Here is a 57,671-nt window from a genome sequence, read left to right as displayed (position 1 = left end):
TTCTCTTTTATCTGATTTAGGTCTTGGTTATAGTGTTGTAGAGAATGTAATAAATATTGCAAATGCTCAAGACTTTATGTCTGCAAGGCCTGCAAAAGCTGTTGAGGAAGTTAAAACGACAGTTGTTGAACAGGTATCTAAAATAAAAGAAGTTGAAGCTCCTATGGTTGAAGAAAAAGTCGAAATGATGATTAATACTCCTGTTGTAGAAATTATGCCAGAAGTAAAACAACCAGTTAAAGCTATTAAATATGAAGCTGTAGAAGTGGAGACTGTTGCGGAAGTTAAGTCAACTCCTGTTGTTAAAGAAATGGTTAAAGTAGAACCTAAATGGGAAGTTAAAAAAGGATATACTCTACAAGAAACAATTAAATCTTGGGGGGATAAAGCTGAATGGAATGTTGTTTGGGAGTCTGATAGAGATTTTAATATCCAATCAGAAATTGTTTTCTCAGGTTCTTTCGTTGATGCTGCTTCAGAGCTAATCACAGCTTTTGAAAAAGCTGATCCTCCTGTAGTGGGAACTTTTTATAAAAACAATACATTAGTAATAGAAACAACTTCAAATGGAGAGGTGAATTAGTATGATTAAGAAAAGTATTATAGCATTAAGTTGCGTTTTATTAGCAACAACAGGGTGCTCAGATTTGCAAAAAAGAGCTAAATCAAGTGTAAGCAGTCAAGATACTGTTGCTGCACAAAGATTAAAAAAATACAGAGATGCTTCAGATGCTTATAAAAATGTAAGCTCTGTAAGACATTCTGATAGAGTATGGTTGGGATCAAGAGGTTACCGTCAGCAAAATGGAGATCCTCTACCTAATAAATATAGTAACATAACTTATATGAGTACAGAAGAACAAACTCTTAATGAGATTGCTTCTGATTTGTCTGGTATGACAGGTATGAGATTTGTTGTAAGAGATGCAGAAAGTACAACATCTTCAAGTGATAGTTCAGATGAGGCTTTAGATTTATCATCTGCAGATAGCTCATCAAAAAGCATGACTATTTCTTATAGTGGTGATTTTGTGGGGCTTTTAAACCAATTATCTACAAAATTTGATGTTTTTTGGGAACACAGAGAAAATGTAATTTACTTATCTAAATATGTAACAAGAACATTAGCTCTATACTCTTTACCTTCAAAAACAGAAGTGAATTCTGAAATTACATCAGAGTCTGATAGTTCAGAAGCATCAACTGGAAAAGGTAGTGGAGGTGAGAGCTCTCAATCAGGAACAGATAACACTGTAGAGGTTACAGCCTCTCTAAGTGTTTGGGAAGAAATTGAAGAAGTGATTAAGTCAATGGTTCCAGAGGGGTCAACTTATGCAATGTCTCCATCAACAGGAACTTTAACTATTACATCTTCTCCTCTAGCAATTAGAAAAGTTGAAAACTTGGTTAAAAAACAAAACGAGATTTTATCAAGACAAGTTGTAATTGATGTAAATGTTATGTCTATAGTTACAAGTGAGCTAGATACTTTCCAAACTGACTTTACAGCTGCTCTTAAGAATGTATCTGATAAGTTTAGCTTTGAATGGTCTGGTCCAAAAGGAAACTTAACAGAAGTAACAGGGTTAAGCTCTATGACATCAAAATTTTCTTCAAACTCAGGAGAAAATACAGCAAATATTATCTTAAAGGCTTTGTCAGAAAAATTTGATAAATCACAAGTAACAAACTCTACAGTTACAACTCTTAATAACCATACTGTTCCTCTACAAATTATTACAAGAGAAGCTTATGTAAGAAAAGTTGAACAATCTGTAGATGATGGTGTTGTTACATCGTCAGCAACGCCAGGAGATATAACAACTGGTTTTGTAATGAATGTTTTGCCAAGAATTTTAGCTAATGGTGAAATCATGATGCAATATTCAATGTCAATTTCTGAGAGATCTGGTTTAAAAGTTGTTGAATTTGGAGATAAAGATTCACCTTCATTTATACAACTTCCTACAGTTGTTTCAAGAGATTTCTTGCAAAATATTAAACTAAAATCAGGAAATACTTTAGTATTAGCTGGTTATGATAAAATTATTAATGCTTCAGAAAGATCAGGTACAGGAAACCCAAATAATTATTTATTCGGTGGTGGAAAATACGGAAACATAGCTAAAGAAGTATTAGTAATTATGATAACTCCAAGAGTTATAGAGTAAGGTTTAAACTAACAAAGATAGGGCGTTTATTATGTTAAACGAAATAGATAGAATAAAAAAATCAGGAGTCACAAAAGTAAATGGCACATTTTTTGCTGTTGGTTTGATGTGGGATCCTGTTGATGACCCTAGTCATGCTATGCAAGAGGCTTGCAATGTAGCTAAAAGCGAAGGGGTTGGTGCTGATTTTTTCTGTATTAGACAAAGTACTCCACCTCAGTATGGTTTAGGCTGGAAATCTGCTGGACATAGAGCTGGTATGAGATCTTTGGCTATCGCTGTTACAGAAAATGTTGGAAGTAACTTTATAGGTGCTTTTAATCTTGGTGACAGATGGTGGTTTGGTATGACTAAAAATGATATGATTATGCCATATGGAGATGCCTTCTATGATACAGAAGAAGAAGCAAAAGAAGTGATGATGAAATTCTCTGCTGATATTAGAGGAGATTTTATCAAATTCGCTCCAGCTTCTTGGAATATAGATAATAGTAAAGAAACTGATTTAGATGTTTTAATAACAAACTTTTCTAAAGTTAAATTGGCTTCAGCTGATTCATTATTAGCTAGATATAAGGATTACTTATTATTAGCAGCAGTTCTAGGAATAGGTGGTTACATGGCTTTTAATCATTTTGATGATAAAAGGCAAAAAGCTGAAAAAATTAGAATTAGTAGAGAACAGCAATTAGAAGCTGCGAAAAAAGAAATTGATCCATGGAAAAAAATGCCAGAGGCTAGTGTTTTCATAGATAACTGTTCAAAAGCAATTACTTCATTGCCTTTCAATATCTTTGGCTGGTCCATAAATAAGGTTGCTTGTGACGGTAAGGTTATTACAGCTTTTGCTGAGAAATCAGGTGGTTATATTTATGATATTGAAGCAAAAGCTAGCCAAGGAGAATTTTCATTAGCACTTAGTGCTACAGGTGAAAATGCTGTTTTGAAAAAAACTCTAGATAAAATGGATAGTAGATTTAAATTTGCTACAGGTGAAGAGTTATTATCTGGATCTAAAATTTCTCAGCAATTCTTAGATTTAAAAACAAAAGTTGGCGTTGATGTTAAACTTTCAGGAGTATCTCTGAAAGAAGCTCAGCCTAGAATTATGAAAGATGGAGATGGTAATACAGTTACTCTTCCACCAATTTATAAACCTGTTAAGTTTTCTTTTAAGACAAAATATCCTATTGAAGCTTGGAAAAAGTACTTAGTATCTTTCCCTGCTTTATCAGTTAACAATGTTACATTGCAAATAGGAAGAACTCTGTCTTGGGAAATTTCAGGAAATGTTTATCAAAAATAGTATAGTAAGGAGAAAAAAATGAAGAAAACTACAACAATATTACTTTTAGGGCTTGCTTTAGTTTCTTTTAAAGCAAATGCTCAAGATGATAGTATGTTCAGCAACTTCGCAAATACAAGCGTTGAACATCCTCTAATGGCAAAAGATGATGGATATTTATCAGATATTGAAGATATGCAAAAAAATATCACAAAAATGCAATTAGAATTAAGAGAGAAAGAACTTGAATATAAAGTTCAAGAACAAAATAAAAAATTAGATTTATTACTAAATCCTCCTGTTGAAGAAAAAGAGGAAGTAGTGGAAAAAAAACAGGAGAAATCTATATTAGATAGATTTATTCCTGTGTCTAATATAGCTCCAGTGGCTCCAGTAGTTGTTGATTCATATGAAGAAGAAGCATCTTTAAATATGCATATTAGCTCAATTAAAGGATTGCAAGGTAATCTAATGGCTACAGTAGTTAACGAAGGTGTTGGTACAGAAATGGTTAGAGAAGGTGATGTTTTAAGTAATGGATTTAAAGTGGTTAAAATATCAAAGAAAACTGTAACTATGGAAAATGCAAAAGGAGATATAGAAACTATAGCTTTATCAGCTAGAAAATAATTGAAAGAGAGTTGTTCAGTGATTTTATCTATTAATAAGAAGAATAAAGAAGAATTAGATAATGAAAAAGTTGATGATGCTGTTGAAACAAACACATCATCAGATGTTGTAGTAGAAGAAGAATTGGAGACTGATGAAAATAAACTGATACAAAATCTTTTTGAAAGTAATCTTAAAATTTTAACTGCTGATGGCGGTTTTTTACATCGTCCTCAAGAACAGCAAGAAATAATGGCTCTGTATGAAAACGGAGTTTTTCTTGTTTCTAAGTCTCATATGTCAGATCCTTACGTTTTAAAATTAGAGACTTATGCTAGACTTAGAGATATAAAAATTATTAGGAAAATACCAGTTTCTTTAGAAACTATTAGAGATGCTTATAAAAGAGCAAGTGTAAAAAACTCTCTTAACAGCTCTGCAAGCTCTAATTTGACACATATGCAGAAAGATATTGTGGATTTAATAAAGATAGCGGTTAAAAATGATGTTTCAGATATTCATATTATTGCTACAGATGTTTCTGCTGTTGTAGAAATGAGAAAAAATGGTGTTCTTACTCAAACTATTGAATGGCAAAGCTCTTATGGTCATGACTTCTGTGCGGCTTGTTTTGCTATGGCTGATGCAAGTGACTCTAACTATAATCCAACAGAATATCAAGCGGCTAGGATTTCTAATGCTACAATTGATTTGCCAATTGAAGTTCAAGCATTAAGATTACAATTTAATCCACTTGCATATGGTGGTAGATATATGATTGCTAGATTGCTTTATAATAGTAAATCGGGTGATATTAAAAAAGGTGTATCTCATTTAGGTTATCATAGCTATCAAACAGAATTATTAGATAAAATGAGTCAAAAGCCAGTTGGTATTTGTGTCATATCTGGTCCTACGGGCTCTGGTAAGTCAACAACATTATATCATGTCTTGACAAAAGTTATGGATGAGTGTCATAACGAAAGAAATGTGATAACTATTGAAGATCCTCCAGAAAGACCTATTGATGGAGCAAAACAAATGCCTGTTATGAATGCTCCTACACCAGAAGAGAGAGATATCAAATTTATACAAGCTATTTCTGCAGCTATGAGATCTGATCCAGATACAATTATGATTGGTGAGGTTAGAGATGCAGCTTCAGCTGGATTGGCTGTTAAAGCGGCAATGACTGGTCACCAAGTTTGGACTACTGTTCATGCTAATGATGCTCTTATGATATTGAATAGATTAAGAGATATTGGTGTTCCAGATTATAATCTTTATACATCAGGATTAATTTTTGGACTAGTTGCTCAAAGGTTAACAAGAACATTATGTGAAAAATGTAGAATCCCTTATGCAGAAGCTCTTCAAAAAGGGCTTGTAGATGAAAAACTGCAAAAAAGGATAGATGCTACTTTAGGAGATAGAGCAAAAGATTTATTCTTCAGTGGAGGAGGGTGCTCATCTTGTGGAGATGGAAAAGGATATACAGGAAGAACTGTGGTCGCAGAGATAATATCTCCAGATGACATGTTTATGGATCTTATGAAGCATGAAAAACTTATTGAAGCAAAAGAATATTGGATAAAAGAACTAAATGGTATGACTATGATGACACATGGTCTTCTAAAGGCTCTTTCGGGGGAAATATCCCCTACAGAAATAGAAAGAGTAGTTGGGGCTATTGAGTTAGATAAAAATGTTAAACTGGAGGAATATAACTTATGCTAATAAATACAGAAGAAGTTAAAAAAACTTTAAGAAAAATAGCTTTTAACTCTAAATTAAGATTAAGAGTTTATCGTAAGATATCTACAATGATTAGATATGGTATTCCTATGCAGAGAGTGCTTGAAATGCTTTATATGCAAGCATCTAATAATGGAAAAAACCCTAAAAATAATATGGCTATAATTATGCAATCTTGGATTAGAGATATTAAAAATGGTCATACTTTGTCTGTGGCAGTATCTTCTTGGGTTCCAGATAATGAAAGAATGATGATAGAGGCTGGTGAAGAAAGTCAATCAATGTCAGATGCTTTAGATGATCTGGTTAAAATTACTCAAGGTATGAGAAATATTAAAAGCACTGTTATGGGAGGTATTATATATCCTATAGTTTTATTAGGATTTATCTGTGGTGTTTTATTCTTGTTTTCTCAAAGAGTATTTCCTGCATTTGATAGTGTTTTCCCAATGGAACAATGGGTGGGTCTTGCATCTTCAATGGCTGGACTAGCTCATTTTGTAGAAAACTATTTATTATTAGTTGTTATAGCAACAGTAGTTTTCTTTGTAATAGTAACTTTATCTTTACCTAAGTGGACTGGCAAATATCGAGTTTATTTTGACAGAATTCCGCCATGGTCTATTTATAGACTTATTTCAGGAGCAGGTTTTTTAATGTCTTTAGGTGCTTTAATTAATTCAGGTGTGCAAACATCTAAGGCTCTTGAAAAAATAAATAGACATGCTAACCCATGGTTAAGAGAAAGAATTTCTGCTACTCTTAAATATGTTTATTCTGGTTTAAATGTTGGTAAGGCTTTAAGAAGAGCTGGTTACGATTATCCAGATAGAGAACTTATTGAAGATTTAGTAGTTTATGCTGATTTACCTTCTTTTTCAGAAATGCTTGACATTTTAGGAAAAGAGTGGTTAACTGACACTACAGATAAGGTAAGTAAACAAACTAAAATACTTAACGGTGTAGCTTTGTTCTGCTTATTTGGTGTTATCGCTTGGTTATTCTCTGGTTTATATGCCATTGTTAACCAAATCACACAGTCAACAGGAGCTAGTGGCTAGAGCTTGTTTCTTGTTAAGAAAAAGGAAGTTTAAGGAAGGAAGACAAACGAAGTTTTTATTAATGACGAAGTGTTGTTAGCGAGGAATTTAGAAAATCTGGTTTGTTTCCCTGGTTCGAGAAGAACTGCTTAAATATGTAAAAAAAATTAAGGAAGGAAGACAAACGAAGTTTTTATTAATGACGAAGCGTTGTTAGCGAGGAATTTAGAAAATCTGGTTTGTTTCCCTGGTTCAATAAGAACCGCTTTAATGTGAAAAAAATTTAAGGAAGGAAAATAAAATGCTTAAATTAGTAAAAAAATCAAATCAAGCTGGTGTTACTCTACTAGAAACTATCTTGGTTTTATCATTGATTGCTATCATCATGGTTGGTGGTCTTAATCTTTATAACAATGCTAACAATGGTGTGAAAGCTAATAGAGCTATTCAACAAGTGTCAGCTTTTTCAACTAATATCAGACAACTATTTACTTCAGCTGCTGACTATAGTGATATAGATGGTAATGCTGGTAATGATGATTTAATTTCAGCTGGTGCTGTGCCTCAAGATATGGTTGCTGGTGCTGCTGCTATTAGAAATGCTTTTGGTGGAATTGTTAATCTAAGTTCAGTTGCTGGTGCTTCTGGGATTGCAAACTCTTCATTTGAAATTGAATTCCAAGGTGTTCCTGAAGAAGTTTGTTACAAAATTGTAACTGCAGAATTAGCTTCAGAATTTGTATCTAATGCTACAGGTTGTACATCTACTACAGCTACATGTTTAGATAAAGGTGCTGATTTAACAGATGCTGCAAATATTTGTGGTAGTTTGAATGCTTCAGAATCATTATTCTTTACATATAACTAAAATTTATTAGTTATAAATACAAAAACAAGCCCCGCTTTCTTTTTAGCGGGGTTTTTTCTTGCAAAAATAAATAATAAGGTTTATTCTGTATTTATAACGATAAGGGGGCTTATAATGAAATGTTTAAAGTATAAAATGCAAAGAGGTGTTACTCTTTTAGAAACTTTATTGGTTTTATCTCTTATAGCTATTATTATGACAAGTAGCTTAAGACTTTATGATAATGCTAATACAATGGTTAAAACTTATGAAGCGAGAAGACAACTTGTAACTTTAGCTTCGAATATTAAATCCTTACATGCAAATAAGGCTGTGTATAAGGATATAGATAAGATTAGTGCAAATAATTTAATAAGAATGGGAGCTGTTCCTGTTGATATGATTAATAAGAATGAAGATGGTATAATAAATTATTTTGCTGGTCAGGTAAATATCATTTCTTCTGATGTTAATACTGCAGAGGATGCAGCTTTTGAAATCTCATATCCTGGAGTGGATAAAGAGGTTTGTTATAGGCTTCTTACATCTTATATAGGTGCTGATTACATAAGTAATGTTAGTGGGTGTGATAAATATACAAAAACTTGTGTTCCAGATATGATAAAAATCTCAAGAGCTAGACCTATGTGTGAGAATTTGAATAATGGAACTATGTATTTTGTATTTAAATGATTTAATTTATTAATCTATATTATAAAAAGTCCTCGTTTTTACGAGGACTTTTTATATATTTAAAATTAATTTATATTTTATTAACTAAGCATTTCTTTACATTTGTTTAAAGCTTTTTCTAATTTATCTATATCAGTTTGATCATTATAAATACCGATAGACACTCTAATCGTCCCTGAGGGTATATTTAAGTGTTCCATTAGAGGCATAGCACAGTGATGTCCTATTCTTACAGCTATATGTTGATGGCTCAAAAGTGTTGCGACATCCTCAGGAGATCCCCAGTCCGTAGTAAAAGATACTATGCCACATTGATTTTCCCCTATTATTTTAACTCCATCAATATTTGTTAATATTTTAATAAGCTTTTCTGTTAATGCTTGCTCTTTATAATTTTGGTTTTCTATTTTATTTAAGAAATCTATAGCTGAGCCAAAACCTATAGCTTCAACGATAGCAGGAGTCCCTGCTTCGAAGCGAGAGGGAGGGGTGTTAAATGTAGTTCCTTTTTCAAAAGAAACTCTTTTTATCATGTCTCCACCTGTTTGATAAGGTGGCATGTTTTCTAATAGGTGATATTTCCCATATAACACTCCTATACCTGTTGGTCCATATAGCTTGTGTGCAGAAAACACCATAAAATCACAATCTAAATCTTGAACATTAAGTTTTTCATGCACTATAAGTTGGCAAGCATCAATTATAGTTGTGATGTTATGCTTTTTAGCTTCATTTATAAACTGCTTAATATCTGTTTTGATGCCTAATACATTAGACATCCCGCTTAAAGATAAAAGCTTAGTTTTAGAGTTTATAAGCTTTTTAAAGTTATTAAAATCAAGCTCTCCTGCATTGTTACAAGTAATAACTTTAATTTTTATACCTATTTCTTTTTCTAAAATCTGCCAAGGAACTATATTTGCATGGTGTTCTAGTATTGATATGATGACCTCATCACCTTGCTTTAAGTTAGCTTTACCCCAAGTCTGAGCTATTAAATTAATACTTTCCGTTGCTCCTTTAGTAAAGATTACTTCGGATATTTCTTTTGCATTAATAAAGTTAGCTACTTTATTTCTAGCTTCTTCGTATTTTTTAGTTGATTTTTGAGATAGAGGATATATGCCTCTATGTATGTTTGCATAATAATTTTCCATTGTTTCTGTCATAGCATCAATTACACACTGTGGCTTTTGAGAGCTAGCAGCAGAATCTAAAAACACTAATTCAGGATTGTTTTTAAATATAGGAAAATTATTTTTCATGATTTATTATACTCTTTCTAAATATTTCTTTGCTTCTTCTAATATTAAACCAAATTTCTCATAAGGAGTTTCATGATTTAAAACTAAAAAATCATTAATATCTATTAAAAACTCTTTAGTTTTAACTGTATTGTCTTCTTTATAAGAACCTAATGCTTTTATAGAGCCTTTTTCTTTTTTAATTATCTCTAGAGTTTCATTAACTGGTAATTCAAAAACTCCTTCTAATTCTTCATCTTGAAAGTTAAATTCATTTAAGTTTCTATCTGTTTCTAGCAGAAATATATGGTAAAGAGCTCTATCATGAAACTCTTTACCATTTTTTGTAATAAAGTCAGCTTTATATTGACCTTTATGTATTAATTCAGCTTTTTCTGTGTTTATATTGGCTCCAAGTTCTTCTTGAACCTCTCTTTTAAGAGCATCTTTTAAAGATTCTCCTGCTGCTACATGTCCACTTGCTGTGGTGTATAGCTTCCCAGGATTATCATTTAAAGTTTTAGCTCTCATTTGAAACATTAAGATGTTAGGCTTTTTTATTAGCCAACAGTGAGTTGTTTTGTGCCAAAGACCTTTTTCATGCACTAAATCTCTAGGTAATGCTTCTAAAAAGTTCTCATTTTCATCATATACATCTAAAAGCTCATTACTCATAATTAACCTACAATTTCTGCTTCTGTGAAAAATATTTTAATTTCATCTTCTGCTTCATCTGTGCTTCCTGATCCGTGAACACAGTTTTTGATTTCAGGAGCTCTACCATCATCAAAATCTTTTTGGTACCCAAAATCTTTTCTTATAGTGCCTTCAGCTGCTTTGTTAGGGTATGTTGAACCTATAACATCTCTATAATTTTTAACAGCATTTTCTCCTTGTAAAACTTGTACTACGATAGGTCCAGATGTCATTAAGTTAACAGTAAAGTCGTAAGCTTCTTGACCATGAGCTTCTGCAACATGTCCATACATTTTTACAGCTTGCTCTTCAGTCATTAGGATTCTTTTTTGAGCAATAATTCTTAGTCCTGCCTCTTCAATTCTACGATTTATTTCTCCTGTTATATTCTGTTCTGTTGCATCTGGTTTGATTATAGAAAAAGTTCTTTCCATTATAATTCCTTTCATTGTTAAAAATAATTAACTTTTTTTTATTAAACTACTTGTTTTATATCGCATTTTAATTTATAGTGCAAGCGGAAAATAATATATAAAAATATAAGGAGAGAAAATATAATGAAAATTGCTTTTTTCAGTTATCATTCATATGATAAAAAGTTTTTTGAACAAGAGAATAGTAAAGAATTTGAATTGCACTTTTATCGCAATCCTCTAGATTTAGATAGTTTGAAGCTAGCAGAGGGCTGTGATGCTGTTTGTGTGTTTGTTAATGATGATGTAAATAAAGAAGTTTTAGATGGTCTTAAAGAAATGGGAGTTAAACATATAGCTCTTAGATGTGCAGGGTTTAATAATGTTGATACAGACTATGCAAAAGAAATCGGTATCAATGTTTGTAGAGTTCCTCAATACTCACCAAATGCTGTAGCAGAGTTTTCTTTAGCTTTAATTATGACTCTTAACAGAAAAACTCATAGATCATATATGAGAATTAGAGAAGATGACTTTAGGTTGTCAGGTTTATTAGGTTTTGACATCTTTGGCTCTACTGTTGGTGTTATCGGAACAGGTGCTATCGGAGCAAAATTCTGTAAAATAATGCTAGGTCTAGGTTGTAAAGTTATGGCATACGATGTTAAAGAAAATGAAGAGTTGCTTGGCTTAGAAAATTTCTCTTATGCTAGTTTAGATGATATTTATGCTCAATCAGATATTATATCTTTACATTGTCCACTGTTCCCATCAACAAAGCATATAATTAATAAAGATTCAATTGCTAAGATGAAAGATGGAGTAATGATTGTTAATACCTCTAGAGGAGCTTTAATCCATACAGGAGATGTAATCGAAGGTCTTAAATCTAAGAAAATAGGGTATCTTGGATTAGATGTTTATGAGTATGAAAAATCTATATTCTTTAAAGATTTATCAGATACAATTATTGAAGATGATGCTTTTGCAAGATTGCAAACATTCTCAAATGTTGTTATTACAGGACATCAAGCTTTCTTTACAGAAACAGCTTTGACAAATATTGCAAAAACTACATATGATAACTTACACAAGCTATCATTAGGTGAAGAGTGCCTAAACTTAGTTTAATAATGTTTTGTATTACAATATTTAAAAAAGCCCTTATTGATAAGGGCTTTTTTTTAGTTGTATTGCATTGCTGGTTTAGCTTTTTTAGCTTTAGATGATATATCTAAAACAATTCTGCCAACAGTTTGTTCTTTATGCTCTACTTTCATCTTGTTAAGAGCTAGTATAGCTTGATTTTTAAAATTATTGTTATGTTCTTTAGATGTTATAATTTTAGAAACAAAAAGAATATCGCTTTCTGAGTGTTCATTAATATTCTTATGTATTATTTTATGCAGTATAGCTCTTTTCTTAACAGATTTATTCGAAGATATTTCTAATAAAGCCATAGATGCTTTAACTATACCTTTATTATCGCATTTAGCTAATTCATTGAAAGCTATATCGCAAAACTCTTCTTGTTCTGCTTCGCTTGTATTTTTATCTATCTCGAATAAAGAATCCATTAATGATAAATTGAGTTTTCTATAATGTTTTTTATCTTTAATATGAGCTGCTTCATTAATTGCTTTTAAAATTGTTTTTAAGTTGTCCGGAGTCTTAGAGTTTGGGATTAAGCTTATAATCTTGTTCGTATTTTTTTGATCTTTTGCTAATTTCTCTAATACATCAGGTATAAAATAACTGAATTCTGGAGTCTTTGCAAAGTTTATTAATGTATCTATTTCTCTTTCTGAATCTTGATTGCAGTTTTTTATAAGGTTCATAATAAATGCTCTTTTTTTACTTGAGCTTATAAGCCCCTGGATGTCTATTATGTTCTCTTTTTTACTAATCGCCTCTCGCATTAAAAGAGCAGGTAGAGATATTATACCTATAGGCTCGCCTTCTTCTTTTAAAGCATCTTGATATATAATATCATTAATTCCAAATGAGGAAACAAAAGTATACCATTTGTTAGGAGTTCTCATTTGGTCACTCATAAAATCCAAACAGGCTCTATGAGAGTTTTTATAACCTAAGTTAAGTTTACATATTATTTTATATTTTTCTTCTATACTTGTCTTTTTAGACTCTAACGATTTTACTAGTCTTTTTTCTTTCCAGTACTTAAGCATTTTGTTTCCTTCTAATTGGTTTTTTTATAAAAATATTACTAATAATATCATAAAACAAACAACATGTCAAAATGTTTTATTTGTTGTTGCAAAAAGCCAAAAATTATGCTAAATGTATGTATATAAAATTTTTTTAAAAGGAAGAGTTATGGCAAAAAAAGAAAATATTTGGAATGATGCAAATGTTGCATTGCTTACAAAGATGTGGGATGAAGGTAAAACAGCTGCTGATATAGCAGAAGCTCTTGGTGGAATAACAAGGAACTCTGTTATTGGTAAAGCTAATAGGCTAGGGCTTGAAAAAAGACCATCTCCTATAAAGAAAGCAAAAACTACTAAAAAAAGTGTAGTGGTAGATAATGACTCTTTAGATGATGTTTCGGATTTAATGGATGCAAAATCGTTCTCTATTTTAGATATAAAAGAGGGAATGTGTAGATGGCCTTTAGGAGATCCTCAAGATGAAGACTTTCATTTTTGTGGTAGAAAAGCTCTAGAAGGGTGTCCTTATTGTGATAAGCATGCTACAGAGGCATATCAGGTTCCTAATAAAAGATAGATAGGTTTTTAACTTCATGTTTAATAAGCTTTCAGATAAACTGCAAGATGTTTTTTCTTCTCTAAAAGCCAAAGGAGTTTTAAAAGAAGAAGATGTTACAAAAGCTTTAAGAGAGGTTAGAATAGCTCTTTTAGAGGCTGATGTTGCTTTGCCCGTTGCTAAAGATTTTGTAAAATCGGTAAAAGAAAAAGCTATAGGGCAAAATTTAATTAAAGGTATAAACCCTGGTCAGCAAGTTATAAAACTAGTTAATGATGAGTTGGTAAAAAAACTAGGAGAAAAATCGGAAGGACTTAACTTAAATGTTGCTCCCCCAGCCATTGTTCTTATGGTTGGTTTGCAAGGCTCTGGTAAAACTACAACTTCAGCTAAATTAGCTAACTTGTTGAAAAAAGATAAAAAAGTATTATTAGCTTCTCTGGATATTTATAGACCAGCTGCTCAAAAACAATTAGAGATTCTAGCTGAACAAATAGGGGTTAATAGTTTAGAGATAGTTGAAGGACAAAAACCAGAAGATATAGCTAAAAGAGCTATTAAGGAAGCAAAAAACACTGCATGTGATGTGTTAATATTAGATACAGCTGGTAGATTGTCAATAGATGCAGAAATGATGTCAGAAATCAAATCTATACACAAGGTGGCAAATCCTGCAGAAACACTATTAGTGCTTGATGCTATGACGGGACAAGATGCTGTTAACACTGCTAAAAATTTTAATGAAGCAGTAGGTATAACTGGTACTGTTTTAACTAGAGTAGATGGTGATTCTAGAGGTGGTGCTGCTTTATCAATGAGACACATAACTAATGTTCCTATAAAATTTATTGGTGTTGGTGAAAAAATTGAAAACTTAGAGTTTTTTCATCCAGATAGAATAGCTAATAGAGTGTTAGATATGGGGGATGTTGTTTCTTTTGTAGAGAAAACAATAGAAAACATTGATGTAAATGAAGCTCAAAGAATGAGTGACAGAATGCAAGAAGGTAAGTTTGATTTAAATGACTTTTATTCTCAGATGACACAAATGGAGAGAATAGGGGGAGTCTCCGGAGTTATGAAGATGTTGCCTGGTGCTGGTAAGTTGCAAAAGGCCATGGAAGGTAATAACTTAGGAAACGATATTATCTCAAAACAAAAAGCTATAATATCTTCTATGACTATAAAAGAGAGGTTAAACCCTGATATAATTAAGGCTTCAAGAAAAATAAGAATAGCAAATGGAGCAGGGGTGCAAGTTTCTCAAGTTAATCAACTGCTTAAACAATTTAAACAAACTCAAAATATGATGAAGAAATTCAAAAAGATGGGTATGGGAGGAATGATGAGACAATTTGCTCCTTTAATGGGTAATGGTGGTATGCCTAGTGTATCAGATATTAAAAGGCTAAATAAGGAGTTATAAATGCAAATAGATATAAAAATTAAAAAAGATAATCCAGAATTGGAATGGAAATGTAATCACTCAACAGATGCTTGCTTTGATATACAGTCTAATGAGGATGCTATTGTACCTGCTAAGGGAAAAGCTATTATTTCTACGGGTGTGTATATGGAGATACCTGTGGGATATATGATGCAAGTTAAGCCTAGAAGTGGTTTGGCAGCAAAATTCGCTATAGATACAGGTGCTGGAGTTATTGATTGTGATTATAGAGGAGAGATAAAAATAGTTTTATTTAATCATTCTAATGATGATTTTGAAATTAAACAGTATGATAGAATTGCTCAAGGAGAAATTCGTCCTGTTTATACAGCTAATTTTATCACAGTAGATGAACACGATGAAACTACAAGAGGTTCTAAAGGTTTCGGAAGTTCTGGTTTATAGAGTTCTAAATAGAGTATTGCTCTTCAAATATACTTTTAAAGGAAATTGTATTTCTTAAGTGAATTGCTTCTCTTCCAATACCTGCTCTGTTAGCTTCTGTATTGTTCTCTTGTAGTTGAATTTTAGCTTTTTTATAAGATTTTCTAGCACTTTCTTGTCTTTTTATAATTTCAGGTTCTAGAGCTGTGTCTCGACACTCATTTATTAATATATTAGCTGTTAGCTCATATGCAATTCTTTCAGGAGACAATGCTTTGTTATAACTAAAGCTGTTTGATACAGATTTATCAATTAGTTGCAATACTTTTCGTTTATCCTCTTCAGAGTTATTGCCGTCTTTTAAGCTTTTTACTTCTGGAGTATTTATGAGTAATTTTTTCAAGTAAGTTTCTGAAAAACTGTCAGCTTTAATTTTACAATTTGTTGCTGATAGTAAGAAATCAATGCTAAAATCATTAATTAATTGTTTTTGATAGTAAAGCTTGTTTAAATTTGGATTGTTTTTGATTTGTGCTTTAGATAGGTAAGTTGATATTTCTTTTGTTAAATCACTTTTTACAGCTTTAAAATTTATTTCGTAATAAGTTTTATTTTCCATTTTTTACACCTTTTTCTCGTATTATTAAGTAATAATATAATATATTTTATGTTAAAAATCAATAATTATTATGCTGTATCTTTTTTGAGAATAATGTTAATTAAAAAAAGATATTTTTGTTTGACATCATTATATAAAAGTTGTAATCATTATAAATAACATTATATTAAATAAGATAAACAATTTAAAAGGAGAATTAATATATGAAAAATGCTTTCGTGTTCCCAGGACAAGGATCTCAAGTAATAGGTATGGGAAAAGACTTATATGATAATTTTGAAGAAGCAAAAGAAGTTTTTGACACAGTTAATGAAGCTCTTGGTGAGAAGTTATCAGAACTTATATTCAATGGGGAACAAGAAGAGTTAACAAAAACAGTTAATGCTCAACCAGCACTATTAGCTATGTCTATGGCTACTTTAAAAGTTTTACAACTTGAAAAGGGTGTTGATATAGAAGATGATGCAGAGTTTGTAGCGGGGCATTCATTAGGTGAATACTGTGCTTTATGTGCTGCGGGTGTTTTATCTATTACAGATGCTGCTAAATTACTTAGACTTCGTGGTGAAGCTATGGAAAGAGCGGTTCCAAATGGTTTAGGTGGTATGGCCGCTGTTATTGGGATGACTCCAGAGCAAGTAGCAGAAGTTGTTACTGAAGCTAGTGAAGGAGAAGAGGTTTGCACAATAGCTAATGATAATTCTGATGGGCAAATTGTTATATCAGGTCATGTAAATGCAATTAAAAGAGGTGAGGAAATCGCTCTAGATAAAGGTGCAAAAAGATATGTTATTCTTTCAGTTAGTGGACCTTTCCATAGTCCAATGATGGAAAAAGCTAAAGAAGAGCTTACAGAAGCTATTATGAATACGGAGTTTAATGCTCCAGTAGTTCCTGTTATTTCAAATGTTACAGCTTCTCCAGTTACAGAGCCTGAAGAAATTAAAAAACTTCTTTTAGAGCAAATTACAGGTAGAGTTAGATGGAGAGAATCTGTTCAGTTTATGGCAGAGCAAGGTGTTGAAAGACAAATTGAAATTGGTTCTGGTAAAGTTCTTTCTGGTCTTGTGAGAAGAATTAATAAATCTATCAAAGGTGTAGCAGTAGGATCTGTATCAGATATAGAAAAATTTGAAATTTAATTCTTTTTTACTTTTTTTAACGATGATAATAAAGGGAAAGAACGATGAAAAAAATATTATATGTATTAACAATTATTGGAGGACTATTAATGTCAGAAAATGCAAAAGCAGAGTCAATTAAAATGACTCTAAAAGATGGAGATGTGGTAATTAAACTTTTACCAGAAGTTGCTCCAGAACATGTTGCTAGAATTAAAGAACTAGCAGAATCAGGGTTTTATGATGGTATCGTATTCCATAGAGTTATAGATGGGTTTATGGCTCAAACAGGTGATCCAACTGGAACAGGAATGGGTGGTAGTGATAAGCCAGACTTAAAAGCAGAATTTAATCATGTTAAGTTTAACAGAGGAACTGTTGGTATGGCTAGATCTCAAATGCCTAACTCTGCTAACAGCCAATTCTTTATTTGTTTTAAACCTGCATATTTCTTAAACGGTCAATATACTGTTTGGGGTGAAGTAACTGAAGGTATGGAATTTGTTGATAATATCAAAAGAGGTGAGCCTCCTGTGAACCCAGATAAAATTATTAAAATGGAAGTTATAGATTAATTCACAATAATTTTATAATTAAAAAGCTCTCTGATAAGGAGAGCTTTTTTTGTTTGTGGAAGTTGCTTATGCAACCTTTTGACAATATTGCTTTTTTATGATATAATGCCTCATTAACTTAAATAAGAAAAGAGAAAAAAACATGGGAAATAATATTTTTTTAATCACAGTTTCTAGATTTGAAAAAAGCACTCCAGAACAAATGCCAAATTTTATTGAATATCTAATTGATAATGATAGACTGACAAATAAAATGCTTTTTGATTCAATTAGAAAATGTGATGTAAATAAACTAGATAAATTAGCTAATGTTATAAAAGAAAAAGCAGATATAAATGAAAATAATATAGAAACATATGAAAAAATGTTTTATTATATATCTACTAAAGCAATGGTTAGCGATCATCCTAATTATGATAATTACCTAAGAAAAGTAATTGATAATATCCCCCAGAAAATATTGAAGAGAGATAATAGTATCTTTCAACATATGGTGCGATCTTTAAGTATCCCGTCATTTAATGAGATGAAGAAAAATTTACCAGCTGACTTTAAGAAAAACTCTCATATACGAGAAGTGTTATATGCTACTGATGCTAGGATTTCTGCTCATTTAGCTAAAGAAAAGCTTAGAAATGGTGAAATGACTAATAAACAAGGGGCATTAAGTATAAGAGAGTTTACTTTATAGCTTTTGTTTCTACAACATCATTTTTAATATATATTTGTTGAGCATATCTTTTCCCTTTTAGGGATTCTATGTCAATAGATATATTGTTTTTTGTATAATAGCATTTGTGATTATTACATTTTATTAAATTGTTTTCAGAAAATGGAAGTATTTCTGTTTGCCCGTTTATATGAGCTATTATATTAGATGTAAATGAGTGCTTGCGAGTGCTTGAAAATGTTAATTTATTATCACTTCTTCTAATAGCTATTATATCTGCAAATGGAGATATAATAATATCTGGCTTATCAGTGTGTATAAAGCTTAATAGGAGTGATGTAAATAGCATTATAATTCCGATTATTCTTATCTTCTCTTTAAACAAACAAGCAAATAATCCCCCTAAAATAAATATAGTGAATGATAGCTCTGATTGCTTTGCTACAATTATATAAGAGTGCTCTAAATTTGTTATATAGTTAGCTATATCCATTATAATGCTCATGACTTTATCAGACAAGCTTAGGGTTATAAATGATAACTTAAAAGGAATTAAAATATATGATAATATTATAGATGGCATTAATATGAAAGATACTAAGGGAATTACCAGTAGATTTGTTATAACTCCATAAGGTGTTAAGTTTTGGAAGTGATATATTGATATTGGACTTGTAGCTAAAGTAGCTATAATTGATGTGGTAATAATTCCTAAAATATACCTCTTCGCACCTTTAGATCTTAGTTTGTTATTGTTTTTAATGAATTCATAAAAAGCTACAAGAGCGGTTACGGCTGCAAATGACATTTGAAAACTAACAGAAATTAGACTTTCTGGATATATTAATAATATAACAGTTGCTGCTATTGCTATGCTTCTCATTGATATAGCTCTTCTGTCAAATAATATGCCTAAAAGTACTATGAATATCATTATAAAAGATCGTATGGCTGGAAGAGGGAATCCAATTAATATTATATATAATAATGTACTTATTATGGATATAAAAGCTGCTATTTTTTTAATGTTTATATTTAAAGTAATTGTTTCGCTTATACTAAATAAATATCTGAAAAAATAGAAAATAAAACCAAATATTAGATATATGTGTAATCCTGATATTGATAAAAGATGAGATATTCCTGAGTGCCTAAAAAGATCTTTTGCTTTTTTTGTAATTGATTTTTTTTCTCCTAGCATAAAGCTATTTATTAAAGTGTAATTGTCATTGTTGCTAGAATACTTTTTTGTATCTGTTTTTATTTTATTTTTAACTTTTTGAAGAGGCGATGTTTGAGGATTTTTATTTATAAAGTATAATCTACTTATTGCATATCCTGTTGCACCTATCTCATCAAAATATGATGCTCTTGCGAAGTTATAAGCTCCCTTCATGGCAGGCGGAGTAGGTGGATTTAGTATGGCTTTTAAATATATCTCATCATTTACTTGAGGAATCTCAGACTTGCTAGTTATTTTAACTGATACATTTTTAATTCCTATTAATGGAGAGTTAGGGATGTCTTGTATAGATTCTTGATTTAAGTTTACTATAATGCTTGTAGAGTTGGTTTTTTGTTTAACTTGTTTGACTCTGCCTTCAACATAGGCCTCAACTTTTCTTTCTGATATTGCAAGGCTATGCTTAGATATAGCTTCAATCTGTATTAAAGAAAACCCCAGAGTAAATAAAAAGATAGCTATGTTTATTAAGTTTAAGTAATGTTTTTTTCTGCATATAGCAGATAGGTAAGCAAATACTATGCATATGTATATAGGTTGTATAAAAAAACTCTTAAAGAAATATTTAAAATAAATATGAATTCCCAAGGCTACAAATACAGGTGTAAGTAAAAATAGATTGCTAACCTCATCTAAAAGAGATCTTTTTATAATGTCTATTGCTTTTTTAATCATTTAAGAAAACATCTCCTGAAGATATCTTAATTTTTTCTTGTTTATCATTGATTAAGATTAGATGTCCTTGCTCATCTATTGTTGTAAAAATCCCTTTAATTGTTTTATCTTTTAAATTAACTGTTATAGGTTTGTTTTTATTTGCTGCATATTTAAACCATTCTTCATTTATATTGCTTAATTCGGAATATTTAATTAGGTTTTCTCTAAGGGTAATAGCAAAATCTATAGGAGCAACTTTTTTATTTGTTTCATTTAATAGTGAAGTTGCGGAATAATGTATTTGTTCTTTAGGATAATGAATTAAATTAACTCCAATACCTACAATCATAGATCCATCTGCTTTACCGTTGGTTTCAATAAGTACTCCAGAAATCTTTTTGCCATTTACTAAAACATCGTTTGGCCATTTTAGCGAAATATTTTCAACACCAAATTTTTCTAGTGTTTTTAATATTGCAATAGAGCTAGCAAAAGATACTTGATTTATTTGTTCAAAACAATTTTTATAATTTAGTATAATAGAGCAGAATAGGTTTCCTTTATTTGATACCCATTTTCTTTGATATCTTCCTCTGCCTTTAGTTTGCTCCTCTGCTATTATCATTGTGCCAAATTCTGGTTTTTTGCTTGAATTTGTTAATTCTAGAGCTTTATTATTTGTAGAAGATATTGTTTTTTTCTGAATTATAATCATTTTAGTTATATACTTTTGATACAGGTATCAAATTAATATTTCTTTCTGCTATAGTTTTTAACCATGCCTCTAAAGCAACAACTGTATTATCTCTTGGATGTCCTATGATTATAGCTAACCCATTGTTTTTAGCGATTTTTTCAGCTTTTTCTAGCTGTTTTATTATGTACTCTATATCATTTTTGTGGTCTATAAATACATTTCTTTCTGCTGTTGGTAAACCTATTTCCTGTGCTGTCTCATATGCTATTGAAGAGCTGATAGTAACAGAATCTAGAAAAGGTAGATTTCTTCTTTTTAGTTCATTAAGTACAACTAACATCTTATCATGATTTTGAGTTAATTTACTCCCTGTATGGTTGTTGACAGATCTATATCCTTCAAAGCTATCTAGATGGTTAATAGTTTCTTTTAAAAGTTTATCATCATCCCATGTTTCTCTTAGTGTTTGTATTCCTTTTTCATTATAAGAAATAGCTTCCATAGGTAGATGTAGCATTATTTCGTGCTGATTAGCTGCTGCTATATCTACTTGCTCTTGTAAATCATTGGCATAAGGTAAAAAAGATAGAGATATTTCTTTAGGGAAATTATTAGATATATAGAGAGTGTTATCTTTTTCTATGCCGCAGTCGTCTATTACAATAGCTATAGAATTATGTATTTCTTCCTCTTTTGCTTTTTTTGGTGTTAATGAGTTGTCTTCATTTTTTTTAAGAATTACAGGGGCTTGTTTTTTTTGTAACTCTTGTTTGAATTTCATTCTCATATAGGCTGAGCAACATGATACAGCTAGTATTAATATTAGATAAGCTGTAAATCCTAGATATTTAATTACATCTTGTTTGTTTATTTTTATCATTATTTATTTACCTTTACATTTAAAGCTGGAGAACTACCTTCTTTGTCTTCTCCAAAGTATATTGTTGTGTGAGGGAAGGGTATTTCTATTCCTAATTCATCGAACTTAGATTTTACTCTTCTATTAAACTCTCTGTTTACATCCCATTGGCGACCTGCTTTAGTTTTAAATCTGCCTTTTATAATAACAGAGCTATCTGCTAAAGATTCTACCCCAAATATTTCTACTTCTTTGCCTAATAAGTTTTTAGATATTTCACTATCCTTAAACATTTGTTTTGCTATCTTATTGATTTCTTTTAATACTTGGTCAATGCTTTCTCTGTATGCAACTCCTATTTCAAAAACAGCAAATGAAAAGTCTTTAGTTTTATTTGATATTGTAGTTACTTCACTGAACGGTATTGTGTGAACTGTTCCATGTAGGTCTCTTAATACGACTGATTTTATAGATAGAGATTCAACTTTACCTGATAAACCTCCTATTGATATTATATCTCCAACAGAAATAGTGTTTTCTAGTAGTATAAAGAATCCTGTTATAAAGTCTTTTACAAGAGTTTGAGCTCCAAAACCAATAGCTAAACCGATTACCCCAGCACCAGCAAGCAATGGAGCTATATCTATCCCTAGTTCTGATAAAACTATTAAAAGAGTTAATATAAAGAATATTATATTTAATGTATTGTTTATTAATGGCAGTATTGTATGAGCTTTTTGTTTTTGTTTAGCTGTTATTTTCTTTTGTTTATCTATATTTGTTATTGTTATTCTCATTGTAGCTTTAATCACTTTTTTGATGAAGCTAATTATTGTTATTATCAATATTATTTTTACTAACTTTTTACCAAAATCTTTAAATAGATTTGATTCAAAGATTCGTTTTATATTCTCTTTTGATATTATGCTTTGATTGTTTCTATTTGTATTTTTTTTAGAAAAGCTTTCTTCATTAGAGTATTCTTTTAGAAAATTAGCTAATTTTTCTTTTTGCTCTGGTGTTGAGGCATTTACAGACACTGTAATGTGAGGTGTTTGTTTTAGTGTTTCAGCTTTTGAGTTATTTGATATTAATAAAGCTGACACTATATATAGTATAAAAAATAATTTTTTCACGAGTTTTTCCTATGTTTTTTAATTACTCTACTAAAAACTATAAAATAGTTTGCTTTAAAAGTAAAGTCAATTTTTAAGGTTAGGGAAGGGGATTTGTGTCTAGAAAAATAATTTGAGGCCTGAAAATGAGTTTTTTGCAAAAGTTAAGGAAAATTGACAAATTTTAATATTTATAAAAAGGTGCTTTAAAATAGTAATTTTTCACCTTACCACCTTTGATTATCTCTTTTTTCTTCACGATGTAAATACAAGCTTTAACTTTAAGTATATATTTCTTTATAAACAATAGGTTAAACAAATAAGTTAATTTATTAATTTATTTTGTGAAACAGGGAAGATGGTCTCTAAAACCTTGGTTTTAGAGGGTTTTTTAACGGTTGTATAATGATGTATAATTTAACAAAAAGAGTGCTAAATAGGGCTAAAAAGAGTGTTTATTGGGTGATTATATAAAAAGCATCATGAAAATGGTTCTAAAAAATGATTAAAATTTTTATCCACAGGGTAATTAGCTTCTTTAAGCGGAGCTTTAATAACTAACATAGTTATCCACACTTGCTATAAAAAGCATTATTTTTCAATGCTTTAGTTGTGTGGAAAAGGGTGTTTAAAGTGATGTTTTGATTATAGATTTTGTCGGATAAGATATATTATGTTAAATAAAGTTGGTGGTTTTATGGGGGGCTGTGTTCTAATCTCAAAAGTGTTTTAATATTTTATCTTGTTTTATGATATGTTTTTGCTTAAAGAAAGTTTTTCATTGCTTTTTATGGTTTCTTGTTTTAAACTTAACTTAAGTAAGGAAGGAATTAAACTTCTTCTTTGTTTTGTGTTCGGTAATTAATTTTTTATAAAAAAGGAGAAATATTATGCTTAAAACTAAAAAAATGGCTGTACTACTAGCTTCTGCTCTATTATTACAAGCTTGTGCTGCAACAACAGCTACAAAACCTGCAGACATGTCTTATGATATGTATAGAGTAAAATCTGGTGAAAGCTTGCAATCTATTGCTGCTAGAGAATATGGTAGTAAAAGTGATTGGGTTCATATTTATGATCTAAATAAAGATACAATTAAGAATCCTCATATGATTTACCCAAATCAAATGATTAAACTGCCAGAAACAGTAAAAAAAAATTAATAGAGATTAAAAATTCCAAATTTGCTATAAATCCTTGGGATTTTAATTAATTTCTAAAAAATAAACCCACCTAAATGGTGGGTTTTTTATCATTATATGTATGTATATTTACTATATTGATGGAACTGTTTTTGCTGACAAAATAACTTCTCTTTTAAGTTTTTCTTTTTTTCTAATTATAATTTTAATTTTACTTGTATCTGTAGCTTTCTTTTTATTGCTATTTGTAGGATCTAATAAATTACAAATACATTTACTGTTATTTGAACAGTTGATAGGAGTTATTTTCTTTAATATGCGAGAATCTGTAAAGTTACAAGTATGAGTATTTATTCCATTTAGCATGTTTTTAACTTTCAATCTTTGAGGATGGGTAGTTACTTTTAATAAAGTATTTTTTCTCGCTTGTGTCATTTTAAATATCTTAGTATGCTTTTTAAATGTTTCTATAATGTTTGGTGTTCTTGTATATCCATATCTAAGATTATCAATAATATAATCATGATGCTCTTGTGTAAAGTTAGGACAATGACTGATATTATTTACAAATTTCCAAAAATGTAGATCATTTTTTGTTGTTCTTTCTATTTTTAATGATTCAATAGACTTCTCTAATAGTAAATCTATTTGTTTTTTCCCTAATAGCCCCCTATTCTTTCTTTTTCTTTCTAAGAATAGTAATAAATAGTGGACAGAGTCCATTTCACATGGGCATTGTTCTATAAACTCATTAGATTGGTAAGGTTTAAACTCTGGAGAATCTGTGACAACATTAAAGAATGCTAAATTGTTATCTAGTAAAGTATTAATATGACTTTCTCCAAAATTAGGAGCTGTTATTAAATTTCTTAAAATTTTTGAAGATGTTCGTATGTCTTTTTTAAACTTATAACTAGTTGTCATTTTTTCTAAAAGTTTATCTATATCTTTCGCTGTTATAGATTCTAATACAGCTTTAACTTCTTTGTTCATATTAAAGAAGTAAAGTAAATTCTTTTTATTAGGATAAATGACCTTAAAAATCTCTTTGTAAATTGATTTGATATGTTGTTTCATAGGATTGCCGCCCTTTGATTTAAAATTATTAAATTAGTATATCATAAAAAAACACCTTTTTCAACTTAACTTTTTGATTATTTGTATAAAAAAACTCTAAGGTTTATTGTAACCTCAGAGTTTCTTATAATTGTAAATGCTTTTAGTTATTATTTTAAAGCATCTTTACATCTATTGCAGATTGGTTCACCTTGGCTACCAACCTCTTCTAGAACTTTCCAGCATCTTTCACATTTGTCTCCAGATGCGGTTTCTATAGCTATATCGAAGTTTTTTTCTTCAACTCCATCTAATTCTGCTTCAACTAGCTCACAAGTTGATGTGATGCAGATTTCTGCCATATCAACAGATGATAGAGTTTTGAATAATTCTTCACTGTAAACTTTTACAATAGGTTTAGCTTGTAAAGAAGACCCTATTGTTTTTTCTGCTCTAAGAAGTTCGATTTGAGGTGTAATTGCTTTTCTAACTTCTCTAATCTTATTCCATTTAGCTTCAAGTTCTTCATTTCTCCATTCTGCTGGAGATTCTGCAGCAGCATGTAAAAATACAGAATCATTATCATTTCCATATCTTTGACCCCAAGCTTCCTCAGCAGTGAAAGAAATTACAGGAGATAACCAGATGCATAGGAAATCAAATAATTTATTTAATACAGTCCTACAAGCTCTTCTCTTAATATCGCTCTCAGAATCACAGTATAAAGAATCCTTTCTGATATCTAAGTAGAAAGATGATAGTTCATTTATACAGAAATTATATGTTTTTTCGAAGGCACCTTTCATGTTGTATGTTTTTGTGTCTTCTCTTAATTCTGCATCAAGAGTTGTCATTCTGTTTAACACCCATTTCTCTAATTCAGGCATATCGTTAAATGCTACTTCTTCAGCAGAAGTGTATCCATTTAAGTTACCTAATAAGAATCTTAGAGTGTTTCTAATTTTTCTGTAAACATCTGATTGTTGTTTAAGAATATCTCTACCGATTTTTGTATTTTCACAGTAATCACAGTTTACAGCCCATGTTCTTAGAATATCAGCTCCCTGCTCATCCATAACTTTTAATGGAGATACAGAGTTTCCACCAGATTTAGACATTTTTAAGCCTTTTTCATCAACTGTAAAGCCATTTGTTAAACAAGCTTTAAATGGAGATACTCCTCTGTTTCCAACAGAAACAATCATTGATGAGTTGAACCAACCTCTATGTTGATCTGAGCCCTCTAGGTATAAGTCACAAGGGAAAGATTGTGGGTTTCTTGACTCCATTACAAAACTCCATGTAGATCCACTATCAAACCAAACATCAACTAAGTCATTTATTACATCATAGTCTCCAAGTTTGTATTTATCTCCTAAGAATTCTTGTTTGTCTGTAGAGAACCATACATCAGAAGTTCCTTCTGCATAAGCTTTAGCAATTCTATCACAAACTTCTTGATCTCTTAGGACTTCACCAGTTTCTTTATTAACAAATAAAGATAGAGGAACTCCCCATTTTCTCTGTCTAGAAATACACCAGTCTGGTCTATTACCAACAAAAGATTTAATTCTATTAATGCTTTGTTCTGGATACCACTTAACATTATCTATTTCTTTCATAGCTTTGTCTCTTAAGCCATTTTCTTCCATAGAGATAAACCATTGTGGAGTTGTTCTAAATATTACTGGTGATTTAGATCTCCATGAGTGAGGATATTCATGTCTTACAGACCCTTTAGCAAGTAATTTTCTGTTTGCAAATAGTGTTCTGATAGATATTCCGTTAGCAGTTCCTTCTTTACCCTCGGCTGTATAAACTGGTTCTCCTGCAAATACTGGGATGTGAGGTAGGAATTTACCATCTTCACCAACTGTATCAGGAATTTCAATTTTGTTTGCTAGCCCTAAGAAGTAATCGTCTGGACCATGTCCCGGTGCGATATGTACGAAACCAGTACCTGTATCTGCTGTAACAAAATCAGCTTCTAGTACAGGGACATCAAATTGATAGTATTCTCCTTCAGCAGCAAAAGGATGAGAGCAAATGCTTCCAACAATATCGCTACCTTTAACAGTTGCGATTTCTTCCATTTCTGTGATTCCTGCACTTATTTTTGTAGCCTCTGCTAATTCTTTTAATAATACTAGTTTATCTCCTGCTATCGCTGTTGCTTGACTGTCATCAACAGCTTTTACCTCATAAACACCATATTCAAAATCTGGATGGCATGCTACTGCTCTATTTCCAGGCATTGTCCATGGAGTAGTTGTCCAAATAACTATATCTGCTCCATCAATAGCTTCACAATTTGTTTGTTTAACAGTAAATCTCACCCATATAGTAGTTGATTTATGTTCTAAGTATTCAACTTCTGCTTCTGCAAGAGCTGATCTTTCAGGAATTGCCCACATAACTGGCTTAACACCTTTATATAAAGATCCGCTTAATAAGAATTTATGAATATTTTTAACGATATTAGAGTCAGCAACTCCATCCATTGTTGTATAATATTTCTCCCAGTCAGCGAAAACACCAAGTCTAACAGAGTCATCTGTTTGTAGTCCAACATATTTTGTAGCGAACTCTCTACAAACTTTTCTGAATTCAAGAGTATCTACATCTTCAGGTTCAATACCTTTTGTTTTATAGTTTTCCATAACCTTCCATTCTATAGGAAGTCCGTGGCAATCAAAACCTACAACATAATCAGAAGCATCTTTACCAATTACTTGTTGGTATTTATTTACAGCATCTTTTAGAGTTTTATTTAATGCATGTCCCATATGGATATGCCCGTTTGCATATGCAGGTCCATCATGTAAGTAAAACTTAGGTCTATCTTTAAAATCTTCTTGCATTCTTTTTTGAAGATTTATTTTTGCCCATTTTTCTAGTATTTCAGGTTCTTTTTTTGCAAGCCCTGCTCTCATTGGGAAGTCTGTTTTTGGTAGGATTACCGAATTTTTATAATCTTTTTCCATTTTCTCTATCTTTTTCCTTTATATCGATAAAATTTATATGTAAATAATACTTGTTCTTGATTTTTTTTATTGAAAGCTTTTATGCTGTTCCAAGTTTTGACCCGCCTCCTTTTTAGATTATAAGGAAGTCGGGTTTATAATTCGTATAATAATTTGTTTATTAAATTTCATAATAGCGAGATATTAGCTTATATTTATATAAAAGTCAATAGATAATGCTTTGTAATTTATCTCTAAAAATTATTTTATATTTTCTATTAAATTTAATAAGTTTTGAGCAGCATTTTTTTGAGCTTCTTTTTTGTTCTTGCCCTGCCCTTTGCTTGTTTTGAAATTCTTTACGGATACTTCTATTTCAAAGACAGGACTATGTTCGGATCCACTTCTCCCAACCATTTTATATATTGGTAATCCTAGCTTTTTGCTTTGAGCCCATTCTTGTAATGCTGTTTTAGCATCTACAGGAGGTTTTATGTTTGCATCAAAGTCCCAAAATCTATCAATAACATCTTTTGCAGAATCTATGTTGGAATCTAGATAAATAGCCCCTAAAATAGCTTCCATGGCATCAGCTAATATTGAGTCATTTTTATCGCCACCTTCACGGAGCTCTCCTTCTGACATAGTTATAAAATCCCCTAAATTCAAGTTGTTAGCAATTTTTGCTAAAGCTCCCTTGCAAACTAAAGATGTGTGTCTTTTTGCAATATCTCCTTCTTTTTCATTAGGGAATTTCTCTAATAGTCTTTCTGCTATAATAAGTCCAAGAACTCTATCTCCTAAAAACTCTAATCTCTCATTATCTTTAGAATTTTTCTTCTTCTTTGAGCTTGAATGTATCAATGCATTAATTAATAGCTCTTTGTTTATAAAGTTGTATTTTAATTTAGCTTCTAAGTTTTCCATATTAGATTCTTTCTTTGTTTATTAAGTTAAATAGCCTATTTAATTTAACTCCAAATATAGATGTTTTATTGCTTTTATCATTATTATTTATAGAGAAGAATAATACCTCTGCTCTACCTACCAGGTTTTCAAAAGGTACAAAAGGATATGATATTTGAGGTGTTCTACTATCAGCGGATCTATCTCTATTATCACCCATTACAAAATAATGACCTTCAGGAACATAAAATTCTTCAGTGTTATCATATAATTCATTTTCTATGTATTCAAGAGTATTATATGTTTTGCCAGATAAAGTTGTTTCTTTATATTTATTGAATTTCTCTCCTTTTTCATTAAAAAACACTCCCTGCATTTCTTTTTTTAAAGGTTTGTCATTAATATAAACAACTTGATTTTTTATTTGGATTTTATCGCCAGGTATAGCCATGATTCTTTTTATATAATTAATCTTAGGGTTTGATGGTAGTTTAAAAACGGTTACATCACCTCTTCTAGGCATGTGAGATTTAGATGTAAATATTCTAGTGTTTTTGTCTATTATATTAAATCCAAAGAAAGAAGCTATATTACTGTAGCCATATGAAAATTTGGAAACAAATAAATAATCTCCAATTAATAGTGTTGGCTCCATTGATGAAGAAGGTATTTTAAAGGGCTCAAAAGCAAATGTTCTTATGGTTAATGCTGCAATTAAAGCAAAAGTTATCGCTTTAAAGTTTTCATTAATTTTTTGCTTTATATTGCTGGAGCTATTAGTTTTGTGTTTCATTACCTATCCCTCAATTATAATAGTAGCTGTTGCATAAGGAGCATCATCACTCATAGATATAAATATTTTAGCATCTTTAGAAATTTTTTCTAAAATATCTTTAGATGTTCCTGATATTTCTATTTCTGGTTTTCCATATTCATTATTGCTAATGTTTACATCTTGCCAAGATACTCTATGAGTAAATCCTGTCCCTAATGCTTTGAAAAAAGCCTCTTTAGCTGCAAATCTCTTTGCAAAAAAGCAGGCTCTTTCTTTTTTCTTATTGGACTCAGCTATTTCCGATTCAGTAAAACATCTCTTTATAAAAGAATCCCCAAATTTATTGATTGATTCTTCTATTCTTGATATGTTTACTATATCTGTACCTATCCCCAATATCATGGTAATTAAGCTTTATCAGCTTCCTCTGTTATTTCATCTAATATAGATAGTTCGTCTTCTTTGATTTCTTCCTCTACATTAGCTGATATCATTTCAGGATCGTCGAAGCTATCAAACTCGATATCTTCTTCAAAGTCATTAGCTTCTTCAATTTCAGATATTTTTCTGTATCCTTTAATAACATTTTCTTTTAGTTCATCTACTGATACTAAGTCATGAGCAATTTCTCTTAGAGCAATAATAGCAGCTTTATCTTCTTTTGATACAAATTCTCCATCATAATCAACAAAAGCTCCGTTTGATATTTGTCTTGCTCTTTTAGCAGCAACTATTACTAAATCAAAATGATTATCAACTTTTGATAAACAATCTTCAACTGTAATTCTAGCCATTTAATTTTTTCTCCTTAATGTTTGTTAGTAATTAAGAGCTATTATAATTTATTTTTATTGATTATACCAAGAACTTTTTTTATAAATCCTTATTAATCAAATACTTGAATTTATTTTTATTATTTTGTAATGCTTAAAATATAGTGTTTTTGCGATTCTATATTTATCAAAAGATGTCTTGTCTTTTTTTTTAAATTGTGTTAATTATTACGAAAGACTAACAAACGAAGAGAGGATTATATTTAATGAAATTAGTTTATTATAATTTTTGCCCATTTTCCAGAGCATCAAGAATAGCTCTTTTAGAGAAGCAAATTTCATTTTCATTAGATAATATAAATCCTTGGGAAAGTTTTGATGATAATATTGTTGTTAGCTCTGTTTCTAATATACCTATGATAGTTGAGGAGTTAGAAGGTAACAAAAAGATTAATATATTCTCTACTCCTTCTATATATGAATATTTAGAGGATATTAACAAAGAGACTCTTTTATATGATGGCTCTGTATTTATTAATGCTGAAATTAGAAGGATAGTTTCGTGGATGGATGTAGATTTCTTTAATACAGTTTCTTCAAAGCTGATAGAAGAAAAGATTATTAAGAGGATAAAAAACAGAGAGTTCCCTAATTCTATAGAAATTAAGTCTGCATATGATAACTTAAGCTACCATATGGAGTATTTAGATTACTTAACATCTAAAAGAAAATGGATGGCTGGGAATAGCTTTTCTATGGCAGATATATGTGTTGCCTCTCATTTATCAATATTAGATTACTTAGGAGATATAAGGTGGAATGAGTATCCTAATGCTAAAGATTGGTATGTTAAAATAAAATCTAGACCATCTTTCAGAGAATTATTAGAAGACCGAATTGGCAATATTATTCCTAGCTCAAACTATAATAACTTAGATTTCTAATATATTTGATAAGTTAAAAATAAACTGATTATATCAAGTTGTGTTTTTTTATAAAGTATGTTATAAGGCTCTTAGAATAAAAATAACTATTTTAGGAAGAGTGGAAGATGAAGTTTTTAGATCAAGCAAAAATTTATTTAAAAAGTGGTGATGGCGGAGCTGGTTGTGTTAGTTTCCGTAGAGAAAAATACATAGCTGAAGGTGGTCCAGATGGGGGTAATGGTGGTCGTGGAGGTCATATTATCTTTAAAGCTGTAAAGAATTTAAACACTCTTATTGACTTTAGATATACTCAGCACTTTAAAGCACAAAAAGGTATGCATGGTGCCGGTAGAAGTAGATCTGGTAAAAAAGGCGAAGATTTAATAATAAAAGTTCCTGTTGGAACTCAAATCCTTGATGAGAACAATGAAACAGTACTTTTCGATATGCTTGAAGACGGTAAAGAAGTTATGTTCTTAAAAGGTGGTGATGGTGGTTTTGGTAATGAAAAATATAAAAGTTCTACAAACCAAGCTCCTAGAAAAAAACTAGATGGATTCCCAGGAGAAGAAGCTTGGGTTTGGTTAAGACTTAAACTTATCGCTGATGTTGGACTATTAGGACTTCCTAATGCAGGTAAATCAACATTCTTGTCTGTTACAACTCATGCTAAGCCTAAAATAGCGGACTACCCTTTTACAACTCTTGCCCCTAATCTGGGTGTGGTTAAAATTCATGATAAAGAATTTGTTATTGCTGATATACCGGGGCTTATAGAAGGAGCTTATGAAGGACATGGTCTTGGCGATAGATTCTTAGGTCATGTAGAAAGAACTAATATTTTATTACATCTTGTTGACGGTACAAGTGAAGATGTTGAAACAGACTATAAAGTGATTCGAAATGAGCTTAAAATGTATGGAGGAGATTTATATGAAAAGCCTTCTATACTTGTTCTAAATAAAATTGATGCTTTGACAGAAGAGCAAATAGAAGAAAGAAAATCTATACTTGAAAAAGCCTCTGGACAAACAGTTGTTACTATGTCAAGTGTTAGTAGAAATAATGTTAATAACACATTGGATTTATTGCTAAAAGAAGTTGAAAAAGGTAGAGCTAAAGAAGCTGAAGAAAAAGCTAAAGAAGAAGCAAAAGAGTATGAAAATGAAGCAGATTTCGATAATATTAGTTAATCCTCAAATGGGAGAAAATATAGGGGCTACAGCTAGAGCTATGTTAAATGCAGGTCTAGTTGATTTAAGATTAGTTGCTCCTAGAGATGGTTGGCCTAATCCAAAAGCAGATGCTATGGCATCTGGAGCTATAGAGGTGTTAGAAAATGCTAAAGTGTTTGCAACAACACAAGAAGCTATTGAGGACTTAAATTTTGTTTTAGCTACTACAGCAAGACTTAGAGATATGGAAAAAGAAATATTTACTCCTAATTCTGCTGCTAAAGAATGTGTAGCAAGGATTAATAAATCTCAAAAATGTGGAGTTTTATTTGGTTGTGAAAGATCAGGGTTGTCAAATGATGATGTTGTGTTAGCGGATGCTATTATAAATGTACCGTTAAATCCTAATTTTTCATCTCTAAACTTAGCTCAAGCGGTATTGCTTATAACTTACGAGTTCTATCAAGCAACTTTATCAAAAGATGATTTAGAGGCTATTAAAATTAAAAGCTCCCCTGCTCCGAAAAAAGAGCTGGAGTTTTTCTTATCAAAACTAGAATCTGATTTAGATGAGGTAAAGTTTTTCTCTAATCCTGGACAAAAACCTAATACTATGAGAAATATAAGAAACCTATTCGATAGAGCTGAATTATCATCTCAAGAGATCAGAACTCTTTTTGGAATTATTAAATCATTAAAAAAATAATATATAACGATAAATGCTGAAAACCTTAACACACTTGCATTGTTTGTTGGTTAACTTTTATTTTTCTGTTTTTAATCTTTTGAACAGACTTAATTTTAACACTTGGTCTTCTTGATTCATCTAATTTAACATTATGATTAGCGAAGAAATTATTTTTAGCAGGATCTTCTGTAGGAACTAAATTTAAAAATAGGAAATGAGTTGATGAAATACTTTGACTTTGAGCTTTTTTAATTTCCTCTTTTTGGAAATTTAGTTCTTTATCTATAATGCAGAGATTATCTGATAAGTTTACAGTATGTAATTTTTGCTGGAAAATATTATCAAAAACTTTTATTTTACCATTGCTCTTTGATCCAAAAGCAGATATTTCAGAAATATGATCGATAGTGAATCTTTCCCTCATTATTCTTGAAGCTTCATTCGATAATTTATATTCTTTAGAATCGTATTTAGAGTCATAACAATCTACAGATTTCAGTCTTAATCTATAATTTAGATGTATATCAGAAAGCTTTATTCCATACACATCTTCTAATATAGAACTGTTTTTTGCAATATGAATTAATAATAATGGCTTTAATGCCTTCTTATTAAATTCATTTCTATATTCTTCTAAGCTTTTCGCATCAGTGTGAATGTTTCGTTCTAATTTAAGCCTCATAAAGTGAGGAATGTTTTTTATGGTTTTATAAGCTTTATCCTCTTCTAACATATCTGTTAAATTTGTTAGAAAAACTTGTTTTAAATCTATATCTTTGTTGTTTATTAAGTAAGTTACTTCACTACTGAGATTGTTCATAGCATTGTTTAGCTTTTTAACACTTTCCTTAGGTAGTTTGCAAGATTTATTATATAAACATAAATCGCTTTCTTTTAATTTAGTTTGAGCCCATTTGAAATAATTAAAATATTTGTTGAAATTCTTATTCTTATTTTTTTCAAACTTCTTTTCAATATCTTGTGTTATCTCATACCATCTTTCACTTAATTGCCCTATCCTTAACATATTAATAGCAATTTTTACATAAATAAAAGGGTCTTTTATTTCTGGATGCTCAGATCTTAAGTTATTTAAGAATTTATTTATATCATTTTTCATATTTTTTTTATTATATTTTATAATTCTTTTAGAGCGATCATCTAAGTCTTTTGATCTTAGTCTTTCTAGTGCTGTTTTAATAAAATTTATTTTTTTTTGATTGTTTTTTTTCATATATAAAATCCTAAGTATTTATTTTACATTATGCAATAGCTGCATTTCTTTTTTGTGCTGCAGCTAAAGTATGTTGAGGCTTGACAGTTTTTCTTCTTTTGAATTTAGGTCTTTCTTCCTCTTCTCTAATTTTATGGTTAGCCATGAAGCTGTTTCTTCTTGGATCTCTAATTGGAACTAAATTTAAGAATAACATATTGGTCTTCTTAGCATTTTTACTTTGTATGTTTTTTAAATCTGCTTTTTGCTGATTTAGGTCATGCTCTATTAAACATAAGTTACTTGAAGAATTTATTTCATATAAATCTTGTTTAAATACAGGATCATAATTTTTTGATTTACTATCTTTTATTACTCCAAAAGCAGATATTTCAGAAATATGATCAACTGTTAAAACATTTGATAATATGTAGGCAGATTTTCTATTTAGATGATATTTAGATGCATACTTTTTATTAAACAACCCTTTTTCTTCTAGAGCCTTTCTATAAGTAAGGTGTATATCAGATATTCTTATTCCATAGACATCTTTAAGCACACTGCTGTTTTTAGCTATATGTATTAACAGTCTAGGTTTTAGTAAATTTTCTCTATATTCATTTCTGTAAGTTTTTAAACTATCTGGATCTGTATATTTATTTGTTTCAAGTCTAAATTTCATAAAATCAGGTATTTTTTTTGATAAAATTTTAAAAGTCTCTTTATGTCTTAAAATAGCTCTTAAGTTTATAAGAAAAACTTTTTTTAAATCTATATTTTTTGATTTAACCAAGTAATTAGATTCAGTAGTTAAGTTATTCATTGCCTTATTCATCTTGTTAACAACATCTTTAGGTATATTACATGCTCTTTCGTGTAGTATGAAGTCACTTTCTTTTAGCTCATCTTTAGCCCATCTGAAATAATTAAATGAGCTTTTACTTGTATTATTTTTTGTATTTTTAAACTTATCCTCAATGCTTTGAGTTATTTTATCCCAGTCTTCATTTAATCTTGATCTTTTAAGCATATACATAGCTGTTTTTACATAAAGGAAAACATCTTTAATGTCTGGATGATCTTGATGTAATTTATTCAAGTATTTATTAATTTTGTTTTTATAATTACTTTTGTTATATTGTATATATTTTACTTGTCTTTTTTCTAATTTATAGTCATCAGTTCTTAGTATTTCTAGAGCTTTTGTTACGAAGTTTATTTTTTTATTTTTATTACTATTTTTGCTCATCTTCAATACCGCCTTTTATACTTTTATTACAATAACTGAAATAGTATATCATAAAAAAGTATAAAAAACAAGGCGATAATATGTATTAATTGTCATTATGATGGTTTTTTTCTGAAAATTCCGCATCTACATAATCTTTATGATATTTATGTTTAAAATTCTTACCATTTATGATTATAGTTGTTCGCTCTGTTTTTGTATTTATTTCAGAATTTAATCTTGATATAGTGTTTTTTATGAAGTAATTTCTAAATATAGGGATTAATAAGATTACCCCTATAAAGTCAGATACTAAGCCTGGAATTAATAGTAATATCCCTGCTATTAATAAATATAATCCTGAAATTGCTTCTTTAACTGGAGCTTTACCCGAGTTCATTTTTTTGATTGCTTTTATTTGCTCATTATTTGCCTCTTGCTTAACTAAATATATACCGATTATGGCTGACACTATGGTAATAGATATTGCAGTCATAGCTCCTATTAGCTGTCCTACTTTAATAAAAGTAAAGATTTCTACAAAAGGTATTAAAATTAAAATAAAAAATAAATGTTGCATATTGCTTTTTCCTTATAAAGATTGTATATATTATACATAATAACTATTATAAATTAATTCAAGAGGAAAAAAATGAACAATATACCAGCGGATGTAATATTTTTTGTAATTTTAGCAGTTGTGCTTCTATTGCAATTCAACTCTATTATAGGGAAAGAAGGTAAGGATAAATTAAGAGGAATCTCTAAACAAAAGCAAGAAAACTTAAATAAAATAGTTGATTTAGCAAAAAAACAGCAAGAGATGGCTAAAAATAACTCTAAAGATGTGAGCTTTTTAGAAATATCTAAAGCTGTTTATAATAAATCTCTAGAAGTAACTAAAACAGTTGATGCTGGGATAGAGAGCTTTAAAAAAGCTGATAAAAGTTTTGATTTAGAAAATTTTATTAAAGGGGTTATAAGTGCTTTTGGCATGATTGTTCTAGCATATTCTAGAGGTAATTTAGTTGTTTTGAAAACTATGTTAAATGATGATATGTTTGAGGCTTTTAAAGAAGATATATCTAAAAGGAATAAAAAAGAATTTATTGATAATAAAATAGAAAAAATTAATGTAATAAAAGTAATGAAAGCTAAGCTTACAGGAACAATGATGTATATAACTGTTAAATTTGTTTCAGAGCAAACAAATGCAATAAGAGATGAAAACGGTCAAGTTCTAAAAGGAGATCCTGAGCAAGTTAATGAGGTTACTGATGTTTGGACATTTGCAAGAGATTCAAAGTCTAAAAATCCTAATTGGAGTCTAGTAGAGAGTCAATCTTAATCAATATAAAGAAAAATATTATGAAACACTTTAAATTTAATAAAGATGACTTAAGCTTTTGGAGAAATCAAACAAAAGATTTAAAGAATAAGGCAAAATTAGAGATTCATAAGAATATATCAAATGAAGTTGAGGATGAAGAAGAAGACTTCCTCAATTTAAAGCTTAGTAAAGAAGAGATACTTAGATTTAGAGGAGATGTTAAAGAGGATTTGATAGCCCTACCTGATTTAGTGCTCGGAGAGAAGTCTGCGGGAATAGATAAGAATACTAATAAGAAATTTACCTCTGGTAAAATGCCTATAGAAGCTAGATTAGATATGCATGGTATGACTCAAGAACAAGCCTTGAAAGAATTAATCTCTTTTATAAATAGATCTTATTCTACTGGTAAAAGATGTGTTGTTGTGATTACAGGTAAAGGAACATTTGGCAAAAGTAAAGCTGTGTTAAAAAAGAGTTTTCCTAAATGGATTAATTATCCAGACATAAGACCAAAGATACTATCTTTCTCACCTGCTATTAAAAAAGATGGTGGTAGTGGTGCTTTCTATGTGTTTTTAAAAAGAAAAAGATAGATATATCTCTAATCTTTATAAAAGCTTAAAGAATTACCTTCAACCCCAACAGAAAAAACAAGGATTTCTAAATCTGTTTCTGCTCTGTTTTCTCCAGAATGAATTTTGTTAACGGACTCTACTACAACCTCGCCTTGTTTAAAAATTTCTTCATATCCTTCTTCATTTATTATTGTTAATTCACCTTTTGTTATAACTCCCATATTAATTCCTGGATGAGAGTGTTCAATTAATTTTGTTTTAGGAGGTATATTAACTCTGAATATGGTGATTTCAGGTTGACCAGATGGATATTTAGGCAGTGTTTGCCCTTCCCAACTTTTTATTGATTTCAATAATGTGTCTATTTTTATATTGTTATTTTTATTTTCTGTTTTTATTATCATTATTTATATTATTTCGTATCTATTATATTACGTTATATTATATAAATAACATATGCATATGAAAAAAACAATATTTTTATAGATGGTATTTATTATTTTTTCTTACCTCTACTTTTTTCCATTTTCAACAAAACATATATCTGGACTTTCTCCACCATTGCCGCGAAAGCGGTAATCTCATTGTGCAGCTGGATATAAATCAACATTACACAAGCACGAAAAGATTCTTCACTGTGTTCAGAATGACAAAGAAATAAAAGACATAACAAAAAGATTTTTCGACTCCTTATAGTCGCTCAAAATGACGAGAAAAGAAAATACACACTATCGTATCCCCAGCTCGTCATTCTGATGAGTGAAGCGAAGAATAATCTCATTGTGCAGCTGGGTTTAAATTAATATTTTATAAAAATGAGAATGTTGTTTTTAGCTCCTATAAACAAAAAAGCCGTGCTATGCACGACTTTTTTATTTATGGCGGAGAGGGAGGGATTGATTATCCCTAATTTTATTCATTGTATTCATAAAATTGGGAGCCCTTTCCTTTCGCTACAGTTTGATGCGACATAAATGTCTGTCAAACTTATCTTCATTTCGAACCCCCTACTTGGGTTCAAACCCCTATGTCATAAAAAAAACGACCTAAAAGGTCGTCTTTTATATGGCGGAGAGGGAGGGATTCGAACCCCCGGTGGAGTTGCCCCCACGCCAGTTTTCAAGACTGGAGCATTCAACCGCTCTGCCACCTCTCCATAATGTAAACAAGAAATTGTTAAACCTCTTGCATCCCCCGCCAAAGAAAACTTTGTTTTCTAAGACTGGAGCATTCCCTCATGACTTCGCCTTTACAGGCTCGTATTCGGGTAAAAGACTAAGGTTTTATTCGTTCGCTTCGCTCTCTTTAAAACCTAAGCGAATTTTCAACCGCTCTGCCACCTCTCTATAATGATGACTAATGTCTTATAGAGAGATTTTATACTATACTTTTTTTAAAAATGCAACTTTTTTTTCTAAAAAAAATAAAAAAGCTTGTTTTTTGCTTTTTTTGTCTTTATAGTTTTTATTAAATAATGAATTTTATATAAAAAGGAGAACTCTTTATGCTTAAGCTTCGTAAGAAAAAAATAGTTGTTTTAGGTATGGCTTTTGTTGATGAGAATAAAAATTTAAAAGATTATTTGAGAGATTTAACTATTTCTAGAGATGTTCAAGATAAAATAGAGGTTGTTCAAAGCCAAGAGTTGTTAGAATTTTTAAAACATGGTGTTGTATTAGCTCCTGGTGTGATTGTTGATGGAAAACTTAAGTCGGCAGGTAGATAGCCAACAAAAGCTGAGATGGAAGAATGGATTAAGTTATTAAAAAACGAAATTAAGAAAGCTGAAGATTCAATAGATAATAATCCAGAAGACTATATAGAAGAAACAGAAATAACATCTATATAGTATTAAAAATATAATAAATAAAAAAACACCTCCTCTATTAAAGAGGAGGTGTTTTTTATAGTGTAATACTAGTTAGAGTTTACTAGTTCTCTAATTTTTTCTTTTATTTCTTCTTTATGGTTTCCATTTGGAATATACTTTACACAATATTTATCGACAGGAACTTCCCATTTTAAATGATTAAATACATCTTCAATATCTTTTATAGCTCCTGCCGCCCAGCCATAAGATCCGAATGCAAATCCAATTTTATTATGAGGAGCTAGTCCTTTCATATAGCATAAGAAAGCTGCAATGTTAGGCATAATTTGATTATTAAGTGTAGGGCTACCTATTAAAACATATTTGGCATCAATTATATCGCTAATTAGATCTGATATATGATTTACCTTTACATCTCTTAGAATTGTTCCAATGCCCTGCTCTTCTAGCTCTTCAACTGCAAATCTAGCAAGTTTTTCTGTAGATCCCCACATACTATCATATATTACAACAGCTTTGTTTTTATATTCAGCTTTTGCCCAGCTATCATACAGAGAAATTATTTTTGCAACTTCTTCACCTTGCCATACACATCCATGAGATGGTGCAATCATTTCTATTTCTAAACCACTTAAAGCTTCTAGAGCTTTACCAGCTTGTCTAGCGAATGGATACAAAATATTTGCATAGTATCTTTTTGCTTCATCATAAACTATATCTATAGGGTTATCTTTAGCGAATAGTTTATCTGTAGCTATATGTTGACCAAAACCATCGTTAGATAGCAATAGTTTATCTTCTGCTACATATGTAACCATTGAATCCGGCCAATGCAACATTGGAGTTTGTACAAATGTTAAATTTCTTTTACCAATGTTTAGAGTATCTCCAGATTTAACAGTTTGGATTTTCCAATCAGCTACATTATAGTGTTCTTTTAACCCCATAGAGGCTGCCATATTTGTTACTACTGTAGCATTTTTTGCAAGTTTTAAAACTTCAGGCATTGCTCCAGAGTGATCCATTTCCACATGGTTACAAACTAAATAATCAATATCTTCTAAATTAACTAAAGATTTAACTCTATCTATTAAGTCATTAGAAAAAGGTTCTTTTACTGTGTCAACAAGAGTTATTTTTTCATCCATTATTAGATAAGCATTATAGCTTGTTCCTCTTGCAACTTCATAACCGTGAAAGTTTCTGATGTTCCAGTCTCTTGCTCCAACCCAATGTATGTCTTTTTTAATTTCAATTGTGTTCATTTGTTTTCTCTTTTCTATATCTTATTTGCTCTAAGAATATAAACTAAAAATATAAAAAAGGCAATAGAAAAAATCTCTGGAAATTAATTCCAGAGACTTAAAATTTTCTAAAATAGATCTCTCTATTTATTTTTTTAGTAGATTACTCAACTCACTAGGAAATAAAATTATTTTCTGTGATGGAGAAGAAGAAATATCTTTGATTGTTTGTAGAGTTTTAAGCTGTACTGTAATAGGGCTTTGTTCTAGTGTTTGAGCAGCTTCTAGCATTTTTTTGGATGCTTCAACCTCACCTGATGCAGCAATTACAAGAGCTCTACGATTTCTCTCTGCTTCTGCTTGTTTAGCCATAGCTCTTTTCATATCTTCTGGAAGTTCTACTTCTTGAACATTAATTGACTCTACATCAATACCCCATTTATCGGTTGCTTCATCAACTATTTGCTTAATTTCTTCCCCTATTCTCTTTCTTTCACTTAGAGTTGTATCTAAATCATTTGTCCCAATCACATCTTTAAGTGCTGATTGAGTTAATTGAGTAACAGCAAAGAAATAATTGCTAATTTTAATTACAGCATCTTCAGGTCTTTTAACCTTGAAATAAACAACAGCATTAATGTTTACAGGAATGTTATCTTTTGTCATAACTTCTTGTTTAGGTATGTCTGTTGTGATAATTCTAACATCAACTTTTTTCATTGTTTGTATTCCTGGTATAATCCATCTTAGCCCAGCCTCTTTAGTTTGAGAGTATTTACCTAGAGTAAAAACTACACCTTTTTCGTATTGCATAACTAGCCTGAAACCACTAATTAAAACCATGAATACTGGAAATAGTAAAACTATAAATCCCATAATATTGCCTCCTTTTTATATTAAACTAATTTAAACATAGTATTTTTATAAAAAAATGTAAAGACTAAAATAATAAAAAAACCTAGTGAAATTCTCACTAGGTTTTCTTAATTTTTTAAAAAACGATTTATGTTAGAAAATAGGCGAATAGAAATTAAGCTTGTTATAGATAATACTACTTTAGCGAAATTTCTACCGCATATTTTTCACAAAAATTATTTTTTATTTTTTAATGTTGCATGAGCAGCTGCAAGTCTTGCAATTGGAACTCTGAATGGAGAACATGATACATATGTTAATCCTGTTCTATGACAGAAGTCAATAGAAGAAGGTTCACCACCGTGTTCACCACAGATACCAACTTTCATACCTTCTCTTACAGATCTACCTTTTTCTTTACCCATAGCAACTAATTGTCCAACACCATCTTGATCAAGAGCTACAAAAGGATCTTTAGCGATAACTTTTTTCTCTTTATATTCAGGTAAGAACATACCAGCATCATCTCTAGAGATACCGAATGTTGTTTGAGTTAAGTCGTTAGTTCCGAATGAGAAGAACTCAGCACCAGCTTCAGCAATTTTATCAGCCATTAAAGCAGCTCTTGGAAGCTCAATCATTGTACCTACTAGGTATTCAAATTCAGTTCCTGTTTCTGTCATAACTTCTTTAGCTACAGCATCAACAACAGCTTTAATTGTTTCAAATTCACCAGTCATAGATACTAATGGAACCATAACTTCAGGGATGATTGTAGAGCCAGTTTCTTTCATAACATCAGCAGCAGCTGTAAAGATAGCTCTTGCTTGCATTTCTGAAATTTCTGGATATGTTACACCAAGACGGCAACCTCTATGACCTAACATAGGGTTAGATTCATGTAGTTGTTCCATTTTAGCTTTAACAACACTTACATCAACACCCATAACTGAAGCTAGTTCAGCTTGTTCAGCATCTGTATGTGGTAAGAATTCATGTAGAGGAGGATCTAGTAATCTAATTGTTACAGGAAGACCTTCCATAATTTTGAATAGTTCTACGAAGTCAGCTTTTTGCATTGGTAGTAATTTAGCTAGAGCAGCTTTTCTACCTTCTAAATCTTCAGCAAGAATCATTTCTCTAACTGCGATAATTCTTTCAGTATCGAAGAACATGTGTTCTGTTCTTGCAAGACCAATTCCTTCAGCTCCGAATTTTCTAGCTGTAGCAGCATCAACTGGAGTTTCAGCATTTGTTCTAACTTTAAGAGTTCTGATTTCATCAGCCCATCCCATTAGAGTTCCGAAATCACCTGTTAGTTCTGGTTCTAGAGTAGCTACTTCACCAGCCATAACTTCACCAGTTCCACCATCAATAGTGATAACTTCACCAGCATTTATAACTGTTCCGTTAACTGTAATTTTTCTACCAGCATAGTCGATAGAGATTTCACCAGCACCAGCAACACAAGGACAACCCATAGATCTAGCAACAACAGCAGCATGAGATGTCATACCACCTTTAGCTGTGATAACACCTTTAGAAGCATGCATACCTGTGATGTCTTCTGGAGATGTTTCAACTCTACATAGAACTACATTAATTCCTTCAGCAGCTTTTTCTTCAGCTTCTTCAGCAGATAGAACTAAGATACCGTTAGCAGCACCTGGAGATGCTGGAAGACCTTTTGTTAATACTACTTTTTCAGCATTTGGATCTAGTGTTGGGTGAAGTAATTGATCTAGAGAAGCTGGATCTACTCTTAGAATAGCTTCTTCTTTAGAAATTAGACCTTCGTTAACCATATCGATAGCAATTTTTAAAGCAGCAGCAGCTGTTCTTTTACCAGTTCTTGTTTGTAGCATGTAAAGTTTACCTTGCTCCATTGTGAACTCAATATCTTGAACATCTGTATAATGTTGCTCTAGTTTATGTCTAATATCGTTTAATTGTGCATAAGTTTCTGGCATTTCTGTTTCCATTGAAGGAAGATCACAACCAGCTTTTTGTTTTCCGATTTCATCTAATTGATGAGGAGTTCTAATACCAGCAACAACATCTTCACCTTGAGCATTTACTAAGTACTCACCGTAGAAGTAGTTTTCACCTGTAGATGGGTTTCTTGTGAAAGCAACACCAGTTGCACAGTCTTCACCCATGTTACCGAATACCATAGTTTGAACATTAACAGCTGTTCCCCATGCATCATCGAAATCATTTAGTCTTCTGTAGAATACAGCTCTTTCTGTCATCCAAGAACCGAAAACAGCTCCGATAGCAGCCCAAAGTTGTTCTTTAGGATCTTGTGGGAATGATTTACCTGTTTCTTTTTCATAGTAAGCTTTGTATTCTTCACATAATTCTGCTAAATCTTCAGCAGTTAATTCTGTATCAAATTCAACACCTTTAGCTTCTTTTTTAGCTTCTAACATAGCTTCGAAGTCATGGTGTTCTAGACCCATAACAACATCTGAGAACATTGTGATGAATCTTCTATATGAGTCATATGCAAATCTTGCACCAGCTTTTTCCGCAACAGCTTTAACAGCAATGTCGTTTAAACCTAAGTTTAGAACTGTATCCATCATACCTGGCATAGAAGCTCTAGCACCTGATCTAACTGATAAAAGTAGAGGATTACCTTCAGTACAACCGAATTTTTTACCTGTAACTTCTTCAACTTTAGCGATAGCTGCTACAACTTGAGAATCTAGTTCTGCTGGATAGTTTTTATCGTTTTCGTAGTAAGCAGTACAAACTTCTGTTGTTACTGTAAATCCTGGAGGAACTGGAAGTCCAATTTTACTCATTTCAGCAAGGTTTGCACCTTTACCACCAAGTAAATTTATGAATTCTTTTGAAGATTCGCCTTCTGAAATTCCAGGACCGAATGTGTATACCCATTTAGTCATTTTTTATATTTTTCCTTTTCTTTTTGTATTATTATAAAATATGAAAGCACATATTAAATAATAATCTTTAATTTTAAAAAAAGTCCTTATAAAAAAGAGAAAATAAAACATCGACAGGCTATTTGCTTATCGATATTATTATTTTAAATAACTCTTTTAAATTAAGAACTTATCTCTTAACACTAACCTTTTATACTATATAGAGTAAAAAATCAAGTAAAAAAAGGAAAGTTTTTTACTTGATTTTTAGTATTTTTAATCAGATATATCAAATATATATGCTATTTATGGATTTGGAGTTAATTCTTTAGCCTCTTTACCAACTATTTCAGGCTTTACCAATCCAAGCCATCTCATTTTTACTTTAACAGTATCCCCTTTGTCATAGTTTGCTGGATTTTCGTAATCTTTTTCGTTGATGATAACTTTTTCAAGATCTCCGTCTTTATCTACACTTACCTTGTATTGAGTACCGTTAACCATTCTTATGTTGCTTTCTCTATTGTCAATTTCATTACCAATGAAAGCTCCTATAGCTGTTACTGCAACAGTCCCACCAACTTTTTTCTCTGTATGACGACTATTTTTAGTTACTACAAGCCCTGTTACAAGCCCTGTTCCAGTACCTACAGCTAGCCCTGTGTGGCTTTTTTTCTCTTTTATTTTAATGGGATAAGCATCAGTAATATGACCTGTATAAATTGATGTGCAACCTGATAACAATAAAGCTGTGCTAAGTATGATTTTTTTCATTAACTTCCTCCTTTATATTGATTCGTTATTCTCTTTATATCATGTTTTATTAAAAAATCAATTAAATCATTTGTTTTTTTATTCTTGATTATTTTAATATTTTTTTGTTAAGATATTTAATGTCAAAAAGTAAAACTAAATATTAGGGAGAAATTAATATGAATTTAAAAGGAACTCAAACAGAGAAAAATATTATGGCTGCATTCGTTGGAGAATCACAAGCTCGTAATAGATATACATATTATGCTAGTGTTGCTGGTAAAGAAGGGTATAAAAAGATTCAAGCAGTATTTGAAGAAACAGCTAACCATGAGAAAGAGCATGCTAAAAGATTATTTAAGCTTTTAGAAAGAGATGGAGATGATATCGTGATTGAAGGTGGAGCTCAACCTACTGTTTTTGGTGATACATCTACTAACCTTAAAGCTTCTGCTGAAGGTGAACATCATGAAAACTCTGAAATGTATCCTGATTTTGCAAAAGTTGCAAAAGAAGAAGGATTAGAGGAAATAGCAAGTATTTTCTTAGCAATTGCTGAAGCAGAAAAATACCATGAAAGAAGATTTAGAGCTTTGCAAAAGAAAGTAGATGAAGGGTCTATGTTTAAAGCTGAAGAAGCTGTTGTTTGGAAATGTAGAAACTGTGGTTATCATACAACTGATATGATGAACGAAGCTCCAGAGAAATGCCCTGCTTGCAACCATCCAAAAGCTCATTTTGAAATTGCAATAAGAGATTTCTAAAGAATTAAATTATATATTTTTAATAAAAAGCACTCTTTTAAAAGAGTGCTTTTTTAATATTCAGGCTTTTCATCTGATGTGTTTTTTGACTCTGTATGTTTTATATGAATATCTTCCGCATGTTTTTTATTTTCTTCAGTTAAAATCTCATCGATACGATTTGCATCAATTATTTTCCCTAGTCCTGTTTTTTTATTGTGTCTTTTTCTGCTCATAATGCTATCCTCCTATTTTGTTATGATAGCACTATTAATTTAATAAATCAAATTAGCAAAATATTATATCTTGATTAATTAATTTAATTAATATATAAGATAAAGTATGAAATTAGATTACAAGAATACAGATAGTTTTTTAAAAAGCATACCTGCAAATATAAAAGCAGTGTTAGTTTATGGTCCAGATGAAGGTCAGGTTAGAGAAAAAATACACACTATATCTAAATTAATAGTGGAAGATTTAAGTGATCCTTTTAATGTTGTGGATATTACTTCAGCAGAAGCTTGTGATAGTGGAGCTAGAATATCTGATGAAATGAACTCTATGTCTCTAATGGGAGGTAGAAAGCTAATTAGAATAGGTGGAGCCGATAAATCTTTAAAATCATCTATTGAAAATGCATTAGCTGATTATGATGGAGATAATTTTCTTATAATTGAAGGTAAAGAGTTATCACCCTCTTCACTTGTAAGAAAAATGTTTGAGACTTCAAAAAATATGGCTTCTTTAGCTTGCTATATTCAAGATGAAAGAAATTTGAGCTATTCAATACCTAAAATAATGTCTAAATTAGGTAAAACATTGGAAAGAGATGCTGTTCAGTATTTGAGCTCTTGTTTAGTTGGAGATTCTGGATCTGTTAGTTCTCAATTAGAAAAGCTGGCTATTTATGCTGGAGATAATAAATTAATTACTCTAGAAGATGCAAAAGCTTGTATTATTGATAGCTCAGATGTTTCTATTGAAAAGATAGCTCAAAAAGCTGCCGGAGGTGATTTCTCTGGTTTAGAAAAAGATTTAGCAAAGAGTTTTGCAGAAGGTATTACATCTGTTGCAATATTAAGAGTTTCTCAAAACTATTTTAAGAAACTTCATTTAGTTAAGAGCCAGATTGAAGAAGGTAAATCTGTAGATGAGGCTCTAAAATCATTGAGACCGCCTCTTTTCTTTAAAGATAAGCCTGTGTTTTTAGGACACTTAAATAAGTGGAGCTCTAAAAGAATAATGTCTGCTATAAATGGGTTAATAAAAGCTGAAACATTGTGTAAAAAAACAGGATATCCTACAGAGATTGTTTGTTCTCATACATTGCATTCAATCGCAAAAATAGCTAGAAGATAAGGTTTTTATTTATATTATTTCTGTGTATTCTTGATTATACCTGTTTGTTACTTCCCCTCTTTCTATTCCGTCATTCTGAACGGACACACTTGTGTGGTGGTGAAGAATCTCATTGTGCTACTGGATATAAATTAAGATTACACAAGCATGAAAAGATTTTTCGACTCCTTGCAGTCGCTCAAAATGACATTACTATTTTCCTCAGCCGGTCACTCTTATGAGAATAGTGAAGAAGAATCTCACTGTGCTACTGGATGTAAATTAATATTCCACAAGCATGAAAAGATTCTTCCTTACACTCAGAATGATGGGGAAAGCAAGAACCAATAGTAGAGCTATTCCGCGATTAAAGCATTATTACCCTTCTCTATAGCAACTAAACCACTACGAGCAGTCTCTACAAAATCAGTTTCTAATTCTTCTCCAAATTTAGATATTATGTGATGATCATCTATTAATTTAAATATAACTAGACCATCTGTTTTATCAATTTGTATAGCATCATACTTATCAGCTATACTATGAGCATTTTCTGTATCTTTTGTTTTGATATAAGCAAGCTCAGAGTAAAATCCATTTTCTTCATGTAGCTCTTTAGCTGAATGCACAGGAATGATTTTTTCAACTTTAGATATCATTTGTTTAGCTTCAATTTCTGTTACAGCAGTAGTTATAGTTATCCTAGACAAGGTATCCTCAATATTAGCAGTATCAACATTTAAGCTATCTATGTTATATCCTTGAGCTGAAAATAAACCTACTACACGGCTTAGAACTCCTGGTTCGTTGTCAACAATAATAGATATTGTATTATTCTTCTTTTTCATATCTTTTTCCTTTTATTTTTGTTCAAATCTCGTTCGAGTAGTCGCACCTACGACACACTCGATTTTCTCAATCTAAAAGAAAAAATCTTATGAAAAAGCCTTTTAAAACTTGGTGTATATATTTGCATCTCCATATCTTTTTCCTTTTATTTTTGTTCAAATCTCTTTCGAGTAGTCGCACCTACGATACATTCTAGTGGTCGTAGATTACTTAATAACTTATTTCTCTCTTATAATCATTTCATTATGACCTTTCCCTGGAGGAATCATTGGTAATACATTTTCAGCAGGATCTACCATAACTTCTAATATAAATGGCTTGTCAGAGCTTAACATTTTTTCAATACCCTCTTCTAGCTCTTCTTTTGTGCAGATAAGAGCTCCATCAGCATGGTATGCTTTAGCTAGTGCTTGAAAATCAGGTAGAGTGGATGTATCAAATTCAGTTTCTGAATATCTTTCTTCAAACATAAGTTCTTGCCATTGTCTAACCATCCCTAATCTAGAATTATTTAAAAGAACAATTTTGATTGGTAATCCATAGTTAACAGCAGTTGCTATTTCTTGTATATTCATTTGGAAAGAACCTTCACTAGTGAAGCATATGTTTGCTGAATTTGGTTTTGCAAATGCCCCTCCAATACAAGCTGGTAATCCAAAGCCCATAGTTCCAAAACCTCCAGAGCTTAACCAGTGGTTTGGCTTGTCTATTTTGAAGTATTGAGCAGTCCACATTTGATGTTGTCCAACATCTGTAGAAACAACTGTATCTATATTTTTTTCATAAGTTATATCAGATATTTTTTCTATAACATATTCTGGTTTTATAATTTCAGATTTTTTATCATAATACAGGCTATCTTTAGCTTTGAACTCTTCAATTTTTGACCACCAATCTTTACGGTTAGTGTCAAAATCATTTATATTGATTTCTTCCATAATATGTTGAAGAGTTTCATAAACATCTCCTACAATACCTAGATATGCTGGAACAACTCTATTGATTGATACTGGATCGATATCAATGTGTATAATTTTTGCATTAGGAGCAAATTTATCCAATTTACCAGTAATTCTATCCGAGAATCTTGATCCAATTGCTAAGATTAAATCTGCTTCATGCATAGCCATATTTGCTTCATATGTTCCATGCATACCTAACATTCCTAAGAAGTTTTTACCTCTTGCTGGATAAGCTCCTAATCCCATTAAAGTAAGAGTAGTTGGAATATTTAAAGTATTAGAGAAATCTTGTAAAACTTGACAAGCTTTAGGGCCAGAGTTAATAACCCCTCCTCCAGCATATATTACTGGCTTTTTAGAGCTCTTAAGCAAATCAATAGCTTCTTTGATTTGAGCTTTAGATATAGCATCTAGCTCTTTATTAGTTTTATAAGACTTTCTAGAAGAGTATTCAATATTTTGATAATTAACTTCTTCTACTTGTAAGTCAGATGGTATATCAATTAAAACAGGTCCAGGTCTTCCTGTAGATGCTAAATGGAAAGCTTCTTTTATAATGTGCTCTAAATCATTCACATCAGTAACTAAATAGTTATGTTTAGCGATAGATCTTGTGATTCCTGCTGTGTCAGCTTCTTGGAAAGCATCAGTACCTATTAGGTTCCTGCTTACTTGCCCTGTTATGCAAACAAGAGGTGTAGAATCTATATAAGCATCATTTATTCCTGTTATAGTATTTGTTGATCCCGGTCCAGAGGTTACTAAAACACAACCAACTTTACCACTAGTTCTAGCATATCCTTGAGCCATATGCACAGCACCTTGTTCATGTCTTGGGAGAATGTGTTTGATTTTATTTTGTTTAAATAATTCATCGTATATTTTTATAACTCTACCACCAGGGTAACCAAATATAGTATCTACTCCACAATCTTCAAGTGTTTTTAATAGTAATTCTGCTCCGTTCATAAAATCTTCCTTTTTTGTTTTTATTAAAAAAACGAGCTCTTTTATTGGCTCGCTTGCATTTTGTTTTTGAAAAATAGAAAAACTACCTATACAAGCTCTGCTTAAATAGGACTAGTAAATTTGTAATTGTTGCATTCTTTTTTCTCATAACAAACAACATTATAAATAAATAAATGGAAAAGTCAACATTTTATTTTATTCTATTTTTGTTTATTTTTAGCATTGTTTCAAAGTTATCATCTGGAGATGATTTCTGTCTGCGAATATGTCCGCATTTTTGACATTCTTGAATAATTACGAATCCATCTCTAGTTTGCTCTACAGAAGTAGGTTTCATTAATCCATGACAGTTGCAAGCTCTATCACCTGGGTTTATATCAACATGCTTAGAGTATAAACAGTTAGGACAATGGTTTGTATATCCATTACCTTTTACAGTTGCTCCACAATTTCCACATTCAAAATCTTCAATGACTCTAGTAAATTTTTTACTCATAAGATATATCACCTCTATTGTCTTCCCATTCATAATATAGTTTGGAGTAAACTGCTATATTTCTAAACTCGCCTTCCCCTTCCATATAATATGAAGCCTGCCTTAACACCCCCTCGAAAGTGTAGTCGTTCTTTTCAGCAACAGATATTGATGCATAATTATCTACATCGGCTTTAATTACCATTCTATTTAAGCCTCTGTTAAAAAAGATGTCTTCTATAACTTTAACTGCTTCTGTCATATAACCATTGCCAGCATATTCAGAGTCTATCCAGTATCCAAGTTCACCAGAATCTCTTACATAATTTATTTTTCTTAATTCGATAACTCCTATAAGCTCTTTTTTTAAATAGATTCCATACAAAGCATCAGTTTTATTTGCCCAATCTTCTTCTTTGCCCTTTAAAAAGTTATAATTATCTTTATATGTTTTATTATAATGAACCCATTGTATCCAAGGTAACAAATGTTGACGGTTTTTCTCAATTTTAGAGAATAAAACCTTAGCTTGTTCTTCTGAGCAGTCTAATTTGCGGAGAATAATTCTCTCTCCTTTAATAATCTTTCTAAATGGTTTTCTTAACATATTTCAATTCTTAATTATTATTTTTTTATTATAAATAGTATATATTTTGCCTTATGTCAAATTTATATTATATTTTAGCTTAGGCAAAGGTTGATGAATCAACTAATACAAATAACTAAAATAGTATTTTAAATTAATTTAGATGAAAGTTAAAACCCCTCGCTATACATTTAAGTATTGCAATGGGGTTTTAATCTTTTAAAATAAGTTAAGAATAAAATGCTATTTAACTTCCCAAGATGTAGAGATATTTACTTTAACTTCTTCGTCTTTAGTTTGTATGTTAATAGGAGAACTATCTTCCATCATATCGCTTTTAGCCATACTCATAACAGCAGATCTGTTCATATAGTAAGGGGCTGGCTGGCTAAATGAGGTGTTGTCGTTAGCTGTTAGCATTTTAGCTACTTTCAATCCAGCAGAAGTAGCTATAATATCAGCTTTAGCTTTAGCATTTGATACTGCTTTACCTAAGCAAGACATTTTTGAATCTTCTAGTTTTTTTGTTGAGATGTATGTATAGAAATTATTAATAGATACTTCTTCAAAAGTTGTTGCTTTAGTTATTATTATACCAGCATAGTCTTTTTCTTGCATTGGTATTACAACATCTAGAGTAATTTCAGCTTTAAACCCATTTCTTTTATATTTTCTGTCTTTTTCATCCCAATATTTATCTTCAAAAACAGATATATTATTTGTATCCATTTCTAAGCCAGATACACTAAGAGATTTTATATATTGTTCCAGAGATAAATTCTTAGACTTTGTCTTCTCTAAAGAGTTTTGAGATGATGCTTTATCAAAGCTAGATATTTTTATACTTACTTTAATTTTATCGCTCTTTACTTTAGCAATACAAGTCCCTTTTGTAGATATACTTCTTGTTATGTTTTCTTTTGCTGATTTCATCATAGCATTTGCATTTGTTGTAATTGCAAATACAGCAACAGCTGTTAATAGTATTTTTTTCATATTTTAGCTCCCTTATTTTATATTTATTATATTAAAAGAAATAACAAATTATATCTGTTTTGTAAAGATAAAACTACTATATGGATCTAATATCTTCTTTCACCATTTTTTCAACCAATTCTTTAAAGCTAGTTTTAGGTTCCCAATCCAATAGTTCCTTAGCTTTTGAAGAGTCTCCTTTTAGGTGATGAACATCTATTGGTCTAAATAAGTCCAAATCTATCTGGACATAAGTTTTACCAGTTGTAGAGCAAATCCCAATTTCATTTTCATCTTTGCCTTGCCATTTTATATTAATTCCGATTGCTTTAAAAGCTTCTTCGGCAAAATCTCTTACAGAGTGGGAAACTCCTGTAGCAATTACAAAATCATCTGCTTCTTTGTGCTGTAAGATTTTCCACATTGCTTCAACATAATCTTTAGAGTATCCCCAGTCTCTTTTTGCATTTAAATTTCCTAATTTTAATACTTCATTGCTCCCGTTATGTATTCTTGCTACTGTCGATGTTATTTTATGCCCTACTCCCATTTTATCTTTTCTTGGGCTTTCATGATTAAATAATATTCCGTTTGCAGCGAATATATTATAGCTTTCCCTATATATTTTCGTTGTGAAATATGCTGCTAACTTTGCAATTCCATAGGGTGATTTAGGAGCAAAGTTAGCTTTTTCATTCTGAAACTTACTTTCTGTGTTGCCAAAAATTTCAGAGCTAGATGCTTGATAGAATTTTATATCCAGCTCAGACAGTTTTATAGCTTCTAATAATCTTAAGCAACCTAGAGCATTTACATCTGTAGTGTACTCAGGTTTCTCAAAACTTACTTTTACATGAGATTGTCCTGCAAGGTTATAAACTTCGGTTGGTTTGATATTCTTGATTACTTTTAATAAATTAAAGCTATCAGACACATCTCCATAATGTAGAGTTATATCATCTAACAAGTGAAGTATTCTAGCTTTATTACAACTTGATGATTTCCTTATAAGTCCATGAACTTCATAACCTTTTTCTATTAATAGTTCTGATAAATAAGACCCATCTTGCCCTGTTATTCCTGTTATTAATGCTACTTTTCTTTTATTCACTATCTATATTTTCCTTATAAAATAAAACGGTTTCTTTTATACCTTTTTCCAATGAGATTTTTGGCTCCCAACCAAAATTCACCATTTTTTGATTACATGTTAACTTTGCGGTTATCCCCTCTGGCTTATCTAAATTGTGATGAAATTTACCTTTATAACCCAAAATATTAGTCGTAATTTGATAAATTTCATTAATACTATAATCTTTACCCCAAGAGCAATTAACAATTTGAGGCATACTATGTATATTATTTGCACAGTACCAAATAAAATCAGCTAAATCTCCAGCATAGAATATTTCTCGTCTATTCTTACCAGTTCCCCATATTTCTACAGATTCCTCATTGTTTTTGATTGCATTATATATTTTTTTAATTACAGCCGGCATAAAATGAGATTTTTCTATATCGAACTTATCGTATTTGCCATAAAGGTTAACGGGGATTATAGTTTTATAGTTTACAGAGTATTGTTTGCTAGCAAAATCACAAGCTTTTAAGGCTGAGTTTTTCGCTAGAGCATATCCCTCACAGTCTTTATCAAGAGCTCCGGTGAAGAGGTATTCTTCTTTTAATGGATTGTTAGACTCAACAGGATAAGCACAACAAGTGGATAGATTAATTAAATTTTTAATACCTGCCTCTTTTGCTGCTCTTATTAGATTTAAGCCTATGATAGAGTTATCTACAAGAAATCCAAACATATCTTCTTTGTTAGCCTTAATACCTCCGACTTTTCCTGCGGTGTGTATTATTAAATCTGGTTTATGCTCTTTTAAAAAAGAGATTATATCTCTATAATTTAAAAGATTTAAATCTTTTGATGTTGGAGTTAATAACTCCACATTATTTGGAGCTTTTTCTAATACATTTCTCCCTACTAGACCGGAAGCTCCAGTTATATATACTCTCATGAGACAATCCTTATTTATTAAAAGCTTATCCCTCCCCTTTTTGTATAATAATTGTTTTTATATATGATAAAAAATGTTTTTTCAACAAAAAAGATTAAAATAGCTTGACAAAGTTAAAGTAGCATGTTATAAATTCGAAATATTCAGAAAGAATATAAGAATTATTATATTATCGCGGGATGGAGCAGCATGGTAGCTCGTCAGGCTCATAACCTGAAGGTCATAGGTTCAAATCCTATTCCCGCAACCAATAAAGAAAAGGTCGAACAAAGTTCGATCTTTTTTTTATTTATTATGAGGATATGAGTTGCCCCGTACTTTCGAGTGATAACGAAGAAAGAGGTTCACAATTGTTCTTCATTTCCCAAGATAGTTCTCTGAGCTTGTCGAGGGGCTATCGCAGGAAATGTTAGAAATTGCAACTTTTGAAGGGCTAAAAGCCCTGATAAAAGTAAATTCTATTCCCGCAACCAATAAAAACAAGGACTTAGAGAAATCTAAGTCCTTTTTTGTTTTTCCGTTTGCTATCTATTTACTACTTTTGAGATTAAGTTATGTTAAAATTTACTATATAATCTTGTATTATTGTTTTACTTATAGTATTTATATATAAATATATCTTATATGAGTGTTGAAAGGAAAAAATATGATTTACATTGTGAAAAATGATAACAAACTGCTTTTAAAATATCAGACTAATTCTTGGGTGCAGAATAAATTAGAGAAAGAAAATAAGGTAACCATATGTAGGACCTTTACATTTAAAGATAGTGATTGCATAGAAGGATTAATAGATAGGGATGAAGATGAACATTTATATCAAGATGAAAAAGAATATACTTTTATATTAGGAGAATTAAAAAATTCTTATTATGTAATAGATAAACGTATATTAGATATTGACTTTAATTTATTAATAGAAAAAAGTATGGAGATTTGGAAAAACGATTTTTATTCTGAAAATCCTAATCAATATAAAATATCTATTTTTAAAAAAATAAATAAATTAGTTGATGAGCCTATAATAATTGGTGGTAAATTAGAAAATTCTATTCCAATAAAAGATTTTAAAAATTTTGTGCAAAAATTTCCCAATAAAACTGAACTAACACTATATTCTCATGCCAGAATTACTAATGTTTTAAGTGAGTACTTTGATACGATGGAAGATTCTGATAAAAAATTACAAAATTTTTTAAATAAAAAAAATCTTGTGGAGAAAAGTAATAATATAGTAAATTTTGATAAGTATGAGCTTAAAAAATATGTTTATATATCTGAAGAGATTAAAAAGATGCTTAGAAATCCAAATAGATATTCTGAAAAACAATGGCAAAATTTAATGATTGAGTTTTTACTAATTATTTATCCTAAATATATAGGGGTTTTAGATAATGTAAATATAAAGGATTTTTATTCAAATCCCAAAAAAACTACAAATAGATATATAGATATTGCTTTATTAGATAGTAATGGTAATGTTGATATTATAGAAATTAAAAAGCCAACTGGTAATAGTATTATATCGTCAGGTAAATATAGAGATAATTATACACCTAAGAAAGAGCTTTCTGGAACGGTTATGCAAATAGAGAAATATTTATTCCATTTAAATAAATGGGGCTTAAAAGGAGAGGAATATCTTAACAAAAAATATGCTGATAAATTTAATAATGAAATTAAAATCAAAATAACAAATCCAAAAGGAATAATTATATTAGGTAGAGATAAATGTTTTACAGATGAGCAGTTATTTGATTTTGAAATTATGAAAAGAAAATATGCAAATGTTATAGACATTCTTACTTATGATGATTTATTAAGGAGATTAGATAATATAATATCTAAGTTTTCAATATAAATATAATAGCTTTAGAAAGAAAAGATATTTTTATGTTTTTTCATAAATACTTGCAATTTAACAAACTTTAATATAAAATATATTTATATATTAAAAACAAGGGGTTTTGTTATGAAAATTACAATGGTAAAGAAGAATACCGAGACAAAAGAACGCCAAAATAAAGAGTTAGAAGGAAATGAAGATACTTTAGTTTCTATGCTTCAGCATGTTATAGAAAGCGACTCTTATAGAGAAGTACAAGGAAAACTTGGTGAGATTATGCTTTTTGAAATTGATAATGACAGCTCTCAGGAAGAAGCAGAATCTTTATATGGTAAGCTTTTAGAAAAAATTGTTAAGAGTGATAAAATAGATAACTATGTAGATGCTTGGTTTTTACAAAATGGAAAAGAAGTTTTAACTTTTGAAAAAGACGAAAGATATGGTTATTTTTCAACTAATTATTATGAAAGAATTTCAGGTAAAACAGAATTTTGTGATTTAAGTTTATTTGAACCTAAGAGCTTTAAATCTCTTCCTATTCCTGATCATAAAGATCCTAAAAAGTCAAGGGAAGCAATGAGAAAATATAATCCTATTGGAATTAGTTTATAAGAGAATTAAAAATATATGCCTCAAAAAAAAGAAATGTTGATTTATTTATATGCTGGAGATGGCGCAGAGGCAAGCTGTATTGAGAATACAGAAGATTGGTTAAGAAAATATCTTAATGAAACTAATACACAATCAAATATAGCATATAAAATAAAAAGAATTACTTCAGAAGAAGTTGAAAATGATGCTTTAAAAAATGAAAAGCCTGATGTTCTTTTCATGCCTGGAGGCAATGCTACTAAATATAGCAAAGATCTAAAAGGCGAAAGTATTCAAAAAATAAGAGATTTTGTTCAAGATGGGGGAATTTTTCAAGGTATATGTGCTGGTGCTTATTTTGCTTCTGAATTGTTTTATTATGAAAACCCTAAAACTGGAAATAAAATAGAATTATCTTCAGAGCAAGATGAAGTTCTAGGAGTAAATTATGTAATGGCAACATCTGAGCCTCATGAACATTTGAAAGAAGCTAAAATTAAAGATGGGTGTCAAGTAAAAGTTAAATACGATAACAACAGAAAAGATAAATTTGTTCAAGTTTATTATAATAGAGGTCCTTATTTAACAAATTTAAAAGACGGAATCAATCCAAAAGGAATATATGCTGATATATATGAAGGAGAAGTTGCTGTAGCGGAAAATAATTATGGAAGAGGTAAAGTGGTTGTTTCTGGTGTTCATCCTGAATTTAAAGCAAGTCAATTAGAAAATGTTCCCTTTTTAAGCGAAAAGATAAATGATACCACACCCGAACAACAAAGAGATTTAGATCATTTTAGTAGAACTGTAGTTTTAAAGCATATGCTTGATAAGTATATATCTTTAGATAAAAAATTAGATTTAGAAAACACTAGCAAAGCTAAAGAACTAAATGAACAGTTATCTAAAATGAAAGGATCTAATCCAACAGAGGCAATATCTACATCTCCTAAAGTAGAATCTCAAACTCCAGCTCCATCTGAAAAACCTAAGCAACAACCTTTGCAATCTCCTAAGCCTCCAAAGGCTTAAAAAAAATTATAATGTCAAACTACTTGTTTGTTCCTGAAGTTTGCTTCTAACATTCATAAGTATTTTACCTAAGTTATTTTGACC

58 protein-coding genes and 2 tRNA genes (1 of these 60 running past the window's edge) are annotated in these 57,671 nt (G+C 30.5%); 28 read left to right on the top strand and 32 right to left on the bottom strand.

The features are described from left to right. From OIF36_05370 to OIF36_05335, 8 genes are all read left to right on the top strand, one after another. Positions 1-583, top strand: the 3' portion of a protein-coding gene (locus tag OIF36_05370) for a TcpQ domain-containing protein (GenBank protein ID MCV6599884.1). 245 nt of this gene lie to the left of the window's left edge; only the last 583 of its 828 coding nucleotides appear in the window; its start codon lies beyond the left edge, outside the window; its stop codon occupies positions 581-583. Position 584: 1 nt separating this feature from the next. Further along, entirely contained in the window at positions 585-2,171 is a 1,587-nt protein-coding gene (locus OIF36_05365) for a secretin N-terminal domain-containing protein (GenBank protein MCV6599883.1), read from the top strand. A gap of 31 nt (positions 2,172-2,202) precedes the next feature. After that, on the top strand, positions 2,203-3,477 hold the full coding sequence (pilO2, locus tag OIF36_05360) for a type 4b pilus protein PilO2 (GenBank protein ID MCV6599882.1): 1,275 nt from the start codon (positions 2,203-2,205) through the stop codon (positions 3,475-3,477). A gap of 18 nt (positions 3,478-3,495) precedes the next feature. After that, positions 3,496-4,086 carry a hypothetical protein gene (locus OIF36_05355; protein MCV6599881.1) on the top strand — a complete coding sequence of 197 codons (591 nt, stop codon included), beginning with the start codon at positions 3,496-3,498 and terminating at the stop codon, positions 4,084-4,086. An 18-nt stretch (positions 4,087-4,104) separates the two neighbouring features. Further along, a complete protein-coding gene (locus OIF36_05350; GenBank protein ID MCV6599880.1) occupies positions 4,105-5,802 on the top strand; it encodes an ATPase, T2SS/T4P/T4SS family in 1,698 nt (565 codons plus the stop codon). Next, on the top strand, positions 5,796-6,881 hold the full coding sequence (locus tag OIF36_05345; protein MCV6599879.1) for a type II secretion system F family protein: 1,086 nt from the start codon (positions 5,796-5,798) through the stop codon (positions 6,879-6,881). Before OIF36_05350 ends, OIF36_05345 begins: the two co-directional genes overlap by 7 nt. Positions 6,882-7,161: 280 nt before the next feature. Beyond that, on the top strand, positions 7,162-7,728 hold the full coding sequence (locus OIF36_05340; protein MCV6599878.1) for a prepilin-type N-terminal cleavage/methylation domain-containing protein: 567 nt from the start codon (positions 7,162-7,164) through the stop codon (positions 7,726-7,728). 114 nt (positions 7,729-7,842) lie between these two features. Beyond that, complete coding sequence (locus OIF36_05335; protein ID MCV6599877.1) at positions 7,843-8,400, top strand: prepilin-type N-terminal cleavage/methylation domain-containing protein; 558 nt, start codon at positions 7,843-7,845, stop codon at positions 8,398-8,400. Between the two features lie 80 nt (positions 8,401-8,480). Here the strand turns inward: OIF36_05335 and OIF36_05330 are convergent, their stop codons facing one another. The 3 genes from OIF36_05330 to ndk are packed head-to-tail and all read right to left on the bottom strand — an operon-like array spanning position 8,481 to position 10,780. Next, positions 8,481-9,665, bottom strand: coding sequence for a cysteine desulfurase (locus OIF36_05330; protein MCV6599876.1), 1,185 nt, complete (start codon positions 9,663-9,665; stop codon positions 8,481-8,483). Positions 9,666-9,671: 6 nt separating this feature from the next. Beyond that, positions 9,672-10,319 carry an NUDIX domain-containing protein gene (locus OIF36_05325; protein ID MCV6599875.1) on the bottom strand — a complete coding sequence of 216 codons (648 nt, stop codon included), beginning with the start codon at positions 10,317-10,319 and terminating at the stop codon, positions 9,672-9,674. Between the two features lie 2 nt (positions 10,320-10,321). After that, positions 10,322-10,780 carry a nucleoside-diphosphate kinase gene (gene ndk, locus OIF36_05320; GenBank protein MCV6599874.1) on the bottom strand — a complete coding sequence of 153 codons (459 nt, stop codon included), beginning with the start codon at positions 10,778-10,780 and terminating at the stop codon, positions 10,322-10,324. Between the two features lie 117 nt (positions 10,781-10,897). Between ndk and OIF36_05315 the strand changes: the two genes are divergently transcribed. Further along, the gene (locus OIF36_05315; GenBank protein ID MCV6599873.1) at positions 10,898-11,884 is read left to right on the top strand and encodes a 2-hydroxyacid dehydrogenase; all 987 of its coding nucleotides are present in this window, start codon (positions 10,898-10,900) and stop codon (positions 11,882-11,884) included. 53 nt (positions 11,885-11,937) lie between these two features. Here the strand turns inward: OIF36_05315 and OIF36_05310 are convergent, their stop codons facing one another. Beyond that, the gene (locus tag OIF36_05310; protein MCV6599872.1) at positions 11,938-12,942 is read right to left on the bottom strand and encodes a hypothetical protein; all 1,005 of its coding nucleotides are present in this window, start codon (positions 12,940-12,942) and stop codon (positions 11,938-11,940) included. A 148-nt stretch (positions 12,943-13,090) separates the two neighbouring features. On the opposite strand from OIF36_05310, the gene OIF36_05305 reads away from it, so the two are divergent. Genes OIF36_05305 through dut form a run of 3 tightly spaced genes read left to right on the top strand, consistent with a single transcriptional unit; the run spans position 13,091 to position 15,332 of the window. Beyond that, positions 13,091-13,501 carry a GcrA family cell cycle regulator gene (locus OIF36_05305; protein MCV6599871.1) on the top strand — a complete coding sequence of 137 codons (411 nt, stop codon included), beginning with the start codon at positions 13,091-13,093 and terminating at the stop codon, positions 13,499-13,501. A 16-nt stretch (positions 13,502-13,517) separates the two neighbouring features. Next, the gene (ffh, locus tag OIF36_05300; GenBank protein MCV6599870.1) at positions 13,518-14,906 is read left to right on the top strand and encodes a signal recognition particle protein; all 1,389 of its coding nucleotides are present in this window, start codon (positions 13,518-13,520) and stop codon (positions 14,904-14,906) included. Continuing rightward, positions 14,907-15,332: a dUTP diphosphatase gene (gene dut, locus OIF36_05295; GenBank protein ID MCV6599869.1), complete on the top strand. Its 426-nt coding sequence runs from the start codon at positions 14,907-14,909 to the stop codon at positions 15,330-15,332. It abuts the gene before it with no gap. Positions 15,333-15,336: 4 nt separating this feature from the next. On the opposite strand, the gene OIF36_05290 is transcribed toward dut, so the two are convergent. Continuing rightward, positions 15,337-15,930 (bottom strand): hypothetical protein, encoded by a 594-nt coding sequence (locus OIF36_05290; GenBank protein ID MCV6599868.1) that lies wholly within the window; start codon positions 15,928-15,930, stop codon positions 15,337-15,339. 203 nt (positions 15,931-16,133) lie between these two features. Here OIF36_05290 and fabD point away from each other — a divergent pair, with 203 nt between their 5' ends. The 3 genes from fabD to OIF36_05275 all read left to right on the top strand — a co-directional run bounded on the left by fabD (position 16,134) and on the right by OIF36_05275 (position 18,317). Then, the gene (gene fabD / locus OIF36_05285; GenBank protein MCV6599867.1) at positions 16,134-17,072 is read left to right on the top strand and encodes an ACP S-malonyltransferase; all 939 of its coding nucleotides are present in this window, start codon (positions 16,134-16,136) and stop codon (positions 17,070-17,072) included. Positions 17,073-17,161: 89 nt separating this feature from the next. Beyond that, complete coding sequence (locus OIF36_05280) at positions 17,162-17,626, top strand: peptidylprolyl isomerase (GenBank protein ID MCV6599866.1); 465 nt, start codon at positions 17,162-17,164, stop codon at positions 17,624-17,626. A 142-nt stretch (positions 17,627-17,768) separates the two neighbouring features. Then, entirely contained in the window at positions 17,769-18,317 is a 549-nt protein-coding gene (locus OIF36_05275) for a hypothetical protein (protein MCV6599865.1), read from the top strand. On the opposite strand, the gene OIF36_05270 is transcribed toward OIF36_05275, so the two are convergent. Genes OIF36_05270 through OIF36_05255 form a run of 4 tightly spaced genes read right to left on the bottom strand, consistent with a single transcriptional unit; the run spans position 18,307 to position 22,888 of the window. Further along, positions 18,307-20,214, bottom strand: coding sequence for a ComEC/Rec2 family competence protein (locus tag OIF36_05270; protein MCV6599864.1), 1,908 nt, complete (start codon positions 20,212-20,214; stop codon positions 18,307-18,309). The genes OIF36_05275 and OIF36_05270 overlap by 11 nt on opposite strands. Next, positions 20,207-20,911: a biotin--[acetyl-CoA-carboxylase] ligase gene (locus OIF36_05265; GenBank protein ID MCV6599863.1), complete on the bottom strand. Its 705-nt coding sequence runs from the start codon at positions 20,909-20,911 to the stop codon at positions 20,207-20,209. The genes OIF36_05270 and OIF36_05265 overlap by 8 nt, the downstream gene beginning before the upstream one ends. Position 20,912: 1 nt before the next feature. Further along, complete coding sequence (locus OIF36_05260; GenBank protein MCV6599862.1) at positions 20,913-21,773, bottom strand: divergent polysaccharide deacetylase family protein; 861 nt, start codon at positions 21,771-21,773, stop codon at positions 20,913-20,915. Then, entirely contained in the window at positions 21,773-22,888 is a 1,116-nt protein-coding gene (locus OIF36_05255; GenBank protein ID MCV6599861.1) for a mechanosensitive ion channel, read from the bottom strand. The genes OIF36_05260 and OIF36_05255 overlap by 1 nt, the downstream gene beginning before the upstream one ends. A gap of 869 nt (positions 22,889-23,757) precedes the next feature. On the opposite strand from OIF36_05255, the gene OIF36_05250 reads away from it, so the two are divergent. Continuing rightward, positions 23,758-24,030 (top strand): LysM peptidoglycan-binding domain-containing protein, encoded by a 273-nt coding sequence (locus OIF36_05250; protein MCV6599860.1) that lies wholly within the window; start codon positions 23,758-23,760, stop codon positions 24,028-24,030. 111 nt (positions 24,031-24,141) lie between these two features. Here the strand turns inward: OIF36_05250 and OIF36_05245 are convergent, their stop codons facing one another. From OIF36_05245 to rpoZ, 6 genes are all read right to left on the bottom strand, one after another. After that, the gene (locus OIF36_05245; protein ID MCV6599859.1) at positions 24,142-25,086 is read right to left on the bottom strand and encodes a hypothetical protein; all 945 of its coding nucleotides are present in this window, start codon (positions 25,084-25,086) and stop codon (positions 24,142-24,144) included. Positions 25,087-25,235: 149 nt separating this feature from the next. Next, complete coding sequence (gene ileS, locus OIF36_05240; GenBank protein ID MCV6599858.1) at positions 25,236-28,049, bottom strand: isoleucine--tRNA ligase; 2,814 nt, start codon at positions 28,047-28,049, stop codon at positions 25,236-25,238. 240 nt (positions 28,050-28,289) lie between these two features. After that, entirely contained in the window at positions 28,290-28,955 is a 666-nt protein-coding gene (gene rnc, locus OIF36_05235) for a ribonuclease III (protein ID MCV6599857.1), read from the bottom strand. A 1-nt stretch (position 28,956) separates the two neighbouring features. Continuing rightward, positions 28,957-29,727: a signal peptidase I gene (gene lepB / locus OIF36_05230; protein ID MCV6599856.1), complete on the bottom strand. Its 771-nt coding sequence runs from the start codon at positions 29,725-29,727 to the stop codon at positions 28,957-28,959. A gap of 3 nt (positions 29,728-29,730) precedes the next feature. Beyond that, positions 29,731-30,111: a holo-ACP synthase gene (gene acpS / locus OIF36_05225; GenBank protein MCV6599855.1), complete on the bottom strand. Its 381-nt coding sequence runs from the start codon at positions 30,109-30,111 to the stop codon at positions 29,731-29,733. A 5-nt stretch (positions 30,112-30,116) separates the two neighbouring features. Next, positions 30,117-30,503, bottom strand: a complete 387-nt coding sequence (gene rpoZ / locus OIF36_05220) for a DNA-directed RNA polymerase subunit omega (GenBank protein MCV6599854.1) — start codon at positions 30,501-30,503, stop codon at positions 30,117-30,119. 245 nt (positions 30,504-30,748) lie between these two features. On the opposite strand from rpoZ, the gene OIF36_05215 reads away from it, so the two are divergent. The 3 genes from OIF36_05215 to OIF36_05205 all read left to right on the top strand — a co-directional run bounded on the left by OIF36_05215 (position 30,749) and on the right by OIF36_05205 (position 33,289). Further along, the gene (locus OIF36_05215; protein MCV6599853.1) at positions 30,749-31,426 is read left to right on the top strand and encodes a glutathione S-transferase family protein; all 678 of its coding nucleotides are present in this window, start codon (positions 30,749-30,751) and stop codon (positions 31,424-31,426) included. 107 nt (positions 31,427-31,533) lie between these two features. Then, positions 31,534-32,601 (top strand): GTPase ObgE, encoded by a 1,068-nt coding sequence (gene obgE, locus OIF36_05210; protein ID MCV6599852.1) that lies wholly within the window; start codon positions 31,534-31,536, stop codon positions 32,599-32,601. Next, positions 32,567-33,289, top strand: coding sequence for an RNA methyltransferase (locus tag OIF36_05205; GenBank protein MCV6599851.1), 723 nt, complete (start codon positions 32,567-32,569; stop codon positions 33,287-33,289). The genes obgE and OIF36_05205 overlap by 35 nt, the downstream gene beginning before the upstream one ends. 25 nt (positions 33,290-33,314) lie before the next feature. Here the strand turns inward: OIF36_05205 and OIF36_05200 are convergent, their stop codons facing one another. From OIF36_05200 to OIF36_05190, 3 genes are all read right to left on the bottom strand, one after another. Continuing rightward, on the bottom strand, positions 33,315-34,505 hold the full coding sequence (locus OIF36_05200; GenBank protein ID MCV6599850.1) for a hypothetical protein: 1,191 nt from the start codon (positions 34,503-34,505) through the stop codon (positions 33,315-33,317). A gap of 28 nt (positions 34,506-34,533) precedes the next feature. Next, the gene (locus OIF36_05195; protein MCV6599849.1) at positions 34,534-35,733 is read right to left on the bottom strand and encodes a hypothetical protein; all 1,200 of its coding nucleotides are present in this window, start codon (positions 35,731-35,733) and stop codon (positions 34,534-34,536) included. A gap of 85 nt (positions 35,734-35,818) precedes the next feature. Next, complete coding sequence (locus tag OIF36_05190) at positions 35,819-36,292, bottom strand: FxsA family protein (protein ID MCV6599848.1); 474 nt, start codon at positions 36,290-36,292, stop codon at positions 35,819-35,821. A 72-nt stretch (positions 36,293-36,364) separates the two neighbouring features. On the opposite strand from OIF36_05190, the gene OIF36_05185 reads away from it, so the two are divergent. Together OIF36_05185 and OIF36_05180 are read left to right on the top strand one after the other, a co-directional pair. After that, positions 36,365-37,060: a Tim44/TimA family putative adaptor protein gene (locus OIF36_05185; GenBank protein ID MCV6599847.1), complete on the top strand. Its 696-nt coding sequence runs from the start codon at positions 36,365-36,367 to the stop codon at positions 37,058-37,060. Between the two features lie 20 nt (positions 37,061-37,080). Continuing rightward, positions 37,081-37,638 (top strand): Smr/MutS family protein, encoded by a 558-nt coding sequence (locus tag OIF36_05180; protein MCV6599846.1) that lies wholly within the window; start codon positions 37,081-37,083, stop codon positions 37,636-37,638. An 8-nt stretch (positions 37,639-37,646) separates the two neighbouring features. Here the strand turns inward: OIF36_05180 and OIF36_05175 are convergent, their stop codons facing one another. Together OIF36_05175 and OIF36_05170 are read right to left on the bottom strand one after the other, a co-directional pair. Then, a complete protein-coding gene (locus OIF36_05175) occupies positions 37,647-38,024 on the bottom strand; it encodes a cupin domain-containing protein (GenBank protein MCV6599845.1) in 378 nt (125 codons plus the stop codon). Positions 38,025-38,686: 662 nt separating this feature from the next. After that, positions 38,687-38,776, bottom strand: a tRNA-Ser gene (locus OIF36_05170). A gap of 348 nt (positions 38,777-39,124) precedes the next feature. Here OIF36_05170 and OIF36_05165 point away from each other — a divergent pair. After that, the gene (locus OIF36_05165; GenBank protein MCV6599844.1) at positions 39,125-39,346 is read left to right on the top strand and encodes a thioredoxin family protein; all 222 of its coding nucleotides are present in this window, start codon (positions 39,125-39,127) and stop codon (positions 39,344-39,346) included. Positions 39,347-39,537: 191 nt separating this feature from the next. Here OIF36_05165 and OIF36_05160 read toward each other — a convergent pair whose 3' ends face one another. From OIF36_05160 to OIF36_05145, 4 genes are all read right to left on the bottom strand, one after another. Continuing rightward, entirely contained in the window at positions 39,538-40,716 is a 1,179-nt protein-coding gene (locus OIF36_05160) for an FprA family A-type flavoprotein (protein MCV6599843.1), read from the bottom strand. A 126-nt stretch (positions 40,717-40,842) separates the two neighbouring features. Next, a complete protein-coding gene (locus OIF36_05155) occupies positions 40,843-41,571 on the bottom strand; it encodes an SPFH domain-containing protein (GenBank protein ID MCV6599842.1) in 729 nt (242 codons plus the stop codon). A gap of 215 nt (positions 41,572-41,786) precedes the next feature. Continuing rightward, on the bottom strand, positions 41,787-44,462 hold the full coding sequence (ppdK, locus tag OIF36_05150) for a pyruvate, phosphate dikinase (protein MCV6599841.1): 2,676 nt from the start codon (positions 44,460-44,462) through the stop codon (positions 41,787-41,789). Positions 44,463-44,747: 285 nt separating this feature from the next. Further along, positions 44,748-45,215: a hypothetical protein gene (locus OIF36_05145; GenBank protein MCV6599840.1), complete on the bottom strand. Its 468-nt coding sequence runs from the start codon at positions 45,213-45,215 to the stop codon at positions 44,748-44,750. A gap of 158 nt (positions 45,216-45,373) precedes the next feature. Between OIF36_05145 and OIF36_05140 the strand changes: the two genes are divergently transcribed. Further along, on the top strand, positions 45,374-45,958 hold the full coding sequence (locus OIF36_05140; protein MCV6599839.1) for a rubrerythrin family protein: 585 nt from the start codon (positions 45,374-45,376) through the stop codon (positions 45,956-45,958). 53 nt (positions 45,959-46,011) lie between these two features. Here OIF36_05140 and OIF36_05135 read toward each other — a convergent pair whose 3' ends face one another. Next, positions 46,012-46,173 (bottom strand): hypothetical protein, encoded by a 162-nt coding sequence (locus OIF36_05135; GenBank protein MCV6599838.1) that lies wholly within the window; start codon positions 46,171-46,173, stop codon positions 46,012-46,014. A 106-nt stretch (positions 46,174-46,279) separates the two neighbouring features. Between OIF36_05135 and holA the strand changes: the two genes are divergently transcribed. Further along, positions 46,280-47,299, top strand: coding sequence for a DNA polymerase III subunit delta (gene holA, locus OIF36_05130; protein ID MCV6599837.1), 1,020 nt, complete (start codon positions 46,280-46,282; stop codon positions 47,297-47,299). A 335-nt stretch (positions 47,300-47,634) separates the two neighbouring features. Here the strand turns inward: holA and ilvN are convergent, their stop codons facing one another. From ilvN to OIF36_05095, 7 genes are all read right to left on the bottom strand, one after another. Beyond that, complete coding sequence (gene ilvN, locus OIF36_05125; GenBank protein MCV6599836.1) at positions 47,635-48,126, bottom strand: acetolactate synthase small subunit; 492 nt, start codon at positions 48,124-48,126, stop codon at positions 47,635-47,637. A gap of 219 nt (positions 48,127-48,345) precedes the next feature. Continuing rightward, positions 48,346-50,058, bottom strand: coding sequence for a biosynthetic-type acetolactate synthase large subunit (gene ilvB / locus OIF36_05120; GenBank protein MCV6599835.1), 1,713 nt, complete (start codon positions 50,056-50,058; stop codon positions 48,346-48,348). Between the two features lie 190 nt (positions 50,059-50,248). After that, complete coding sequence (locus tag OIF36_05115) at positions 50,249-50,554, bottom strand: RNHCP domain-containing protein (protein ID MCV6599834.1); 306 nt, start codon at positions 50,552-50,554, stop codon at positions 50,249-50,251. Beyond that, positions 50,547-51,140 (bottom strand): GNAT family N-acetyltransferase, encoded by a 594-nt coding sequence (locus OIF36_05110; protein ID MCV6599833.1) that lies wholly within the window; start codon positions 51,138-51,140, stop codon positions 50,547-50,549. Before OIF36_05110 ends, OIF36_05115 begins: the two co-directional genes overlap by 8 nt. 222 nt (positions 51,141-51,362) lie before the next feature. Next, positions 51,363-52,115, bottom strand: a complete 753-nt coding sequence (locus OIF36_05105; GenBank protein MCV6599832.1) for an SIMPL domain-containing protein — start codon at positions 52,113-52,115, stop codon at positions 51,363-51,365. Between the two features lie 76 nt (positions 52,116-52,191). After that, positions 52,192-53,205: a GDP-mannose 4,6-dehydratase gene (gene gmd, locus OIF36_05100; GenBank protein ID MCV6599831.1), complete on the bottom strand. Its 1,014-nt coding sequence runs from the start codon at positions 53,203-53,205 to the stop codon at positions 52,192-52,194. Then, positions 53,198-54,118, bottom strand: a complete 921-nt coding sequence (locus OIF36_05095; protein ID MCV6599830.1) for an NAD-dependent epimerase/dehydratase family protein — start codon at positions 54,116-54,118, stop codon at positions 53,198-53,200. Before OIF36_05095 ends, gmd begins: the two co-directional genes overlap by 8 nt. A 173-nt stretch (positions 54,119-54,291) precedes the next feature. On the opposite strand from OIF36_05095, the gene OIF36_05090 reads away from it, so the two are divergent. The 4 genes from OIF36_05090 (at position 54,292) to OIF36_05075 (ending at position 57,587) form a co-directional block, all read left to right on the top strand. Further along, positions 54,292-54,368: transfer RNA gene (locus OIF36_05090), tRNA-Met, on the top strand. 396 nt (positions 54,369-54,764) lie between these two features. Beyond that, complete coding sequence (locus OIF36_05085; GenBank protein ID MCV6599829.1) at positions 54,765-55,979, top strand: DUF4263 domain-containing protein; 1,215 nt, start codon at positions 54,765-54,767, stop codon at positions 55,977-55,979. A gap of 111 nt (positions 55,980-56,090) precedes the next feature. Further along, entirely contained in the window at positions 56,091-56,576 is a 486-nt protein-coding gene (locus OIF36_05080) for a hypothetical protein (GenBank protein MCV6599828.1), read from the top strand. 15 nt (positions 56,577-56,591) lie between these two features. Beyond that, positions 56,592-57,587, top strand: coding sequence for a BPL-N domain-containing protein (locus tag OIF36_05075; GenBank protein ID MCV6599827.1), 996 nt, complete (start codon positions 56,592-56,594; stop codon positions 57,585-57,587). The last annotated feature ends 84 nt before the right edge of the window (positions 57,588-57,671 follow it).

This window comes from Alphaproteobacteria bacterium, assembly GCA_025800285.1.
In the GTDB taxonomy this organism is placed as follows: domain Bacteria; phylum Pseudomonadota; class Alphaproteobacteria; order JAOXRX01; family JAOXRX01; genus JAOXRX01.
Note: the sequence above shows the minus strand (reverse complement) of the source record. Positions and strands in the feature narration are given on the sequence as shown.

What these genes read in the sequence shown, in the direction of transcription:
- OIF36_05365 (MCV6599883.1), top strand. Translation starts at nt 585, where the DNA reads ATGATTAAGAAAAGTATTATAGCATTAAGTTGCGTTTTATTAGCAACA.
- pilO2 (MCV6599882.1), top strand. Translation starts at nt 2,203, where the DNA reads ATGTTAAACGAAATAGATAGAATAAAAAAATCAGGAGTCACAAAAGTA.
- OIF36_05355 (MCV6599881.1), top strand. Translation starts at nt 3,496, where the DNA reads ATGAAGAAAACTACAACAATATTACTTTTAGGGCTTGCTTTAGTTTCT.
- OIF36_05345 (MCV6599879.1), top strand. Translation starts at nt 5,796, where the DNA reads ATGCTAATAAATACAGAAGAAGTTAAAAAAACTTTAAGAAAAATAGCT.
- OIF36_05340 (MCV6599878.1), top strand. Translation starts at nt 7,162, where the DNA reads ATGCTTAAATTAGTAAAAAAATCAAATCAAGCTGGTGTTACTCTACTA.
- OIF36_05335 (MCV6599877.1), top strand. Translation starts at nt 7,843, where the DNA reads ATGAAATGTTTAAAGTATAAAATGCAAAGAGGTGTTACTCTTTTAGAA.
- OIF36_05330 (MCV6599876.1), bottom strand. Translation starts at nt 9,665, where the DNA reads ATGAAAAATAATTTTCCTATATTTAAAAACAATCCTGAATTAGTGTTT.
- OIF36_05325 (MCV6599875.1), bottom strand. Translation starts at nt 10,319, where the DNA reads ATGAGTAATGAGCTTTTAGATGTATATGATGAAAATGAGAACTTTTTA.
- OIF36_05315 (MCV6599873.1), top strand. Translation starts at nt 10,898, where the DNA reads ATGAAAATTGCTTTTTTCAGTTATCATTCATATGATAAAAAGTTTTTT.
- OIF36_05310 (MCV6599872.1), bottom strand. Translation starts at nt 12,942, where the DNA reads ATGCTTAAGTACTGGAAAGAAAAAAGACTAGTAAAATCGTTAGAGTCT.
- OIF36_05305 (MCV6599871.1), top strand. Translation starts at nt 13,091, where the DNA reads ATGGCAAAAAAAGAAAATATTTGGAATGATGCAAATGTTGCATTGCTT.
- ffh (MCV6599870.1), top strand. Translation starts at nt 13,518, where the DNA reads ATGTTTAATAAGCTTTCAGATAAACTGCAAGATGTTTTTTCTTCTCTA.
- dut (MCV6599869.1), top strand. Translation starts at nt 14,907, where the DNA reads ATGCAAATAGATATAAAAATTAAAAAAGATAATCCAGAATTGGAATGG.
- OIF36_05290 (MCV6599868.1), bottom strand. Translation starts at nt 15,930, where the DNA reads ATGGAAAATAAAACTTATTACGAAATAAATTTTAAAGCTGTAAAAAGT.
- fabD (MCV6599867.1), top strand. Translation starts at nt 16,134, where the DNA reads ATGAAAAATGCTTTCGTGTTCCCAGGACAAGGATCTCAAGTAATAGGT.
- OIF36_05280 (MCV6599866.1), top strand. Translation starts at nt 17,162, where the DNA reads ATGTCAGAAAATGCAAAAGCAGAGTCAATTAAAATGACTCTAAAAGAT.
- OIF36_05275 (MCV6599865.1), top strand. Translation starts at nt 17,769, where the DNA reads ATGGGAAATAATATTTTTTTAATCACAGTTTCTAGATTTGAAAAAAGC.
- OIF36_05270 (MCV6599864.1), bottom strand. Translation starts at nt 20,214, where the DNA reads ATGATTAAAAAAGCAATAGACATTATAAAAAGATCTCTTTTAGATGAG.
- OIF36_05265 (MCV6599863.1), bottom strand. Translation starts at nt 20,911, where the DNA reads ATGATTATAATTCAGAAAAAAACAATATCTTCTACAAATAATAAAGCT.
- OIF36_05260 (MCV6599862.1), bottom strand. Translation starts at nt 21,773, where the DNA reads ATGATAAAAATAAACAAACAAGATGTAATTAAATATCTAGGATTTACA.
- OIF36_05250 (MCV6599860.1), top strand. Translation starts at nt 23,758, where the DNA reads ATGCTTAAAACTAAAAAAATGGCTGTACTACTAGCTTCTGCTCTATTA.
- OIF36_05245 (MCV6599859.1), bottom strand. Translation starts at nt 25,086, where the DNA reads ATGAAACAACATATCAAATCAATTTACAAAGAGATTTTTAAGGTCATT.
- ileS (MCV6599858.1), bottom strand. Translation starts at nt 28,049, where the DNA reads ATGGAAAAAGATTATAAAAATTCGGTAATCCTACCAAAAACAGACTTC.
- rnc (MCV6599857.1), bottom strand. Translation starts at nt 28,955, where the DNA reads ATGGAAAACTTAGAAGCTAAATTAAAATACAACTTTATAAACAAAGAG.
- lepB (MCV6599856.1), bottom strand. Translation starts at nt 29,727, where the DNA reads ATGAAACACAAAACTAATAGCTCCAGCAATATAAAGCAAAAAATTAAT.
- acpS (MCV6599855.1), bottom strand. Translation starts at nt 30,111, where the DNA reads ATGATATTGGGGATAGGTACAGATATAGTAAACATATCAAGAATAGAA.
- rpoZ (MCV6599854.1), bottom strand. Translation starts at nt 30,503, where the DNA reads ATGGCTAGAATTACAGTTGAAGATTGTTTATCAAAAGTTGATAATCAT.
- OIF36_05215 (MCV6599853.1), top strand. Translation starts at nt 30,749, where the DNA reads ATGAAATTAGTTTATTATAATTTTTGCCCATTTTCCAGAGCATCAAGA.
- obgE (MCV6599852.1), top strand. Translation starts at nt 31,534, where the DNA reads ATGAAGTTTTTAGATCAAGCAAAAATTTATTTAAAAAGTGGTGATGGC.
- OIF36_05205 (MCV6599851.1), top strand. Translation starts at nt 32,567, where the DNA reads ATGAAAATGAAGCAGATTTCGATAATATTAGTTAATCCTCAAATGGGA.
- OIF36_05200 (MCV6599850.1), bottom strand. Translation starts at nt 34,505, where the DNA reads ATGAAAAAAAACAATCAAAAAAAAATAAATTTTATTAAAACAGCACTA.
- OIF36_05195 (MCV6599849.1), bottom strand. Translation starts at nt 35,733, where the DNA reads ATGAGCAAAAATAGTAATAAAAATAAAAAAATAAACTTCGTAACAAAA.
- OIF36_05190 (MCV6599848.1), bottom strand. Translation starts at nt 36,292, where the DNA reads ATGCAACATTTATTTTTTATTTTAATTTTAATACCTTTTGTAGAAATC.
- OIF36_05185 (MCV6599847.1), top strand. Translation starts at nt 36,365, where the DNA reads ATGAACAATATACCAGCGGATGTAATATTTTTTGTAATTTTAGCAGTT.
- OIF36_05180 (MCV6599846.1), top strand. Translation starts at nt 37,081, where the DNA reads ATGAAACACTTTAAATTTAATAAAGATGACTTAAGCTTTTGGAGAAAT.
- OIF36_05175 (MCV6599845.1), bottom strand. Translation starts at nt 38,024, where the DNA reads ATGATAATAAAAACAGAAAATAAAAATAACAATATAAAAATAGACACA.
- OIF36_05165 (MCV6599844.1), top strand. Translation starts at nt 39,125, where the DNA reads ATGCTTAAGCTTCGTAAGAAAAAAATAGTTGTTTTAGGTATGGCTTTT.
- OIF36_05160 (MCV6599843.1), bottom strand. Translation starts at nt 40,716, where the DNA reads ATGAACACAATTGAAATTAAAAAAGACATACATTGGGTTGGAGCAAGA.
- OIF36_05155 (MCV6599842.1), bottom strand. Translation starts at nt 41,571, where the DNA reads ATGGGATTTATAGTTTTACTATTTCCAGTATTCATGGTTTTAATTAGT.
- ppdK (MCV6599841.1), bottom strand. Translation starts at nt 44,462, where the DNA reads ATGACTAAATGGGTATACACATTCGGTCCTGGAATTTCAGAAGGCGAA.
- OIF36_05145 (MCV6599840.1), bottom strand. Translation starts at nt 45,215, where the DNA reads ATGAAAAAAATCATACTTAGCACAGCTTTATTGTTATCAGGTTGCACA.
- OIF36_05140 (MCV6599839.1), top strand. Translation starts at nt 45,374, where the DNA reads ATGAATTTAAAAGGAACTCAAACAGAGAAAAATATTATGGCTGCATTC.
- OIF36_05135 (MCV6599838.1), bottom strand. Translation starts at nt 46,173, where the DNA reads ATGAGCAGAAAAAGACACAATAAAAAAACAGGACTAGGGAAAATAATT.
- holA (MCV6599837.1), top strand. Translation starts at nt 46,280, where the DNA reads ATGAAATTAGATTACAAGAATACAGATAGTTTTTTAAAAAGCATACCT.
- ilvN (MCV6599836.1), bottom strand. Translation starts at nt 48,126, where the DNA reads ATGAAAAAGAAGAATAATACAATATCTATTATTGTTGACAACGAACCA.
- ilvB (MCV6599835.1), bottom strand. Translation starts at nt 50,058, where the DNA reads ATGAACGGAGCAGAATTACTATTAAAAACACTTGAAGATTGTGGAGTA.
- OIF36_05115 (MCV6599834.1), bottom strand. Translation starts at nt 50,554, where the DNA reads ATGAGTAAAAAATTTACTAGAGTCATTGAAGATTTTGAATGTGGAAAT.
- OIF36_05110 (MCV6599833.1), bottom strand. Translation starts at nt 51,140, where the DNA reads ATGTTAAGAAAACCATTTAGAAAGATTATTAAAGGAGAGAGAATTATT.
- OIF36_05105 (MCV6599832.1), bottom strand. Translation starts at nt 52,115, where the DNA reads ATGAAAAAAATACTATTAACAGCTGTTGCTGTATTTGCAATTACAACA.
- OIF36_05095 (MCV6599830.1), bottom strand. Translation starts at nt 54,118, where the DNA reads ATGAGAGTATATATAACTGGAGCTTCCGGTCTAGTAGGGAGAAATGTA.
- OIF36_05085 (MCV6599829.1), top strand. Translation starts at nt 54,765, where the DNA reads ATGATTTACATTGTGAAAAATGATAACAAACTGCTTTTAAAATATCAG.
- OIF36_05080 (MCV6599828.1), top strand. Translation starts at nt 56,091, where the DNA reads ATGAAAATTACAATGGTAAAGAAGAATACCGAGACAAAAGAACGCCAA.
- OIF36_05075 (MCV6599827.1), top strand. Translation starts at nt 56,592, where the DNA reads ATGCCTCAAAAAAAAGAAATGTTGATTTATTTATATGCTGGAGATGGC.